General features: G+C 41.5%; 39 protein-coding genes. 18 read left to right on the top strand and 21 right to left on the bottom strand.

What is annotated here, in order from left to right; translation table 11 throughout:
• Positions 1-332: 332 nt before the first annotated feature.
• Entirely contained in the window at positions 333-650 is a 318-nt protein-coding gene (locus tag A4S05_RS32525) for a hypothetical protein (protein WP_141699874.1), read from the bottom strand.
• A 35-nt stretch (positions 651-685) separates the two neighbouring features.
• Complete coding sequence (dhaL, locus tag A4S05_RS32520) at positions 686-1,324, bottom strand: dihydroxyacetone kinase subunit DhaL (protein WP_069073896.1); 639 nt, start codon at positions 1,322-1,324, stop codon at positions 686-688.
• Between the two features lie 262 nt (positions 1,325-1,586).
• Between dhaL and A4S05_RS32515 the strand changes: the two genes are divergently transcribed.
• The 7 genes from A4S05_RS32515 (at position 1,587) to A4S05_RS32485 (ending at position 8,533) form a co-directional block, all read left to right on the top strand.
• Positions 1,587-1,928, top strand: a complete 342-nt coding sequence (locus A4S05_RS32515) for a hypothetical protein (RefSeq protein WP_069073895.1) — start codon at positions 1,587-1,589, stop codon at positions 1,926-1,928.
• A gap of 164 nt (positions 1,929-2,092) precedes the next feature.
• Entirely contained in the window at positions 2,093-2,641 is a 549-nt protein-coding gene (locus A4S05_RS32510; RefSeq protein ID WP_069073894.1) for a GIY-YIG nuclease family protein, read from the top strand.
• A 48-nt stretch (positions 2,642-2,689) separates the two neighbouring features.
• On the top strand, positions 2,690-4,156 hold the full coding sequence (locus A4S05_RS32505; RefSeq protein ID WP_069073893.1) for a protein kinase domain-containing protein: 1,467 nt from the start codon (positions 2,690-2,692) through the stop codon (positions 4,154-4,156).
• Between the two features lie 596 nt (positions 4,157-4,752).
• Positions 4,753-5,112, top strand: coding sequence for a Mo-dependent nitrogenase C-terminal domain-containing protein (locus A4S05_RS32500; RefSeq protein ID WP_069073892.1), 360 nt, complete (start codon positions 4,753-4,755; stop codon positions 5,110-5,112).
• 26 nt (positions 5,113-5,138) lie between these two features.
• A complete protein-coding gene (locus A4S05_RS32495; RefSeq protein ID WP_069073891.1) occupies positions 5,139-5,411 on the top strand; it encodes a cupin domain-containing protein in 273 nt (90 codons plus the stop codon).
• A gap of 693 nt (positions 5,412-6,104) precedes the next feature.
• Positions 6,105-6,851 (top strand): creatininase family protein, encoded by a 747-nt coding sequence (locus A4S05_RS32490; RefSeq protein WP_069073890.1) that lies wholly within the window; start codon positions 6,105-6,107, stop codon positions 6,849-6,851.
• A 290-nt stretch (positions 6,852-7,141) separates the two neighbouring features.
• Positions 7,142-8,533, top strand: a complete 1,392-nt coding sequence (locus A4S05_RS32485; RefSeq protein ID WP_069073889.1) for a malic enzyme-like NAD(P)-binding protein — start codon at positions 7,142-7,144, stop codon at positions 8,531-8,533.
• A gap of 202 nt (positions 8,534-8,735) precedes the next feature.
• Here A4S05_RS32485 and A4S05_RS32480 read toward each other — a convergent pair whose 3' ends face one another.
• A complete protein-coding gene (locus A4S05_RS32480) occupies positions 8,736-9,794 on the bottom strand; it encodes a serine/threonine protein kinase (RefSeq protein ID WP_069073888.1) in 1,059 nt (352 codons plus the stop codon).
• 615 nt (positions 9,795-10,409) lie between these two features.
• Positions 10,410-11,312 carry an alpha/beta fold hydrolase gene (locus tag A4S05_RS32475; protein WP_069073887.1) on the bottom strand — a complete coding sequence of 301 codons (903 nt, stop codon included), beginning with the start codon at positions 11,310-11,312 and terminating at the stop codon, positions 10,410-10,412.
• A 288-nt stretch (positions 11,313-11,600) separates the two neighbouring features.
• On the opposite strand from A4S05_RS32475, the gene A4S05_RS32470 reads away from it, so the two are divergent.
• Together A4S05_RS32470 and A4S05_RS32465 are read left to right on the top strand one after the other, a co-directional pair.
• Positions 11,601-13,289, top strand: coding sequence for an S-layer homology domain-containing protein (locus tag A4S05_RS32470; RefSeq protein WP_069073886.1), 1,689 nt, complete (start codon positions 11,601-11,603; stop codon positions 13,287-13,289).
• Between the two features lie 92 nt (positions 13,290-13,381).
• Positions 13,382-14,161, top strand: coding sequence for an MBL fold metallo-hydrolase (locus A4S05_RS32465; RefSeq protein ID WP_069073885.1), 780 nt, complete (start codon positions 13,382-13,384; stop codon positions 14,159-14,161).
• A 96-nt stretch (positions 14,162-14,257) separates the two neighbouring features.
• Here A4S05_RS32465 and A4S05_RS32460 read toward each other — a convergent pair whose 3' ends face one another.
• The 3 genes from A4S05_RS32460 to A4S05_RS32450 form a co-directional block, all read right to left on the bottom strand.
• Positions 14,258-15,277, bottom strand: a complete 1,020-nt coding sequence (locus A4S05_RS32460; protein WP_069073884.1) for a mechanosensitive ion channel family protein — start codon at positions 15,275-15,277, stop codon at positions 14,258-14,260.
• A 657-nt stretch (positions 15,278-15,934) separates the two neighbouring features.
• A complete protein-coding gene (locus A4S05_RS32455; RefSeq protein WP_069073883.1) occupies positions 15,935-17,182 on the bottom strand; it encodes a bifunctional sterol desaturase/short chain dehydrogenase in 1,248 nt (415 codons plus the stop codon).
• 144 nt (positions 17,183-17,326) lie between these two features.
• Positions 17,327-19,051, bottom strand: coding sequence for a sensor histidine kinase (locus A4S05_RS32450; protein WP_069073882.1), 1,725 nt, complete (start codon positions 19,049-19,051; stop codon positions 17,327-17,329).
• 1,018 nt (positions 19,052-20,069) lie between these two features.
• Between A4S05_RS32450 and A4S05_RS32445 the strand changes: the two genes are divergently transcribed.
• Entirely contained in the window at positions 20,070-20,519 is a 450-nt protein-coding gene (locus A4S05_RS32445; RefSeq protein ID WP_069073881.1) for a CAAD domain-containing protein, read from the top strand.
• A gap of 356 nt (positions 20,520-20,875) precedes the next feature.
• On the opposite strand, the gene A4S05_RS32440 is transcribed toward A4S05_RS32445, so the two are convergent.
• Together A4S05_RS32440 and A4S05_RS32435 are read right to left on the bottom strand one after the other, a co-directional pair.
• On the bottom strand, positions 20,876-22,045 hold the full coding sequence (locus A4S05_RS32440; RefSeq protein WP_069073899.1) for an S-layer homology domain-containing protein: 1,170 nt from the start codon (positions 22,043-22,045) through the stop codon (positions 20,876-20,878).
• A gap of 115 nt (positions 22,046-22,160) precedes the next feature.
• A complete protein-coding gene (locus A4S05_RS32435) occupies positions 22,161-22,946 on the bottom strand; it encodes a Uma2 family endonuclease (RefSeq protein ID WP_069073880.1) in 786 nt (261 codons plus the stop codon).
• Positions 22,947-23,206: 260 nt separating this feature from the next.
• Between A4S05_RS32435 and A4S05_RS32430 the strand changes: the two genes are divergently transcribed.
• A complete protein-coding gene (locus A4S05_RS32430) occupies positions 23,207-24,565 on the top strand; it encodes a sensor histidine kinase (RefSeq protein WP_069073879.1) in 1,359 nt (452 codons plus the stop codon).
• Between the two features lie 36 nt (positions 24,566-24,601).
• Here the strand turns inward: A4S05_RS32430 and A4S05_RS32425 are convergent, their stop codons facing one another.
• The 3 genes from A4S05_RS32425 to A4S05_RS32415 all read right to left on the bottom strand — a co-directional run bounded on the left by A4S05_RS32425 (position 24,602) and on the right by A4S05_RS32415 (position 28,443).
• Entirely contained in the window at positions 24,602-25,681 is a 1,080-nt protein-coding gene (locus A4S05_RS32425) for a sensor histidine kinase (RefSeq protein ID WP_069073878.1), read from the bottom strand.
• A gap of 7 nt (positions 25,682-25,688) precedes the next feature.
• The gene (locus tag A4S05_RS32420; RefSeq protein ID WP_069073877.1) at positions 25,689-26,846 is read right to left on the bottom strand and encodes an FIST signal transduction protein; all 1,158 of its coding nucleotides are present in this window, start codon (positions 26,844-26,846) and stop codon (positions 25,689-25,691) included.
• A 100-nt stretch (positions 26,847-26,946) separates the two neighbouring features.
• Complete coding sequence (locus tag A4S05_RS32415) at positions 26,947-28,443, bottom strand: glycosyl hydrolase family 57 (protein ID WP_069073876.1); 1,497 nt, start codon at positions 28,441-28,443, stop codon at positions 26,947-26,949.
• Between the two features lie 436 nt (positions 28,444-28,879).
• Between A4S05_RS32415 and A4S05_RS32410 the strand changes: the two genes are divergently transcribed.
• Positions 28,880-30,118 carry a ScyD/ScyE family protein gene (locus A4S05_RS32410; RefSeq protein WP_069073875.1) on the top strand — a complete coding sequence of 413 codons (1,239 nt, stop codon included), beginning with the start codon at positions 28,880-28,882 and terminating at the stop codon, positions 30,116-30,118.
• 38 nt (positions 30,119-30,156) lie between these two features.
• On the opposite strand, the gene A4S05_RS32405 is transcribed toward A4S05_RS32410, so the two are convergent.
• Both A4S05_RS32405 and A4S05_RS32400 read right to left on the bottom strand, forming a co-directional pair.
• Complete coding sequence (locus tag A4S05_RS32405) at positions 30,157-30,978, bottom strand: SDR family NAD(P)-dependent oxidoreductase (protein WP_069073874.1); 822 nt, start codon at positions 30,976-30,978, stop codon at positions 30,157-30,159.
• 943 nt (positions 30,979-31,921) lie between these two features.
• Positions 31,922-33,619, bottom strand: coding sequence for an alpha/beta hydrolase (locus tag A4S05_RS32400; RefSeq protein ID WP_069073873.1), 1,698 nt, complete (start codon positions 33,617-33,619; stop codon positions 31,922-31,924).
• A 260-nt stretch (positions 33,620-33,879) separates the two neighbouring features.
• Here A4S05_RS32400 and A4S05_RS39640 point away from each other — a divergent pair, with 260 nt between their 5' ends.
• Positions 33,880-34,074: a hypothetical protein gene (locus tag A4S05_RS39640; RefSeq protein WP_084227351.1), complete on the top strand. Its 195-nt coding sequence runs from the start codon at positions 33,880-33,882 to the stop codon at positions 34,072-34,074.
• A 12-nt stretch (positions 34,075-34,086) separates the two neighbouring features.
• On the opposite strand, the gene A4S05_RS32395 is transcribed toward A4S05_RS39640, so the two are convergent.
• The 4 genes from A4S05_RS32395 to A4S05_RS32380 form a co-directional block, all read right to left on the bottom strand.
• Entirely contained in the window at positions 34,087-35,010 is a 924-nt protein-coding gene (locus A4S05_RS32395) for an ion channel (protein ID WP_069073872.1), read from the bottom strand.
• 164 nt (positions 35,011-35,174) lie between these two features.
• Positions 35,175-36,074 (bottom strand): DUF2382 domain-containing protein, encoded by a 900-nt coding sequence (locus tag A4S05_RS32390; RefSeq protein ID WP_084227350.1) that lies wholly within the window; start codon positions 36,072-36,074, stop codon positions 35,175-35,177.
• Positions 36,075-36,312: 238 nt separating this feature from the next.
• Positions 36,313-37,170 (bottom strand): DUF2382 domain-containing protein, encoded by an 858-nt coding sequence (locus A4S05_RS32385; protein ID WP_069073871.1) that lies wholly within the window; start codon positions 37,168-37,170, stop codon positions 36,313-36,315.
• 420 nt (positions 37,171-37,590) lie between these two features.
• The gene (locus tag A4S05_RS32380; protein WP_069073870.1) at positions 37,591-38,433 is read right to left on the bottom strand and encodes a DUF2382 domain-containing protein; all 843 of its coding nucleotides are present in this window, start codon (positions 38,431-38,433) and stop codon (positions 37,591-37,593) included.
• A gap of 277 nt (positions 38,434-38,710) precedes the next feature.
• Between A4S05_RS32380 and A4S05_RS32375 the strand changes: the two genes are divergently transcribed.
• Positions 38,711-39,445, top strand: a complete 735-nt coding sequence (locus tag A4S05_RS32375; protein WP_069073869.1) for a DUF1995 family protein — start codon at positions 38,711-38,713, stop codon at positions 39,443-39,445.
• Between the two features lie 187 nt (positions 39,446-39,632).
• On the opposite strand, the gene A4S05_RS32370 is transcribed toward A4S05_RS32375, so the two are convergent.
• From A4S05_RS32370 to A4S05_RS32360, 3 genes are all read right to left on the bottom strand, one after another.
• A complete protein-coding gene (locus tag A4S05_RS32370; protein ID WP_069073868.1) occupies positions 39,633-39,968 on the bottom strand; it encodes a XisI protein in 336 nt (111 codons plus the stop codon).
• Positions 39,956-40,375 carry a XisH family protein gene (locus A4S05_RS32365; RefSeq protein ID WP_069073867.1) on the bottom strand — a complete coding sequence of 140 codons (420 nt, stop codon included), beginning with the start codon at positions 40,373-40,375 and terminating at the stop codon, positions 39,956-39,958. The genes A4S05_RS32370 and A4S05_RS32365 overlap by 13 nt, the downstream gene beginning before the upstream one ends.
• Before the next feature lie 228 nt (positions 40,376-40,603).
• Positions 40,604-43,606 (bottom strand): zinc-dependent metalloprotease, encoded by a 3,003-nt coding sequence (locus tag A4S05_RS32360; protein WP_069073866.1) that lies wholly within the window; start codon positions 43,604-43,606, stop codon positions 40,604-40,606.
• Between the two features lie 546 nt (positions 43,607-44,152).
• Here A4S05_RS32360 and A4S05_RS32355 point away from each other — a divergent pair.
• The 4 genes from A4S05_RS32355 to A4S05_RS32340 all read left to right on the top strand — a co-directional run bounded on the left by A4S05_RS32355 (position 44,153) and on the right by A4S05_RS32340 (position 50,554).
• On the top strand, positions 44,153-45,922 hold the full coding sequence (locus A4S05_RS32355; protein ID WP_069073865.1) for a pentapeptide repeat-containing protein: 1,770 nt from the start codon (positions 44,153-44,155) through the stop codon (positions 45,920-45,922).
• Between the two features lie 124 nt (positions 45,923-46,046).
• Positions 46,047-47,117, top strand: a complete 1,071-nt coding sequence (locus tag A4S05_RS32350; RefSeq protein WP_069073864.1) for an LOG family protein — start codon at positions 46,047-46,049, stop codon at positions 47,115-47,117.
• Positions 47,118-47,728: 611 nt separating this feature from the next.
• Positions 47,729-49,051 carry a D-alanyl-D-alanine carboxypeptidase gene (locus tag A4S05_RS32345; protein WP_069073863.1) on the top strand — a complete coding sequence of 441 codons (1,323 nt, stop codon included), beginning with the start codon at positions 47,729-47,731 and terminating at the stop codon, positions 49,049-49,051.
• 288 nt (positions 49,052-49,339) lie between these two features.
• Positions 49,340-50,554, top strand: coding sequence for an HhoA/HhoB/HtrA family serine endopeptidase (locus A4S05_RS32340; RefSeq protein WP_069073862.1), 1,215 nt, complete (start codon positions 49,340-49,342; stop codon positions 50,552-50,554).
• Positions 50,555-50,872: the final 318 nt, after the last annotated feature.

The raw sequence follows: 50,872 nt of genomic DNA, 5'->3' as shown, positions 1-50,872 counted from the left end.
TTCTCGTTTTTCTCTTGTTTATCTCGTTCCTATGCTCTGCATAGGAATGCCTGTTGGAGGCTCTGCCTCCAATCTGGCATTGAGTCAGAGACTCAATGAATGCATTTCCAGTCGGAGACTGGGAACGAGAAAAGTCTTATCAAGCTAGGTTTTTAGGACTTGTGTGTACACCGTAGCCTTGGAAAGGGGGGAAACAAGAAAATCTAGTTCCCTCCCCTTTACAAGGGGAGGGTTAGGGTGGGGTAAACCCTTGGTTAATCAGCTATTTGATACTTGTGTATACACCGTAGCCTTTTTAAGGGGGGTTAGGGGGGATCTAAACGTGTCTAAAATCACACCAAAATACTTTTAAAACAACCTCTAAGAGGAGTTAGGGTGTTATTAGTAATCCGTATACCAATCTGTACAGAATATTTAGGAGAAAAATATCCTGGCGGTATTGGTAATAAAAATTCCAAATTGCTCAAAAGTTTCTGTATTAGATTTTTTTTTGGTAAGCACAACATTCGCTCCGGTACTAAAGTTTCAAACTGGATGCCATCCACTTCAACGACATTAATTTGATTTGATTCACTTGATGTCATATTGGCTGCTTTTTCAAGAACATCTTCATGCCCCATCAATACTCTAGGCGCATAGCTTAATGTCATTATCCTGAAAAAGAATAATAATTCCAGAAAATTTTTTATTCCCCGGAACTTTCTAACACCCCTAACAAACTCTTCAACATCAAATAAGCAGAAGTCCCTCCTGGATCTTGATGTCCAATACTCCGTTCCCCCAGGTAGCTAGCCCGTCCTTTTTTCGCCTGCATCGGTATAGTTTCTTGCAACCCCCTTTGGGCTGCTGCTACAGCTTTTTGCATAGCTTCCAGCGTTCCCTGACTTTCTTCTACAGCTTGCCCACAAGCAGCTACAGCCGGAGATAGCACATCCACCATTGTTTTATCTCCTAGTTGCGCTTTTCCACGTTGCGCCACGCCGTCTAAGCCTGCTTGGAGTATCGCTAAAACATCTTGTTCTGTTAATTCTTGCTTACCAACTACTGCTGTACTTGCTCGTAAAAACCAAGTGCCATAAAGAGGGCCACTAGCACCGCCAATAGAAGAAATCAAGGTCATACTCACGGCTTTGAAAATGCTGCTGATGTCTTTGTCTGTAAGAGTTGGTAACTGAGCGCTTACTTTTTTGAAGCCTCGATCCATATTGATTCCGTGGTCAGCATCTCCGATCGCAGCATCTAATTCTGTCAAATAGGCTTTATTCTGCTCTATCTCTGTTGCAAATGCCTGCAACCATTGTAATATCTGCGCTTGACTCACCATATTAAAATAATTCGTAATTTAAAGACGGTTTCAGACTGTTATTTAAGGAAAAATCACCTATCGATAAGAATCTGCTAAACTTCACGATTCTTAACCATGCTAGCTTCCTCGTGTAGCTGACAGAAGTCCCACAATCCAATAGGCTGATCTTAAAGTGGTAATTTTTTACCAAGCTCATCTGCACAAAAAAGTAGATGACTATGTGCAACATGTTGCCTATTTTCTCTCATCACTTAGTCGTTAATAACTACATATACCGAAAATGCCCCTGAAAATTGTCCAGAACTTTGATGGCAGTTTCACTCTTGAAGCACAAGCCCAAGAAACTCTATTCAATTTATTGACAAGCGTTGCTTTCTTAAACCAAATTTCTCAACAGTTGGGATGTGAACAAGTTAAATTTACAGAATTACTTTTCCAACCAGTTCCTTACAGCTTAACTACCACCAAAGGAATGCCAGCAGAATTTGAAAAGTATCATGAATCTGATGAATATGCCATCATCAACGTACCACCAAATTTCATGTTTAATGCTAAGATTTTTAAACCCAGTCGCCTTTGTGCAATTTACCAGAAATTGGGTAATGCTGAATTTTCAAGATAAATTTAATTCAAGAATTCAGAACCCAGAAGTCAGAATTTAAAAAGAATGCAGCATGTACAGCACATTTATGGATCAAATTTTCTCCTAATTATTTAACTATTCTGAATCCTGAATTCTGACTACTGAATTCTTACAATTTAATTAGCAAGTTTGATATTTGATCTATGGCTACTGAAACAAATCTTTCTTCTTTGGCAACCCTAGAATATATTTCTTATATTGACGCTCAGGGTCAATTGCCCGAACAATTTCAGGGTAAAATCGGGATATATGCGATTTTTGACCAAGAAAAAGTACTCCAATTTGTAGGATACTCTCGTGATGTTTACCTTAGCCTCAAGCAACATTTAGTCCGTCAGCCACAGCAATGCTATTGGGTTAAAGTTCAAACTATTGAACGCCCTAGTCGCACAATTTTAGAAAATACTGAAAATGCTTGGATTGCTGAAAATGGCAGTGTGCCTTGGGGAAATGGGGATAACAAGGAAAAATGGACTGATCCCATTGATGTCAAGGTGGTAATGACACCTGAAGAACAAGCAAATTATCAAAATCCAGCTAATGATGAATTAGCAACAAGAAAAATTATTAAAAATGTGGCGCGGAGAGTAGAAGCAGAAATTTCAAAGCAATTACTAGAAATGCGAGGCTTGAAAATGGAAATTCGCTTCAATCCTAAATTGAAAGAAGAAGGTTTACTAGATTTGAAATGAAGGTAGTTTTGGGGAAAACTATCTTATGAATATCACTTGTAATCTCCCATGACAATACAGCTGCTAAACGATCGCTATCAAGTTATCCGCACACTGGGTGCTGGTGGGTTTGGTGAAACCTATCTAGCAGAAGATACGTATATGCCTTCAAAGCGTCCTTGTGTGGTTAAACAGTTAAGACCAATTCACAACAATCCCCAAATTTATCAGTTAGTGCAAGAGAGGTTTCAACGCGAAGCAGCTATTCTTGAAGAACTTGGTGGTGCAAATGACCAAATTCCGGCATTGTATGCCTACTTCTCCTCTGGGGGACAATTTTACTTAGTTCAGGAGTGGGTTGAGGGCGATACCCTAACTGGAAAAGTCCAAAAGCAGGGGCTATTTAGTGAAGGCGCTGTCCAGGAATTATTCATGAACTTATTACCCGTCCTGGATTACGTCCACTCTCGGCATATCGTTCACCGCGATATTAAACCAGATAACATCATTGTGCGTAATCAAGATGGTAAATCGGTGCTAATTGATTTTGGTGCTGTGCGGGAATCAATGGGAACAGTAGTAAATTCTCAAGGCAATCCTACCAGTTCGATTGTGATTGGTACACCCGGTTATATGCCGAGTGAACAAGCCGCAGGTAGACCAGTTTTTTCTAGTGATTTATACAGTTTAGGAATGACGGTAATTTATTTGCTGACTGGTAAACAGGCGCAGCAACTAGAAACCGATTCCCAGACGGGGGAAATTGTTTGGCGACAGTATGCTGGTCATATTAGCCCAATTATGGCAGGAGTAATTGATAAAGCGATCGCTTATCATCCGCGCGATCGCTACCCTACAGCCAGAGCAATGCTGGATGCTTTGCAGAGCATAGCAAATCCAATTCCACCGACGCAACCCCTCTTGACTCAACCAACTGTAGTCTCTGCACCACCACCTCAGACAGTACCAGTCAAACCACAGCCTAGCCCTCAAAGTGGTAATAGTCAGAATAATATCCTCATGGGCAGTTTGATTGCAGGTGGGTTAATTGGTGCATCTGTGATTATTAGTCAAGTGTTACCAAAATCTTCTCAACCCATAACAGACAAAACGGTATTACCTTCAGAAACACCGTCAAATGTCACCACCCCAGTGATAGAAACTCCCAAAATTACACCAACGCCCCCATCTGTTCCAATTCAATCTATACCTTCCTCAACGACATCAGTACCACCAGTAGATACCACCGCTGTCAATAATTATTTATGGCTTTCCCAAAGACAGGTAACTGATGCAGATTTGGATGGTAAAAACGGTTTGGAACTTGATATAATGCGAAATTCGGTTTTTGCCAGTCACGGCCGCCGCTTTGATACTCCGGAATTACAAGATTACTTTAATAACCAAGCTTGGTATCGTCCTATATATTTACCAAAAGCATTTCCACTTAGATTGCTGTCAAAATTAGAGCAACAGAATGTAGACTATATCAGCAAATATCAAGACCGTTATGGCTTGAGACATTTTAAAAAATAAGTTTTTCGCAATGGGGCAGTGGGGGATTTCAGCACTGGGAACTCAAAACTTATAACTATTTTGTCCCATGCCCTTGCGTAAGTCCTAATTTTAGTTTGGACTTATCAAAAAAAATTTTGCTACTTATTTAGATAATATCCAGGTTAGGTTATGTAGTATATCAGACAAATTTATAGACATTAAATACCCTAAAATCGAAAGATATTAGGGGCTAATCCTAGCGAAATGTATATGGGGTGAGAAAAAAACTATATTTGTCTGCCATAAAGTACATCTCCAGATACTAGGCAGTTTCAGAACCAGGAATTTATATTCAATATATAAGATAGCTATCTTTGAGATTAGCAATCCATAAGTTAAAGAAATGCCATTTTTATATTTTCTTTGTTATTTTGTATTTAACGGGACAGTTATTCATGATTTGGTGGGTTTAAATAACAATTAGTTAAACCATTTCTCTCCAGAGATGCATGTAAAATTTTTGCATTGTGCTTGTCTTCGTTATCTCCACAATGCAAAATGACTAGACACATTACATGGCAATATTCCCAATCGGCAAATAGTTCATCTACACAAGGAAAACCTTGCCTAAAGCTATGCTTAAAACAAATAATCAGCGTATTTTTCTGCCTGTTTTTATTAAACCTTTAGAAGAAAAGAATCAAATAGGTAGTAAAAAGCAATTTGTTCAACCTAAATTAGATTTACTGCAACCATTACGTCAATGGCTGGACAAAATTGAGATTCAGAATCAGAAATTAGCCAAATTTATTGCTAAACTGATCCCCGCTCAGTGTCCATTCGAGCGTGATATTATGCTTTTTGGCCGCAAAGTAGCGCACATTCCGCCAATGTGCAAACTCAATCCGCTTTATAACGAACTTGTCTACTTGCGTTTTCGCGCTTTGTGTTATCTAGTAGATCAATGTGGAGAGGATATTCAATCCTACTGCTGAACATCACTAGAGAAAACACCATCTATATGGAAATTAAAATTGAGCGTCAACCCAGAGAAGAACATCTCAATGAATTAGGTGTATTTAAATGGGAAGTTTGGAAAAAGGAAGTCTCAAAATTTCCTTGGACTTATGATTCTCAAGAAACTTGTTACTTTTTAGAAGGAGACGTAGTTGTTACTCCTGATGGTGGACAGCCAGTGCAAATGGGTAAAGGCGATTTAGTGATTTTTCCCGCTGGTATGTCCTGCACATGGGAAATTACCAAGGACGTAAAGAAGCATTATTACTTTGATTAGTCAAGATTCAAAATTGATCCCCTTTGTTTTCTTGATGATCCCGAAAACCAACATCTCATCACTCAATTTTGATTTGTATTATAGGGAAGTTCGCGGCGAGTCTCGTAGGATAAAATGGCAGAGTCCGTAAATTGCTTATATCCATATAGAAATCCGCTTTGATTTCTGAACGAATTTGCGTAGACAGGCAATAGGCAATCTTGCTACAGGCAACAGTCAAGAAGGCTTCTTAGTTGTACTGAGTTTTTTCAGAAATCAAATATTAGTCCTATATCTGTCGAAACTCGTTGCGATTCCATTCCCTAAACAATATTCATGAAAAACTCCACGCCACTTGTGGTATGGAGTTTCCCACCGCTTTCAATAAAAAATAGATAGTCTCATTTTCTCCAAATTTGGCAGTAGATAATGATCCCCGACTTCTCAAAGAAGTTGGGGATATTGGATATTTGACCTCTTGCAAAAACATATTTTTGCAAGAGAGGGAAAGAGGTAAAGGTTAAAGGGAAAGGATTTTGAGTTTCTTTACCCTTTTCCCCTTCCCCTTTACCCCGACTTTTGCAAGAAGTCTATTGTGCGATCGCTACCACAGGGAATCTTGGGAGTTCATAATCGTATTAGTGGGAGTTTATATGCTCTTTAGCAGAAAAAGGTTTGATCCCACGGCAATTTTATAGAGGAAAATCATTAACGATGTTACTGCATTTAAGTACTTGGCAAGAAGTTGAAGCTTATTTACAGCAGTCCAAGGGGATTATTTTCCCTATTGGTTCCACAGAACAACATGGGCCAACAGGGTTAATTGGCACTGATGCGATTTGTGCAGAAGCGATCGCAGCTGGTGTTGGTGATGCAACCCAAGCGATCGTTGGCCCTACAATCAATGTGGGTATGGCACTGCATCATACTGCTTTTCCAGGCACAATCAGTCTGCGTCCCAGTACTTTGATTCAAGTAGTGCGAGATTATGTAACTTGTTTAGCCAAAGCTGGTTTTAGCAAGTTCTACTTTATTAACGGACACGGCGGGAACATCGCTACTCTCAAAGCGGCTTTTTCAGAAACTTACGCTCATTTAGAAGATTTGCAGATTCCCAATGCTCAACAGGTGCAATGTCAAGTTGCAAACTGGTTTATGTGCGGTTCTGTATATAAGCTAGCTAAAGAATTATATGGGGATCAAGAAGGTTCTCATGCAACTCCAAGTGAAGTAGCTCTCACCCAGTACGTTTATCCAGAGGCGATTAAGCAAGCACCTCTTTCACCAGAAGTTGCAAGTGGACATAGGATTTATAGCGCAGCTGACTTTCGAGTGCATTATCCAGATGGACGCATGGGATCAAATCCGGCTTTAGCAACGCCAGAACACGGTAAGCAATTTTATGATTTGGCGGTGAAAGAACTTAGCAAGGGGTATTTGGAATTTGTGAACGCAGATTGACACTTTCCTAACTCCAGCCACGGAGATTCTTAATTCAACGAGTCCACTGAGACGAAACCCCTTGCGGTATGTCACCCAGAGGTGGTTCTCTCCTCAAGCGTTAACTTTCGGAGTGTTTTCAGGGTCTTTTTTATAAAAAGAATTATCAAAACTGTGAGCAGTGAGTAAACTAACTACTGGTGGTTATCTCAAGAGTTTACATTCATTGTGTTTTCACCGGCTAAAAATCTCAGATTTTAGTTTTTGTCTCAATTCAATATAAAATCTAAAACTTAAAATCCAAAATCAACATGGCAGACCTAACTCCTAATTCTAGTTTTAGTTTGACACTGCGCTTGCAGATTCCTAATCGTGTAGGGATGCTGGCGTCAGTAACCCAGGCGATCGCAACCACTGGCGGTAATCTCGGTCAAATTGATTTAATTGAGCAAACCCGCAAAGAGTCCACCCGCGATTTGACTGTGGATGCTGCTAGTACCGAACACGCTGAAACCATTGTGCAAGCAGTCAAAGCATTGCCAGATATCAAGTTACTCAGTGTCTACGATCGCACCTTTAATTTGCATCGCGGTGGCAAAATTAGCATTACCAGCAGAATTCCTCTCAAGAGTGTTTCCGATCTAGCAATGGCTTACACACCCGGAGTTGGTCGAATTTGCACAGCGATCGCTCAAGACCCAGAGGAAGTTTACAATTTAACCATCAAACAAAACACTGTTGCTATTGTTACCGATGGTAGTGCCGTTTTGGGTTTAGGAAATCTCGGCCCGGCAGCGGCTCTCCCAGTTATGGAAGGCAAAGCAATGCTGTTCAAAGAATTTGCCGGACTGGATGCTTTTCCCATCTGCCTTGCTACCCAAGACACAGAAGAAATTATCCAGGCAGTTAAGAATATCGCTCCGGTATTTGGGGGCGTGAATTTAGAAGATATCGCCGCACCTCGCTGCTTTGAAATTGAAAAAAGATTGCGCCAAGAGTTAGATATCCCCGTTTTTCATGATGACCAGCATGGTACAGCAATTGTTACCTTGGCAGCGTTGTTCAATTCTCTCAAGCTAGTAAATAAGGCAATGGGGGAAATCCGCATCGTGATTAACGGTGCTGGGGCGGCTGGAGTGGCGATCGCTCGGTTACTGAGGAAAGCTGGGGCAGAAAAAATCTGGATGTGCGATTCTAAAGGGATTATCTCTACTAGTCGCACCGATTTGACAGAAGAAAAACTCGAATTTGCGGTGAAAGCTCAGGGTACATTAGCGGGTGCAATGCAAGGCGCAGATGTATTTATTGGTGTCAGTGTACCGGGAGTTTTGACACCAGAAATGGTGCATTCGATGGCGAAAGACGCAATTGTGTTTGCAATGGCAAATCCCATTCCAGAGATTCAGCCAGAATTAATCAGTCAAGATGTTGCTGTCATCGCGACCGGTCGCAGTGACTACCCGAATCAAATCAATAACGTGTTAGCTTTTCCTGGAGTATTCCGTGGTGCTTTAGATTGTCGGGCCCAGACAATTACCATCAAAATGTACCTAGAAGCTGCAAGTGCGATCGCCTCCTTAGTCAAGCCTTCAGATTTGAATCGGGAACATATTATTCCGTCAGTCTTTGATGAGCGTGTCGTCACTGCTGTTGCCGCTGCTGTGCAACGTGCAGCGCGTGAAGAAGGTATCGCTCGGAATTAATTAAAATAACGACTCTTATGGGATGGGTGTCTTGGTAATGAAACCCAAGCCTTCGATATACCCCCCTTAATCTCCCCAATGCATCCTACGGTGTACACACAAGTCGAATTACCCCCCTTAATCCCCCCTTGCTAAGGGGGGAAACAAGAAAATCTAGTTCCCTCCCCAATGCATCGGGGAGGGTTAGGGTGGGGTAAAACTCTTAACGTCTGGTTTTTTCTTGGCAACTTGAGATGAAATCGAAGCCTTGACATTCTGTAGCTTCCAGCAATTGCCTAACCCGATCACCAGGCTGACAACTCATCAAAGTTCCCCCAATCACAGCCAATGTCACAGCAGTGGCTAGCGCCAGCACTGTAGCTCGTTTTCTAGGTTTGATTGTAGTGACTAAAGTATCTATCTCGGTGGCAGTACCAAGAACCTGAATTCGCTGAAGTGTTTTTAAAGCAAAAGACGCATTGGCATAGCGACGTTTCCGGTTACGTTCTACCATTCTCATCAACCACAACCGAAAACGTGGACTGATTTGAGGAACTAATTTCTGAAAATTAAATCGATAGTTATCATCAATTAATTTCCCAATTTCAGCAGAACGAGTATTAGTCAGTAAGCAAATTAGCGTTGCTCCTAAACTATATAAATCTGATGCTTCCGTAAGAGGATGACCAAATTGTTCCTCTGGTGGCATAAAACCTGGAGTTCCGGCTACAAAGCTGCTCAGAGCTATTTTTGCACCCTGTATCCTAGCTAAACCAAAATCAACCAGATAAGCATTTAGTTGCTCATCAACTAAAATATTTTCTGGCTTAATATCCCGATGGATAATTGGGGGAACTTGCTTTTGCAGGTAAACCAAAATTTCTAAGATTGACAAACCAATTTGCTTAATTTCTTCAGGATGAAAGCTACGTCTTATACCCAATGATGGGGCATTCTTATATTCCTGCACCATATAAAAACCCCCTGGTATTTCAAAGGAATCTACATAGCGAGGGATGCGAGAATGATTCAGTTTTTGCAAGATTTCAATTTCGCGTTCATAGGCTTTTATGCCTGACAAATCCGCACTTGCATGAGCAAAACAAAACTCTTTAATCACCACTTGTTCATTAGAGTTGAGGACATTAGCTAAATAAGTAATGCGTCCCCCTTCTCGGTTGCGTCCTAGTTCGCTGATGACTTGATAGCCTTGTTGGGAAAAATCTGGATGATGACTTAAAGAAATTATTCCTTTATGTTCATTACGCACATCAAGCTCCATTACATTCACCAGATGAGTTTGATTTTTTCAAAGTGCAATAAAAAATAAGAGTGACTCACCCAGATTGTTAGCCGAATTTTTACCTTGCACGCGCCCAGGTGCATAGGTACAAAGTTATTCTTGATGACGGACACTTTGCTCAATGTCATACGCAAGTGTTGTTAATGGACAGTTTGCCCTCGTCTTGAGTCTAGACATGAAATTATAGCGGTTCTCGAATGGAAGCAATACACTTTTGACCTCACTCCTAAAAGGAGCTATAGTGTACACCCAAATCTTCTAACATTTCCCAATCGGCTTTTTATCCCTCCAACCCACCTTTTTAAGGAGGGCAAAAACCCCTCAAATCCCCCCTTTTTAAGGCGGATTTAGGGGGATCTTATGATGTTTTGCGTGTATAAAGATGTGTGTACACCGTAGCCTAAAAGCAGAGAGGCTTTAAGTCTTACTCCCCAACGCTAGTAGGGGAGGGGCTGGGTGTTAGGTCTGTATTTCATGCAATTGAGAAACACTATATTGACTAACTGAGTATCAAATTGTGAGTTAGGAGTTAGGAGTAAAACTTCTAATAATTTTTCAGTTTTCACTTTTAACTCCTCACTCTTAACTTCTAATTTATAACTCTTGATATTGTGCAAGCCAGTCGATAATCTGGGCATTGACAACATCTGGAACTTCATCGTGAGGACAATGACCGGCATTGGGAATGGGAACAATTTTGATTTCTTTGCCATTCTCACGCGCCTTTTCGTAAATCTTGGCCCCAGTAATTGGTGTCCAAGGGTCATCGGCACCCCAAATCACTAATATAGGACGTTCTACTTTGGGCAATAGTTCCTCTGGACTTGGGCCAGGAGGTGCTGTGAGAATGGATGCAAAAACTTGTTGCGCTCCTGGGTCGCAAGAGGGAGTATAAAGTAAATCGACTAATTCATCGGTGACGGCTTGGCGATCGCGGTAAACTTGGTAAAGGGTACGGCGAATCTGGGCTTTTTGGCGAATGCGGTTATAGACAAATTTACCTGTAATTGGCGATCGCACAAACCGATTAAAAGTTGCCATCACAATCCGTAGCGGCGGGTTCAATTCGTGAGGACGATGACTCAACCCACCCGCAGAATTAATTAAAATACCACCAGCAGCAATTTCTGGATGTTCAACCAGTACAATTAAGCTCAACAGTGCGCCAATGGAGTTGCCAATAAATACAGCAGGTTCGTGTATATGTGCTGTGCAGAAATCTTTCAGCAGTTCCACCCAAACTTCCACACTGTAATCAATGGGCGCTTTCTCAGAACCGCCAAAACCTAAAAGGTCTATGGCAAATACCTGGTAGCCAGCATTAGCTAAAACTGGAATATTTTTGCGCCAGTGTCCAATGGAAGCACCAAAGCCGTGAACCAGAACCAAAGGCCGTCCAGTGCCCATGACAGTGTACTGAATTTTGTAACCCTGCCAAGTCCAAAAGAATTTTTCAAAGGCGTCTTGAGTTGCAAGCGGCTGTGTCGTTACAGTCATTATTAAGATTAATAAAGTGTTTCTTTCTTTAACATATCGCGGAAGTCCCCACCAGAAGACTCTTAGTAGGGTGGGGATTGTGAGCGAGGGGTGAGGATTGCATCTGATATTGATTAAATGCACGACTCAAAAACAAATATCAGATGAAAGCAATAATCTAACTTCTAACTCCTCACTCCTCACTCAGCACTGATGAGAGATGAGATGTTAGTTCCATCCACCCCAAGGGATTAATAAGTCGAGGGATACCAAATACCCCTGGATTTTTTAGACGAATGGTAGTGTGGGATGAAATATATAACTCAAAGTAACTTTGCCCATTTGAGCAAATTTGTTCTTGCTGCAACCTCTGTGGCAATATTTTCGCCAATATCTTCTGCCTATGCAGCTTTAGGGTTCTCTACCATCGTCGCCCAAATAATAGATAATTCCACAGAACAACAACTTTTAGCCCATAAGAAACTAGAAACAAGAAATCGCACCACTATCCAACGGCAAACTGTGACGACAGAAAGCCGTAATGTTTCGGTAAAAGCGAAAAATATAGGTTTTAGCCTTGCCATTTGGCAACCATCTGGTAACTTTTCAGAAGTGATTGCTCGTATTTCTGTCAAGAGTAAAAGTGACGAGGGTTATTTAAAAGAGCGGTTTTTAGGTGATTACAAATACAAAATTAAGCAAAAAGCAAAATTTTCTAAGGGGTTAAAAGCTAGCGATCGCATCGTCGTGCGATTGTATGATATTCAAAACCGCTTTATTGGCTACAGCGAATTTGAATGTTTGTCGGCGAATACCACAGTTAACCTGATTTTGTCAGCCAAACCTACAGAATACCAAGTCGTTCGCACTGTTTATGGTGTTGATTCTGACCAAAATGGCACTATTGACACAGGTAGCACCACTTACGACTACTTTACCCAAGTCAGGAACCAACGTGTTATTTTCCTGAGCAGTTCTCAAACATTCCAAGGTAGTCAGTTCCAAGTAGAAGGATTATCAAAAATTCCAGCAACTAGTGTTTATCCCCTCTCTTTTACTCAGGGTGAGTATGCTTTAGTACGTCAGTCGTTCGTTAACGTCTTTAGTTCCGACTTGCCAAAGGTTTTGCAAGCTACTCCTGGCCGCTTGGTGCAGGTGATTGAAGTCAGCGATAACTCTAGCTATGACATCAGTCAAATGCTAATGAATTATCGCCAAGTCATCATGTCTCGTCCTCTCCAGGTTGGGTTTTCTGATATTTCCACAAACTACTGGGCTAAAGATTTTATTACCAAATTGGCAGCGATGGAAATTCTCGAAGGTTTTCCTGATGGGACTTTCCGCCCTGATGCGCCAGTGACTCGTGCCCAATTTGCGGCAATGCTACAAAAAGCGTTTGCCAAGAAGAAAGTTCGCCAAAGAATTTCTTTTAACGATGTTTCAACTCAATATTGGGCTTACAATGCCATCAGCGAAGTTTATCAAATGGGCTTTTTAAACGCTATTGTTGGCAAGGATTTTAACCCCACTCAAAGCCTTTCTCGCCTTGATATTTTGGTAGCATTAGCGCAGGGATTAAATTATCAAAGCAGTGTTTCCACGGACACAATTTTATCTGTTTACAGCGATGCAACTACTATTCGTCGTGAATATCGCAGTCTGATTGCTGCACTCACACAACGCGGTATAGTCGTCAACTATCCTAATGTAAAAATGCTAAATGCTGAACGGGTAGCGACCAGGTCTGAAGTATCTGCTTTGCTATACCAGGCTTTATCTAGTAATGGACAGGTAGCAAATATCTCCTCGCAGTATGTGGTTGGGCAACAACAACAAGTTGCAGTTGAGGAACAGACTGAAACTTCAAGAGAGGGCAGGAAACCGCGTCGTAATTGCAACCAAGGAATAGGTAATGGTGCTGAGGGATGTGATCCAGGTAATTCCCGCCCTCACGGTGGTAGTAATGATGAAGGTGGACGTACTCCTGGTAACAGGTAATAGCATTTTTTTAAGAGAGGCGATTAATCGTCTCTCTTCTAAGAAAGCTGATACGATTGATAATGAAGATAGGTGTTATCTTCACAAAACTTATGTTTTTAACTTGGTTAGACAGTAACTCTTGGCTACTGGAAATTGGCGGAAAACGAATACTAATTGACCCTTGGCTGGTTGGTTCGTTAATTTTCAGCAATTTGGATTGGTTATTTAAAGGTTCGCGATCGCAAAATCGCCCAATCCCAGATAATATTGATTTGATCCTGCTCTCTCAGGGTTTAGAAGACCATACTCACCCAGCCACCCTCAAGCTGCTAGATCACAACATCAAGGTTGTAGCTTCTCCCAATGCAGCCAAGGTAGTACAAAAGTTAGGTTACACCCAGGTAACTACTCTTGCTCATGGTGAAAGTTTCACTTTAAATAATCAAGTTGAAATCAAGGCTTTCCCTGGTTCGCCCATTGGCCCCACTCTGATAGAAAATAGTTATCTCCTCAAAGAATTGGAAAGTGGTTTAACTGTATACTACGAGCCTCATGGGTATCATTCTCCACAACTTCAGCAATCTGCACCTATCGATGTCGTGATTACACCGTTTATTGACATGACATTGCCTTTGCTTGGGCCGATTATTAAAGGTAAAAATAGTGCTTTGGAAGTAGTGAAATCGTTACAACCTCAAGTAATATTACCTACGGCGGCTGGTGGGGATGTGTCCTTTGAAGGATTGCTGATGAAACTCATCCAGACTACAGGAAGTGCTGAGGAATTTCGTTCGTTACTAGAAAAAAACAATTTTTCTACGCAGGTGCTTGAGCCGAAACCAGGCGATCGCTTTGAACTACCATTAGAAAAACGAGCATTAGCAATCTAAGTTACACCTAGCCCTAGCGATTACAAATCGAGGTTTTCAACCCGCGCAGGTGGGTTTCGTCTGTATAGCCGTGACTTCTAGTCGCCAGGGCTAATTTCATTCCATCGCTGAATTCTTTTGCATATACACTTCCCTAATCGGAAAAGGAATTTGAATTCCGGTTTTCTGATAGCGTTTATGTAACTTCTTAACAAATAGATGTTTACCAATGCGCTGATCAAAATATTCATTTACGCGCATATAAAGCGTAAAATCTATACTAAAATCATTAAAAGTATGAAATCTGATATATGGTTCAATTCCTTTTAATTCTGGTGCAATTTCTTGCATGACTTCTTTGGCAACCTCTACAGTCACTTTTTCAACCTGTTCCAAATCGCTATCATAACTGACACCTACATCCATTGTTAAAGTAATTTCCTTGGCGGGTAAATGATAGTTGGTGAAAATGGCAGAAGACAACTTAGAATTGGGAACAATTACTATATTATTTGAGATTTCCCTTATTGTTGTATTGCGCCAAGAAATATCTATAATATATCCCTCATGACCAGCATCTAACTTCACATAATCTCCGGTTCTAACTTGCTTAGAAATAATTAAGTAAAAACCAGAAAACAAGTTTGCAAGTGTGTCTTGAAGTGCTAAACCAACTGCTAAACCACCAATCCCTAAAGTTGTGATGATCGGTGTAATTTGAACACCTAGCGTTTGCAATATGATTAATGTTCCCAAAACTAAAACAGTAATCTTAGCAAGGTTAGAAATTAGTGATGTGGGAACCCCTTCCGTTCTGCGAATAAATAAATTAACAAAACCAGCAGTCAATCTTGCTAAAACTAGGGTTACAGAATACAGCAGTGCGATCGTCAGAATTTTTTGCAGTACAATGGCAACATCTGGCTTGAGGGGAGAACTCAGAATTGCCCAAAACAAACCGCCAATGACAAACCAAATAAAAGTCATGCGGTGCAGAGAGTGAAATATAATATTACCCCCCGCAATTCGTTTATTATTAACGAATTTCTCCAGTTTTTTGAAGATAACTTTTTCACCAATTATCCCAGCCAGTAAGCCAGCTAGAATAAATGCTATGGGCGGAATCCATTCGATCATATCAATTTTAAATTTGGAATTTTAGATTTAGAAGAGGAGTATTTTTGCTGTGATTATAGCTAATTTTTACCTTGTTAGTACAAACAATCAACTATCTCTCGGCTTTGAGAAAAAATAATCTGAACGCATTTTATATCTAGCAGATACTTATGAAGTCTAAGAGGTTGTTTGAAAAGTGATTGACTGTGATTTTAATTGCGTTGTTACCCCCCTTAGTCCCCCCTTATAAAGGGGGGAAACATAGAAAATCCGGTTCCCTCCCCTTCATAAGGGGAGGGTTAGGGAGGGGTAAAAAAATATTTGATACATCAATCATGACTTTTCAAACATCCTCTAAGGGCTAATTGTACAAAATTGTGGGTATTCGAGACGCGATAAATCGCCGTCTCTACAAGTATTTTGATCTTTATCTGAACTGTATTGGATTTGGTGGGGGTTTCAAACCCGTTTATTCAGACGCGACGCTCGTTCGCCCTTGGCGTCTCCCCTTGGGAGAAGACTCGCTAACGCTATGCTATCGAATACTCGCTACCGCTACGCTATCCGCCACTCATACAAATATCATTCTGTTAGCGGATAGCTAAGGTTTAGCCCATTCTGACCGGAGGCGGAGCGTCTCCGGCTCCGCTCCTGATTCCTGAATTCTGTTTCGATCGACTAACTTTTGGCTGTCCGGCTGAAGATTCGATAGTATAACCATGTACTAGTTTCTTTTAAGGGAAATAGCAGATAGGTGAGAGGATTTATTGTCACAATAATATTTCGGAAGTCTCGCCGTGCCAAAAATAAGATAGCACGAGCAACTTGCTGTGCAGACATCACTCCATAAGGATTCAGTTGACTCTTAAATGGGCCAAGAATTAACTTGCGAATTACACAATTCCCGTCCAAACGCTTGAGGGTAATCATATCTCCTAGCGATCGCTTGCTGAGTTCATAAAGCGGACTCAACGCTGGAGAAACCTCCGCCTCAGAAGTATTTACCCAGATTTCTTTAGTTGCTTTTGCCTGTGGCCCTGTTACAGTTGTCGAAAATATATCCATCAACCGCAATGCGGAAAAGGTATTCACCTCATAAGAGGAGTTGATAGCCTCTGGTGTACGGCTGGTGTAGACATTGATTCCGTGGTTGATAATTAAAATATCTACTTTCTCTAAACTATCCCTCAAATTAGCTTCATTACCCAACTGCCAGGGAATTACCTTCACCCCAGTTTGCTCTACTAATTTTTCTGGATTAGTGGTTAATGCGACAACTTTAGCATTATTCTTTACAAGTTCAGCCGTTAACGCTTGACCCAACGCTCCTGATGCTCCGGTTAAAGCGATGGTTTTACCCTTGAGAGACAGTCCTGTACCAAGAATTTTATCCACCAAGGGAAAGACACCACTGTAGTAAGCGTTGACATCATCAAAATGATGTCGCCAATGGTAAGACCGATTCACCCACCAAATGGATGGAATTGTTTCTAAAGGGCCGGGTAGGTGGTTGTAATCTGTATCAATTTTTCCCTGAAAATATCGTACAGACGCGCCATATAAGAAGGTAGAAGCATAAACTACTCCTAGCCATAACCCCATTTGCTGGACAATTAAGGCAACGACTACCAATACCATCAACAGTAGACTCGACTCTAAAATGTCGTGATATAGCTGGGATTCTTGGTAAACTTTCAGGGAAACTATCGATAAATCGCGGCGATAGGCGCTATGGTGCTTGTTGTGCCATTTAGCAAGCCAATTGACTTGGTGACACAAAGCATGGTAGCTGTCTCTCAAGACTTCAGCGAGTAAAAGTGAAAAAATTCCCCAAATAGCAAACTGTAAGCTGGCATTTAGCCAAACCCAATTAATTTGTAATCTTGCTTCAATCCCCATCAAGTTTTCAGCTAGCATTTTTATCATGTTTGTCTATACTCGTTTTTCTTAATCATTCTTTATGATCTGACAAAGGTGCGTTAAGGTCGAGTCTAGAGCAAATAAAAATCAAAGGGAATGGGGAATGGGGAATGGGGAAAGGTTTTAAATACATCCTTTACACCTTATCCTTCAATCCTGCACAGTCATTGGTAGACGAATGGTGAAAGTAGAACCAATTCCCGGCTGACTTTTGACAATAATTTCACCACCCATCATCTGGCAAAAGTGACGGCTAATTGCTAATCCCAGTCCCGTACCTCCATACTTTTTCGTCGTCGAAGTATCTCCTTGTGTAAAAGGTTGAAATAACTGCTGCTGTTGACGATGAGACATACCTATACCTGTGTCGGTAACGGTAAAAGTAATGCTTCCCAAAGGAGCCTCTGGTCGGAATTCATCTTTTTCTCTCTTGACTGTCAGCGTCACCTTACCGTTTGTAGTGAATTTACTGGCGTTGCTGAGTAAGTTTAACAATACCTGCCGCATCCTAGTTTGATCAGCGTACATGGTGCCAAGTTGCTGATCAAAATCCACTTCTAAAACATTGGAATTTTTTTCTATCGCTGGTTTGACTGTGAGGACGACGTTATGAATCAGCGTCCCAATCTCAAATGTCTCAGGATAGAGGGTCATTTTCCCCGCTTCAATTTTTGACAAGTCGAGGATTTCATTAATCAAGTGCAGTAAATGCTTACCAGCAGCGTTAATTGTTTCTAAGTCTGTGATAAAGTCTGCCGATAAACCAAGATCGGTCGCGTCGTCTTCTAGAAGTTGGCTCAAACCAATGACAGCATTTAATGGTGTGCGTAATTCGTGGCTGACATTGGCCAGAAATATGCTTTTTGCTTTGCTTGCAGCTTCGGCTAATTCTTTAGCTTGTTGTAGTTCTTTTGTTCGTTCAGATACCCGCTCAATCAGACGATTTAGAGATTTGGCGAGTAAGCCGATTTCATCTTCAGTGGTAACGGGCGCTCGCAAATCAAAATTATGTTTCCTTGCAACTTGTTCAGCTACTTGGGTGACAGTGATAACTGGTTCAGCGATCGCCCGACTGGTACGCCAAGCTACAATAGCTGCGATCGCTACCGAAACCAGCATACTCATGATCACGATGAATCGCTCAACGATTTTCGCCTGTTCAACGGCTTTTTGCCTTTCTTGCTCTTGATCTTCAGCAGTTTGCAGGATGTTAGTCAAGTTTTGCGAAAGCTGGTCTAGCCGTATGGCTGTTCCACCACGCATTATTGTTAATAACTGCGATCGGGCAGAGGAAATCTCTTCAGGCTGCACTTCCTGGGAGTCAATTTTCTGTAAGACAACCTCTATTTGGTCAACGTAAGCTTTTAGATTAGTCTGGTAATCCAGCAATAAGGTCTGTAAAGTCGAACTTGTTGCTGCTAGTCTTTTCGGTTTACTGTCAATAAATCCACCAATTTTTGACTCTAATTGCTTGGCTTTTTCAACATTCTTCAGAAAATCGGCTTTTTTACTTTGCAGTTGTTGTGAATTTTCTAATACAGCAACTAGGTTAGAGCTATGTAATTGCGCCCCGATGACTGCATCTTTATAATTACTCAGTAGTTGTCCTTGTTCATAGGCTTGATTGAATTGTCTGACTTCCCTTCCCCGGTAGTAGTTGGCAATCACCAACCCAGTCAGTGAGCCAAAAAAGCCAATTCCGATCGCTACAAAGTAACCATAGCCGATTTTTTGATGGATGCGCCAAGAACTAGCTTTGAGTTTCCCTCGTGAGGGAAATTCTATAGTTGGGAGTTCGTCTGTCGATGGTTCTTCGGCTGGCACTTTTTTGCTTTCTGAACTGCTGTCGATAGGGGTTGGCTTTTGAGTTGGCATTTCTCAAACCTCCTTGCCTTCCCACAAAAATCACCAAATTAGTCTAGCTTGTACAAACACTTCAATTTAGTTATTAACATCTACATTATCTTCTTTTATCGCAAGAGCAAATCATTGCTTATTAGATAATTAGCATAACCTTATATTATATGAGTGCTTTTTATAGCAATGCTCCTAAGTAAACTTACGAAGGCGTACAGAATTCACTTTTGTCAGCAGCAATGAATAGTTTTCTGCATTAACGACCCGCCAGAGAGCATCTTCTCTTTACCACAACACTTTCCTCAATATGCGGTTGATAGCAATTAGTTTTTGCCATCAGGTACGCCACTACTCTAACTTACTGCTTCCTTATAAAATTAATACAATCAGGAAAAAAACAAAAGGTTTGACATTTGTTGGGCATGGGTCATGGGGGATTATGAAAAAGGGTAAAGGGTAAAGGGGAAGGGGGAAGGGGTTTGTTTCTTTATCCTTTTCCCTTTAACTTTGTCCTATCATCTCCCTCATCCCCCAGTATTGAGTCACGTTTATCATAAAATAAGTTAAAAGTCTAGTCTGTATGAACACACAAAAATTTTTATTACGTATTAATATCAATACGAATGGGTTAATTGACGAACGCGGTCTAAGATAGCTTTAATATCAGATAAAATCCGCTTCTAGGCTTATATAAATGAGAAGTGGACTGATTTTTGCATGATTTGTACTTAGATTTAGTACGATTATGGGCAAATGACACGGAATGGGATAATCACAACCTGAGGATTCCAGTTGATTCTAAAAAATAGTATCAGAAGGTTGATTATAATACATCTTGCTGCCTTCTGAATTCTATCCTCCTACTGACTGTCTACCTTGTAGTTGATGCAGTAGATATTACGGGGCAATTATGGTTATAGGACACTAAAACCCTTTTGTGACCTTCACCCAATTGTAATGATGCACTTGTGCATTACCTAATCAACAGCCTTTTGGTTGTAATTATCCAGATTAGAAAAACTCAACTGTCAAATTTATGGGAGTGAAAATGCCAGAACAAGAATTTACGGAAACCGCATCTAAAGAGACTACAGTGGCAGAGATCAACAACCAAACGGGAACCATCACCAAAATCCAGCCTGCCGCACAGTCTCAAGACGAATGGCTAAAATACGGTGAGCAAATTTCTAGCTTTTTAGCAACATTGCCAGAATATCTGGGAAGCTTCTTTAATCAATATAAGCAACCCCTGGTAACAGTTGGTTTAATTTTGGGATCAATTGTTGGGGTTAAAGTACTCTTGGCAATATTAGATGCTTTGAATGATATACCCTTGGTAGCACCTACTTTTGAGTTGATTGGTATTGGTTACTCTGCCTGGTTTGTTTACCGCTATTTACTCAAAGCCTCAACCAGGAAAGAGTTAACTACTGAAATCACCACTCTTAAATCACAAGTTGTCGGTAAAGAAATTCCAGAAGCTTAACATCTGATTATCGCTTCTCTACGAACGCGAGAGCGTGTCGTAGACAGACACTACCCATAGCTTGCTTCTGTATAGGAGTATGCTTAATTTCAAATAACAGAAGTCTGACCGCCGAAAGTCGGCAGTCAGACTTCTCGTAAAATTCCCTACAAGTTCATTAATAATTCGTAATTACGTTATATAGCGGGGTGTTGAGCCAGTGCTGAGTAAAAACCCAGTTTTTCAAGACTTTGAGTAATCAACACTGTCCTAATCTGTTTGACTACAGCTATATATGGATTCTAAATCCCGATCAATAACGCTACAATCTTTATAAATCAGGGACTCTAGCTCTTGATTTGATTACGAATTAGGAATTATTGTTGAGACGAACTTCCGACAGACAATTTACCGTTTGGGTTCTGTTTTGGAGTCTGCAAAACTTCTGGAGATATTTTGGGCGATGCCTGCTGCGGGGGATTACTCCTACGCACAATATTTTGAGATGGAATTGCCTGTAACTTGCCCTGTTTTACTAAAGCTTGATGAATCATCGCTGCCACTTCAGCCCTAGTAGCTACTTTGTTGGGAGCAAGAAGTTGTGGATTTGGATAGTTAACTACCAGACCATTGGTTGTAGCAGCGGCTATTTTGCTAGTAGCATAGGCTGGAATGTCTTTAGCATCTTTATAGACACTTAAAATCTGATTTGGAGAAGTGGGTGCTTGCAGATTTAACCCACTGGTAAGGGCAACTAAAACTTGCACTCGCGAAATATTTTGTTGTGGCTTGAAGGATTGTTTCGGGTAGCCTTTGAGAAATCCGGCACTGATGGCTTGGTCAATTGCTGGAGTTGCCCAAAATTTCGCTGGTACATCTTGAAATGCGATCGCAGTCTTAGACTGTTTTTGCTCAAAAGCTTTTTGCAGTATGGCAGCAAATTCGGCGCGGTTTACAGGCTGATTTGGTCTAAAAGAATAATCAGGAAACCCCTTGAGAATACCACGGGAAGAAAGAACGTCTATAAAACGCCGACCCCAAAAGTCAGTCGGTACATCGTTAAATGCAATTGGCGGCGGAATGATTGATTTTTGTTTTGCCGGAGTTACTAAAGGCAATGCTGATGATACGATTGTCGATTCAACTTCTCTTGAAGAGGATACAGGCGGTTGTGGAGATTGAGTTGGGATTACCTGAGTAGATGGCAACACTGCGCCAGAAGGAGTTGCGCTATTAGTTGGGAATGAAGGTGTCGTGGGTTCAACAACAGGCTCAGTTGGAGAATAGGGTAGAACGTTTTTCGGCACTGCATTTGCTTCTACCTTGGGAGTAGGGGAAGGCAATACTTGATTTGGTTGAACACTAGAAGACGGTGTGGAGGAAGGCGACAGCAGCCCATTTAAGTCCAAGCTAGAATCCCTGCGGGACAATGACCAAAAAAGAATTGCTCCGATAGTGGTGAACGCAACCAGAATGGCTATAAACTCATCAAAGCCAAGGGCAGTTCTTTGGGATGACTCTGGTTCGGAAGGAGGTTTATTTGTCATCGTGATTACCCTGGTAGCAGTAAAATTTGTGTCTAAACAAATTAAGCCACAGATGACTGTTTTACACCAGCCTTTTTTAATTCGTAATTCGTAATTCGTAATTTCTAGTAAAATATCAGGTTTCTGGTTCAACGCCGAGCGATCGCAATTGGGCAGCTAGGCGATCGGCTCTTTCACGTTCTTGTTCTGCTCTTTCACGTTCTTGTTCGGCTCTTTCGCGTTCTTGTTCTGCTCTTTCACGTTCTTGTTCGGCTCTTTCATCCCCACTCAACAGCAAATTACCTTGTAAATCCCACCAACGCAGCCAGGGTAATTCCACATTCTGATAAACTCCCTGCCATAAACCTAATTCAACACCCAAAGCAACTATGGGATAATGTCCTCGTTCATTTGCTGGTAAAATCTGATACTGTCCTTCAATCAGATGATAAACTTCTATACTGGCCTTACTCACTTCATAAATGCCGTAGAAGGGAGGACGAATCACTTGCTCATAAATCCAAAATTTACCCTTCCAAGGAGTTTTGTCTCGTTCTTCACTACCGTCCCCAGAGACAAATTCCAAGATAATCAACGGAGCAATAAACTCCCGCCACAATACATAAGAACGTCGCGTTTGCCCATTTAGTGTAGGCGGTACATTCGGTACATAAAACCAATCCGGTGCTTCTGCGCCTTTTTCCGGGGGATCAGTCAAGCGCCAGTAAATGCCTAAGTCCTGACCAATGCAATATTGGCCTTCAGGACTTAATTGCTTGAGGACAGGTGTAATCGAATCAGTTAGTAAGATGCTTTGAGGATGCTCTTGCCAGTTTTTCACAAACGTGCCATCGGAATCAGGAAGCTGGGTATGGTCAGGGAAAGGGGTGAGGGCGTTGGGTGGATTGGTTACAGAGGTCATAACGCTACCTTTGCACGCTTTGTAAAGGTTGTTTTTAGTGTAGCTTGCATAGGCGTAGCCCGTCGTAGACATCGCTCTGTAAATATTCTCCGCCCAAATCAGAAATCGCACGGCAATTGCTTCCAGTCACCTGAGAAAGATTTTCGCCTTCAAGACCACTAGTCTTACTAAATACCCAAACCAAAACCGGATTTTGAGGGTGGCAGAATGTAAAATATTAACTTATTGTTTACCTGTCTTTGAAAAAATCAGGGTGTCTAGTGCCAGAAGAATTCAGTTACCAAATCTCACCGCCATTTTTGTCTGAGGGTAGCGATCGCGATCTTGGTTTGGATTCAACCCTCCAAGAGCTGCCAATGTATAACTTCACGGTGGAAATCAACCACACCGGTATGGAAGTGGCTAGTTTTTTGGAAAAATATCCCCTGTTACCAGGAGTAATTTTGGTAGAACAGGGACAATTCATTGGAATGATTTCCCGACGGCGACTGCTGGAATTTTTGATTCGCCCATTCGGACAAGAGTTATTTGTTCAGCAACCATTAGCCGTTCTCTACAGCTATGCACGAACGCCGATGTTGCTGGTTGCAGATACAACATCGATTTTAACTACGATGCAACTTAGCTTAAAGCGATCGCCAGAATTATTAGCAGAACCAATTGTAGTACAAACCGAATCTGGTGATTATAGATTGTTAGATGTCCAAGAATTGAATATTATTTCTTGGCAAATTCGAGGAATCGACAATCTAGTGCGGTATGAACGTAGCCAAGCCCAATTGATTCAAAATGATAAAATGGCAAATCTGGGGCGTTTGGTTGACGGCGTAGCGCATGAAATTTTAGACCCAGTAGGCTTTATTTGGGGTAACATAACTTATGTTTCAACCTACAGCCAAGATTTACTCAAACTGATAGCAGCTTACGATCAAGAGTTACCATCAGTTTCTCAGGCAATTAATCAGATCAAAGAAGAAATTGAATTTGATTTTTTAGAACAAGATTTGTCGCGATCGCTTGCGAGTATCCGCACGGGAGCAGAAAGATTAAAAAAACTCGTCACCAGTCTACAAAACTTCTGTCATATCGATGAACTTTATCCTAAACCAGTAGATTTACACGCCTGTATCGATAGTATTATTCTATTAATTAATAGCCGGATTCAAGGAGAAATTGAAATCGTCAAATACTACGGGCAATTACCGCCCGTGTATTGCTTTATGGGGCAGCTAAACCAGGTTTTGTTGAATATTTTAAGTGAAGTTGTTGATACTTTACTCAATGAAGCAGTACGACAGCAGTTGCATTTAGATGAGACAAAGACTGTTCAAAAACCCCGAATTGAGATTACCACAGAAGTTATTTCACAAGAAGCAAGTGACCCAAATGCACCAGATTCTCGTTGGGTTTTAATTCGTATTGCTGACAATGGCTCTGGAATGTCTGAAGAATTACAACAGCAAATTACGGATTCTTTTTCTCTTGAAACAAAGAATGGTAAAAATACTAGTTTAGCAGTAAGTTATAGAATTATTACTGTGAGACATGGCGGTAAATTGAATTTTCATTCACAGACTGGTATGGGTACAAAATTTGAAATCCTATTGCCTTTAGTTTGATTGATTACGAATTACGAATTACGAATTAACGTTATGTTAGATTACTGGACAAACTTCCTGCTGGATAGGAATTTGAATCACAAACTCCGTTCCTTTTCCAGGTGTCGAACAAAATTCTAACTTGCCGCCATGTTTTTCGGTGACGATTTGATAGCTGATAGCCATTCCCATTCCTGTTCCCTTACCAACAGGTTTGGTTGTGAAAAAGGGATTGAAAATCTGTTTTTGAACCGATTCAGGAATTCCAGAGCCATTGTCTGCGATCGCAATTTTTACCCATTGCAAATCAACGACAGAGGTACGAATCGTGATACAACTGGGATCATCGCGGATTTCCTGATAAGTTCGTTGGGCATTGAGTTCTTCCAGGGCATCGAGCGCATTTACGAGAATATTCATAAACACTTGGTTTAGCTGTCCAGCGTAGCACTCTACATGAGATAAATTGCCGTATTCTCTGATAATTTGAACCCCTGGGCTTTTATCAGTGGCTTTCAGGCGGTGCTGCAAAATCATCAAAGTATTGTCGATGCCTTCATGAATATCTACGGCTTTGCACTCACTTTCATCCAGGCGCGAGAAGTTACGCAGTGAAAGCACAATCTCTCGAATCCGCTCCGTCCCGATATTCATTGAGTGCAGTACCATAATTGCGTCTTTTTCTAGAAACTCTAAATCGATACTTTGGCGTTCGGTTTGAATTTCAGCAGGTGGGTTGGGGACATAACGGTGATAAAGCTGGACAAGTCGCAATAAGTTATGGGTGTATTGCCTGATATAGCTGAGATTTCCGTAAATAAAGCTAACAGGATTGTTGATTTCATGAGCGATCCCAGCCACCATTTGACCAAGGGCAGACATCTTTTCGCTTTGAATCATTTGAGCCTGCATTTTATGCAAACTATCTAACGTATTTTCTAACTCTTGGCCTCTTAGCTGCAAGTTTGCTTGAGAGTCTTCTAACTCACAAATGACTTTCTTAAGTAAAAATTCCTTTGTTGCAATGTCAGTTTCTAGCTGGCGGCGTTCATTTTGGCATCGTTCCAGCTTTTTGTGCAAGACGCGGTTTGCTTTTTCTAACTCTTGAATCTGTATGGAATTGTCTTGGTTATCCATACACTACTCATTTTGTCCCTATTAACAGTGTGACAAAGGTTTTGTTATGAAATTGGGTTTGACCTCCACCCACTAAAGGAGCAATTTCACCATAAGCATAAAAACCACAACAAGGTAATGCTTTTGGTAAATGAGTTTTGACAAACTGATACTCAACTCTTGCTAGAGTTCCCAGAATTCGCCTACGAGCTGCACAGGAAATAAGTAAAGCTGCTGTTGGTTCCACACCAGGATAATCTGCATAAGCATTCTTCAAAGATGTCTCTGAAGCTGACAAAATATTGTCACGAGTCGCATCGGTGATTTGTACAACTGCTTGTTCAGGAATATCTGAGAAGAACGTCACGCTACCAGACTGTTGATCGTAGCCATTAGGTGCCCGCAAATAGAAATTATCTCTATCCTCAAAAACTGCCAGAGCATGGATGGCATAATTGGACGCAAATCTTTCTTCACCGAGATAATGCTGATAGAAATCTAAGGCACGCTGTCCATCAATTTCATAGACTACGTTTCCATCCACTTTAGTTACACGGCTACGTTGACTAATGGGAGTCCAACCACTAGCAACTCCGTGGGAAAATAGTATTTTTCCAGAGAATAGTAGCACTGGAACTGAATCACTTAGTACTTCACCTTGGAAGAATTGGTAGGTTTTGTCAAAGGTATAGTCATCGGCAGTCATTCCCCCAATGATGGGAATATGTTCTCCCAGGCTTTGTTTTAAACCTTCTAAAATTAAAACCCCATTGCTGGTTAGACTATCAGGGAAGGTAAGACACAATTGTGGTACAGATGAACTCTTTGCCTTTGCTTGGGCGATCGCTTCTTGGGCTGCAAGGGCTGGATTTTTGGATACTCCTCGGCCAATACCTGAGTGAATTTCCACTTCATCGGAAGCAAACAGCATTAAGGTCAGAGAATCTTGCTGAAACTCCAGAATTGAAGAAATTTCTCCATTTGTAGTTCCACCAATCAACTCAATTCCAGGAAAAGCGTCTTGGATGCGTTGCAAAATTAACACATGGTCAAAGTCTATCGCAGTGAATAAAAGTCCAGCTTGGGGAAGTGAGCCAGCAAGAGAATGGCTACATTCTTGAAGAACTTCAGCGATCGCATTTTGAGAATCAGGATCGTCGCTATGGCCAACAACAACTCGAAACACAACTACCTCATTGTAAGTTTAAATACCAGGTCGCTCATCCAATTCGGATATCAGCACCCAGCAACCTACACTTAGATTTCCCACTTACTTGAACTAAATCTCAATTCATCTGCAATAAATTTTCGCCACGTTGGTAAATTTCCCGTGCGTGATCAGTCCAAGCACCTTGTCCCCAATAACGAAAACAACTGGTTTGCAGCAAAAGGTTATGTAGAAGAACGTTACGATATTGAGATTGTCTGGTGACTGGTTCTGCTGAGTCAGTTTGCAGCAATGGATCAAACTTCTGATGAAATAAACTGCTTAATTGATACATGGGAGACAACACATTTTCATATCCTTTTACCCAACTGATATGATTTGTCCACGAGGCTCCATCTAGATGAAAATTAGAGTTTGTTTGCTTCAATTCTTGAATGGCATTCTCTACAGCTTGCGGTTGAATATTTTCTGGTGAAACTCTCTCCCAAATTTGATGTTGTCCGACTGGCTGACAAGTTGGATAATCTTCAGGTTTGCATCCAGCAGCTTCGATTAATTCTAAATATTCTGTACCACACATCCCAACAATACCTGATTTTCCTCCGCCGTTATTTACCATATCCCCCCAAGCTTGTTTAAAAGCGCTAGGAAATTCATTCATCATCACACCGCCATTTTCACCATCACCAATTTGGCTAACTATTGGTGGTATAAATACACCGCCAACTTGTTGTTTGGATAATGTTTTCGCTTCATAATAAGGCTGCATCTGAGCAACTAATTTAGTATCCGAACCTTGGGTTTTAATTAAAGCTGTGATGCTAATTGTTTCGCCTTGAGAATTACGGGCAATTAGACGATGTGGTAAATGTTTATAAGTGAGAGATTGACCAGTAAGAGTTTCTACAGAATGTTCTTGAACAAGTAGCCAGCGATATCCACATTCTTTTAGCGCTTTCACAAATTCAAAGAGAGCATCAGGGTGATTTGGTAGGTGCATTTCTGGGGGCGAAAATCCTTTAACTCGCGCTAGTGCTTCCCAACCAAAAATTGCGGCAAAGTGATGTTGCCATGCAACGATATGTAATTTAATATCTGCTATGGGTGTGGAAGGAATAACTGCATGACCCCACATTGTACCCAGCCATTCTACATAAGGTTGGTAGGTGCGATCGCAAGTAATCCGTTTAAGATTATCCAGAACATCACCGCGTCCCATTTGCCGCAGTCCCCACAGCAGATTACCTGAGTAATCCAACATCACACGCGGATTGCAACCTTGACTCACAAGTTCGGGGATCAAGTCACCCATGCGACTGTAACAATAAGCAAAAGGATCTGCGTTGTGGTTATCCCCTTCATGAGGATGTTCAAACATATATTGCAGATTACTGATCAGTGTACCGCCATTTCCAGCAGGTATAGTTGGCTGGTGCATGTGCAAAGCGATCGCAAACACAGCATTTACGTCTTCTAAGCGGATATTCGTTGTGGGTAAAAATACTGGTTGATCTTGGTTAACTACAGAGAGAACCTCTGTTTCCCAACCAGAAATATTCGGTAAGCCATCAATGATTTCGGGCAAAGGAGTCAGAGTTGTAGGGAAGGAAAGCATTTCTGTTTGCTCCGAAACAAGGTATGTCTAATTATGCGATCGCACAGCAATTTCTGCTCTGTAACTTTATGTATTGATGCAAACTGCGATCGCCTTGTAGTCCCGCAAAATCTGTGTAGTTCAACAGTTGGAATATCACACTTGTATAAAAAGCGTTAGAGAATATACAGCAATTCTATTTAATTTTGTTGCTAGAGATGTACATCTGTACGCCTCTATAGCCGATTCATTATGTTGCAAAGATTTTTGGAAATGGTATGATACAACTCAAAATTCAGAAATCCAGATAAAACCTGAATTTCTGGGCTTGGATCTGTTTCCTTCTTTTAAATAAGCTGTAAAATCCCCAAAAACTATAAACATTAAATATTATTATTTTTCAAGATAAAACTTTCTATTCTATGCTTTAGGCAAATTTAATTTTAGGAGGAGTCTCATGAAACTAAAACAATTTGGAATTACATTTTTGAGTGTTTGTATTGCTGCTTTTTCGGGAATGAAAGCAGCAGAGGCGGCATCATTTTCGGTAATTGCTGATGGTCTTAATAATCCACGAGGTCTAACTTTTGGTACTGATAGGAATCTCTACGTCACCGAAGCAGGAACAGGCGGCAGTGGAGCTTGTGTTCCTTCACCGAGCGTTGCCAACCAATCTTTATGTTATGGCACAACTGGTGCAGTTACCAAAATTGCAAATGGTACGCAAGAACGTATACTTACAGGACTTCCTTCTTTAGCATTACCAGATGGTACTGATACTTCTGGGCCTCAAGATATCAAATTTGATGCTACTGGCAAGCCTTATATTGCAATTGGATATGGTTCAAATCCCACATTTCGGGCGGCATTAGGTAACACCGACTTAGGAAAAATCATTACTGCTAATTTCAATACAAATTCGTGGACTAGTGTTGCTGATTTAGCTAATTATGAACTTGCAAACAATCCAGATCAAGGCGATCTAATTAGCAATCCCTTCTCTCTTCTTTTAGATGGGAATAACATTTTTGCAGTTGATGCCGGTGCTAATGAGTTACTCAGTGTAGGAACTGATGGAAGTAATTTAAAGGCGATCGCTACAATTCCCCGGCAGACATTAACTAATCCAATTTTTCCCTCTGGCGCATCATCATCGCCATTTGAAATCCAAGCTGTACCGACAAATATCGCTAAAGGCCCAGATGGCGCTTATTATATTAGCCAATTAACTGGTTTTCCTTTTCCAGAAGGTGAAGCAAAAATCTATCGAGTTGGTGCTGATGGTCAATCAACAGTTTATACCGATGGCTTTACCCAACTTACTGACTTAGATTTTGATGCTGAGGGTAATTTATATGCTTTGCAGTACGCTAATGAGTCACTCTGGAAAGGTAATCTAGATGGTGCTGTGATTAAAATAGCGAGTGATGGAACTCGCACAACTATCCTTAGTGGCAATGGATTAGAGTCTCCTACTGCTTTGACTATTGGTGCTGATGGTGCTATCTACGTGACAAACCGAGGCGATCGCCCTGGACTTGGACAAGTTCTCAAAATTGAGAATCCTAAGTCTGTTCCTGAATCTAGTTCTACTTTCAGCTTATTAGCATTTCTTGGCACTGTGAGCATTGCTTTGTTGCACAAGAATAAAGCTAAACGACTGAAGATTTCGGACAAGTTTGTTCAGGAATGCTGAGTGTTGAGTCAGCGATCGCCCTCGGCGTCTCCCCTTCTCTACGAGACGCTACGCGAAGGGATAAGTTTTTCAAGAGGTCGTTGTCTTCTTGGTGCTGGCGGAGCTGCTATTCGTAAAATTAGCTCTAGCAACCAAGGCGCGATGCGTTGACACAACACCGCTAAATGACTTTGCCATCCGACTAAAATTTCTGGTGAATCATTTTGCATTCCGGTAACAAGTGCTTTCGCCACTTGCTGGGGAGTCATGGGGATCACCCAGCGAAATAATTTTAAGTCGCGCACCATGTCTGTGTCTGTCAGGGAAGGCAATAATGCAATGACGCGAATATTGTGTTCAGCTAGTTCTTGGCGCAAGGCTTGGGTAAATCCTAAGATGGCAAACTTGGTTGCTGAGTATGTCGCCATCGTTGGTGCTGCAACTTTCCCCATCAGGCTCGATACATTGACAATTGTTCCTTGTCTTTGGCTGGCCATGCGTCGAGCAATCAAACTAGTGAGGTTGTACATTCCTAACAAGTTCACAGAGAGTTCTTCTTGAACTTGGGGCATTTTAGATTGTAAAAACGAGGTTTGGTATGCGACTCCCGCACAGTTAACCAGCAGGTGAATCTGCCCGAAATTGCGCCACAGTTGGGCAACAGCGATATTTACATCAATTGTCTGCGTCAAATCTAAGGCTACGATCGCAGTTTTTGTTCCCATCGCCTCAATTTCGTCGGCTACCTCAACTAACTTTTGGCGATCGCGTGCCACCAATATCAGCCGCTTGATGCCTTGTTGCGCTAGTTCGAGAGCGATCGCTCGTCCAATACCACGAGAAGCCCCTGTAATTAGGGCAACTTTACCTTGAATCTCCATTAGTTTTATCCTCCAAAATCTAAGTCCTACCAAACTCTTCGTTATTGCCGATATACACAATCAAGAGCTACTTGCTTGTCGGCACAAGGTAAGACAAATAATCAATCACAATTTAAATCAAACTGAAACTAAGCCTTTGGCAACGAGATATTTCTTGGTTAATCTGCAATTCCTCATAATTGTCTATACGAGGCAGAAATTTCTCGTTTTTAATCCGTCAAACCCTAACACAATTGACTGAATGCATGTAGCTCATAGATTTTATGTCTCCTAGATCCGAGCGCTCATCAGCATCGTTGTCATACACACGTTAGCAATTAAATCAAGGTATTGCAATATTCTTTAATAAGGATTTCTTAATACTTCTTAACGACAAGCATATATATATAAAAGATTTTATTAAATAAGTTTTTATGAATCCCTCAGTACAAATATCTTAATTCCCTGACAAAGAGCTACTTTTTTGGGAAATTGCTATGTCTAATTCACAGCTTAGAGACAAAAAAGACATATAGCATTTTGCCTTATGGTTGCAATAGTTAGTTCCAAATAAACTCACAGAATTACATCAGTAAATTTACTGTTTTATTGAAAATACAGGTTGATGATTTTTATTTTTTGAAAAGAGTAGGAGTAGGCTAAATGATTGTCTTGAATTATCAACCAAACTTTAAGACAAATGCTAATTTCTTTAGGTTTAGCTTTGAGTTTATCAAAGTAAGGCTTGAGACTTGCCTTGTCTATAGCAAACTTCAATCATCCATCAACAATAAGATCCCCAAATTATTAGAGGATTTGGGGATCTGAACTGTAAGTCAATATGATTCCTAATTGATGATTATGCCTAAAGCTACACTCCGTATATTTACGTAATTAGTAATTATCCCCGCAGTTCAATCGGCTTACTCTTTCCTCCTGCCTCCTGCCTCCTGCCTTCTGCCTCCTAAAAAGAAGTAGGTTGAGGATTTGATGCTTTGCTTGACTGGGGATTTGAGCCATTCCAAATTTGATTGAATTGATCTACTGGCAATGACTGTAAAAGACTGAGATTAAGCGGCTCTTTACTGATGAATGTGCCGTAGGAGGGCTGCAAATAAGAACGGTATTCAGGGCGGTTGAGGATATGGGTTTCTACAAAAGCTAGGCTAAGGGCGTTGAGATAGGAATAAACAGCATCACGATCGGGGCCCAGCAAAGCAGGTGGCACAGGTAAAACATTGTTTTCAGCAGTAGGTTCAGCGATCGCAGAAAAATGGGTAGCGTTTTCGATCAAAGCCAGGTACTTATTGGAGTCCGAAAGCCAGGTAAAGGGACGAATTTGCTCAAATACGGGTGGGGCAAAAATATCTTGACTACCTGCTACCAGCATTACCGGAATTTTAATTTGACTGACTCCCCACTGACCCAAAATTGAACTATCAATGGGATTAATCGCAATGATGGCCTTGATGCGATCGTCTTTGAGGTCATAATTTCCTGGAGGTAACTCAGTTGCTTGACACTGCAAAATCAGCGACAAATTAAACGATGAATTATTGGGATTACAATCTTGGCGCAATTGCTCAAAGTTAATCTTTGCTCCTGCTAGAGCCAAAACCGTATAACCGCCAAAGGAATGACCGATCGCCCCAATTTGCTGAAAATTGAGTTTTCCTTGGAGGGTAGGATCAGATTTATCTAGACGTTCGAGTTCATTGAGTAGATATTTGATATCCAAAGGTCGGTTGATAAATTCTGCTGCTTCTGGCGGCCCCGCCAAACCTGCAAAATATTGTTGAATGCGTTCGGCATTACTACCAGGGTGTTCCAGAACAGCAACGGCAAAACCATAAGATGCTAAATGTTCTGCCAGGTAGACAAAGGGAGAACGGTCTGAGGCGACACCATGAGAAATGACAATCAGGGGAAAGGGGGGTGATGGAGAGTTTTGAGTTTTGAGTTGTAAGTTTTGAGTTGTAGGTAAATAGATATCCACAGGTAGACGGCGATTGCGAGAAAAGTCATTTAGCTCCAAGGTTTTTTTCTGCGAGCGGAATTGTCCTGGCGATCGCAAATCTAGTTTTTTCGAGAAGTCAACAGTTGAATTTGCTGCTTGTGCGATCGCTTCTTTTTGAAGAGAGGCAACAACTTCATCCTTTCTTTTGAGCAATTGCGACAAGTCATCGACTATCCTTAACCCCTCTGTGAAATTCACCCGCATAGTATTGCTGGGAAATTTACGCAGCAAATTCACAACCGTTAAACCCTCTTGATCAGCAGCAGACAAAATCAAAGAGGCACGTATAGCATAGAAACCATTATTTCGAGACTCAGTGAGAAGTAATTCTCCTAGACGTTGCATCAGCTGTTCGCCTATAGGTGAGTAGGTAACTTGAGATACTAGTGTAGGAGTTACATTGAACCTTTGCTGGAGTAGATCCCGCAGTTGAGCAACTTGTTCAGGAGTAGCACGACTAGCGTAAAAGGAAAGTTCGTCATCGATTTTGCCTTCTTTAGCAAAAGTTTCTAGCGAGTCCACAGATAAAGAGAATTCGCCAAAAGGAGGGTAAAAAAAGCTAATGCGTTCAGCTCCCAATCCGGGAGTAGCAGTCAAGAACGTAGATAGTAAACCTAAACCCACATATCTCAAAAATTTTTTCATTAGAAAAACCCACTGTCTAACCCTGCCAAACAATTTTGGGCAGAGAGGAAAGCGGGGCGGGATCTATAGCCGCTTTCCTGTTTACACAGGCTAAAAGCACAAGAAAGCAAGTACTTACATCCATAGTTTCGCATATACGCAATAATCAGCACTGAATTAAATTTCAGGATGGTAGGCTAGCACATCATGGGTAGCAAATTTTTCAGCCAAACAGCATCAGTAGCGCGATAATTATTAATATAGAGATCAAAATACGTTATATGTCCTTCGCCTCCTGCCCCTCTTGTGTTGTCGTCCTCAACCAACAACAAGAGCAAAACATCTCGCACCAAAACCAGTGCCAGGATGTGCCAGTTAACCACAGTAAGAGCATAGTTAAAAGTTGCACTGTAGTTGAAAATGGTCGCGTGGTCGTTAAACCCTTACAACCACAACTCAATCAGACTTCCGAATAACTTTCAGAAATTTCAACTATTTTCATCTAAAGGTAAAACATCGTGGAAGCGATTGTAATCAATGTAGCGATGTCCATCGGGTGTGTGGTAAAAGATATCGGCAAATTGATTGTTCCACAAAATCTCATTAGCACCATAACTATGACGGGCATGAACAACCTGTGCAACCGTTTCATCAATGCCACTCAAAGAGATAATCACTATAGTATTTGTCTGGGTTAACGATTCTGGTGTCATCCCATATAGAGGACTAAACTCATCAATGACATGCATCACTGACCAGCTTAATGTGAAGCTAGGCGTTTGGCTCCTCAGAAGTTTGAGATCGTAGAATCGACGCATGAATTGCCCTTCTAGGGTTACTTCGTCGCGCATCAAGTAGACTCGCATTTGCGCCTCCAGAATCATATTGCGACGCCGATTAGCCGTGCGAAATATGAGAGTTGGCATTGCATCATGAGATGTAATTACTGCTACACGACTAAAAAGCACACGGGCTGTAGGTCTAGAGAATCGAGCAAACGCGAGTCCTGTCATCACAGCAATTCCCACCAAACCGATCATTGCTTCAATGGTGACAATAATGTTGGCGTAAGTTGTTTTAGGATACATTGCCCCATAGCCGATGGATGCTAGGGTTTGGACGCTAAAGAAGAAGACATCTAAAAAAGAGCCAGGTCGGGCGTTGGCAATACAATCTCCTCCTATTAAGTAAGCTAGGGCAAATAGAGCATTAATAGTTATATAAAAAGTACAAATCAGGATCAGAAAGCCAGTCCAGGGAATCGTTAGCAGGAGATGATAGGGATCGCGCCAGTAGGAATGCCATACACCCATACCCATAATCTCAAATTTTCCATCTCGAACTTGAATCTGAATCGGTGGGATTAGATGCTGTTGTTTCTTCCGTGAAAGTCTCTTCAGTCGAAATTTCATTGCAAGTAGCCAAAAGAACGGCAACTGCTTAGTATTGTAAATTAAGTTGCTTTAGAGACATTCCACACTATCCACAAAAGAACGGAAATTTCAACTTTTTTTCCTCAAATCAGCAAAAAAATAGGGTGGACAATGCCCACCCTAGTAATTTATCTGCTAGAAACTTATTTTTCTGGTTTTAGTGATTGACCTTTAGAACAGCGGTCAAACCACTCCTGGTATTTTTTCTGGTGTGACTCATCTTCAACAGCAATGGTCACTCGCACTCGCTTGCAGCCGTGATTTTGCTCTAGTGCGATCGCATTCAATAATAAACTAGCAATTTTAGGTGAACTAAATTCGCTGCTTACCGTTAAACTGCTGTCAAGACCTGTAAATTCAAGTCTTTCTACATCGGTCAAGTCAACGCCAGCAATTTCTCCCTCCCCTAAATCAATTTCTGCGAGTTGTTTGTGTTCTGGGCTAACTTGTTCCACAATCAGCTTTTCACGCCGGACAGGAACTTGTATCATCCGGGTTTCAACTACTTTGCGAACAATTACCTCACCAACTTTACGCTTACTGCTTTCAATAACTAGTCGTTCTTCTAATAGACGAATAATATGTTCTTCAGTAGCCTGCTCTAAATTTACGGGATCAATTAGGCTATTTGTAGTTTGATTATTCGCTAGTTGCTCAGTTGAGTTGCGATCGCCTGGTTTTTCTGTTTCTAAATATTCAGGCATATACTCTATTTCTGATTTGTTTAAGTCTATGAAAACAGATTTATTCGGCTTGTCAATTTGTTTTATTCTCTGGCTCTGCAAGCGAAATAAAGAAGTATGCTTATCGGCTAACTGCTGACCATATTCTACAGTTTTTTGATTAATCTGCCTAGATATAACTAAGTTTAGGCGACGATTATCATCCACAATTAAATCATGAACTCTTCCTACTAACTGACCTTGCTTATCAAAGACAGCAAAATTGTTCACCTTCTTTCTTAACTCTGCCAGTGAGGTGCTAGTAGTGCCAGGGTTACCATTTGACTGTCTAATGTTTTTTGCCATCAGTTGGCTATTCATATACAAAATTTATGAACTGCTTTCTATTTAGCTAGATTAAATTAGTCACATTGATACCAGAAAAGGTTTGCGATAGATATATTTATTCAAGCTACATCAAGAGTAAAATTCGCAATCCCAAATCTAAAGTGGCATCAATCATTGCAAGCACAGGTAAGGCTAATTCATTCAACAGCCTTACCTGCACTGTGTCGAATTAATTATTAGTCATTAGCTAGTAACTAATGACTATATTTAGTTAGCGTTCTTGAATCGGAAGATTACCAGAATTTACATCTAACTCTTCACGACGCACAGTTTCTTGAGTTTCAACTGTGTCTTGATCTACCACTTTTCTCACTCTAACTTCTTCACGCAAAAATGCTTCTTTGCGAACATCAGGAGTTTCTTCGTGGATTTCTATGCGAGCAACTTCGCCTTCACGGAAATCTGCTTCGCGTGCAGAGACAGATGCACCCGCATCTGTTGGAGTTACACGTTCAATCACAACTCGTTCTCTTTCTATGGGCACTGCAACGCGTGCAGTATCAGTCTCAACATGCTTGCCAATTGTTACTTCTCCAGTCTTTTGGCGTCGTTTACTGGCAATCAGCCGTTCTTCATACAATCTCAGAGTTTGATGATCTTGTTCATTTAGCCCGTATAAAGAAGGTTCACGTTCGTAATTGTAGTTATCACGGGCGTAAGTGGGTGTTGTATCTAATGGTGCTGAAGCTTCTACAGAAGGGGTGTTATCTGTGGGTTGGCGATATACACCACGCACCCGTTCTTCATAGTCGTAATCAAGGGTTTGACGTTCATTAAACTCAGGTAAATCTTCTGCTTGCTCTCTAGTCAAGCCAATTGTGTACACGCGCTCAACGTTATAGTCGATACGAGCACGACCGAGTGGTAGCAATACTTTCTTACCAAAAATCCAGAAGCCTAAGTCAACAACTAGATAGCGAAAATGGCCTTCCTCGTCAACTAAAACGTCGCTGACAGTGCCAATTTTTTCATCAGTTCCTTGTGTATATACTCCAAGCCCATTAATATCGTGACCTTCAAAGGTTTCCCGGTAGTTAGGCTCAAAATCTTCTAATTTGTAAAGAACCATTATATTTAGCCTCAAAAATTTTCTCTTCATCTCTTAATAACTAAACTAGACATTTTTGGATTTGTATACCTCCTTCTGGCGAATGAATTTTTTCCAAGGCTAAATAATCAAAAGTTATAGGAAGTGTTTATCAACATAGCTAAATAAAGATATACAAATTGCGAGTTCTTCATTTTTTTTGTAAATATCTAGACTTGATAAATGGATTTACCAAGATATTAAAATACTCGCAAAAATTTTTACATCTTGACGCTGTTTATCAAGATGTAAATTCTTAAAAAGTTAAAAAGAATTATTTAGATGGAGGATTCACGGAATAACCGAAACAAAGCAATTCCCCATCTAAAATGTAAAATGGTATAACTTTAGCTGGATGATTATTTTAGATAAATCTCCCAACCAAACTTATTAATTAGCTAATTAAATAGCTTCATGTGTAGTCATCCCATTTTCTTGCACATTTAAATTACCCGCAGTATCAACATCTAACTCTTCTCGACGAACGGTGTCTTGTGCTTCCACAGTGTCCCGTTCTATTACTTTCTTGACCCGGACTTCTTCACGCACAAAGGCTTCTTTATGTATCTCAGGCGTTTCTTCATACACTTCTATGCGTGCTACTTCCCCTTCTTGAAACTTAATTTCATTGGGATCTAAAACCTTTCCTGCTTCTGTTGGCATGACTCGCTCAATCAGAACTCGTTCTTTTTCAATAGGTATTGTAACGCGTGCAGTTTCTATTTCAATGTGCTTGCCAACGGTTACTTCTCCAGTTTTTATGCGGTGTTTGTTGGCAATTAATCGTTCTTCATAGAGTCTAAAAGTTTGATCGGATTGCTCATTCAAACCGTATAAATCTGGATCTTTCTGATAATTGTATGTATTGCGATCGTAGGTCACACCGCTGTTTGAAGAACGAAATACACTACGGACATTTTCTTCGTAATCCTTATCAAGGATCGTATCTTCTTTATGATCGGGTAAATTTTCTACTTGCTGTCTGCTTAACCCATCAACATAGACGCGTCTTTCTGGATAATTGATCCGGCAAAGACCAATTGGGAGCAATATCTTTTTGCTAATAAAATCTAAGCTGACATCAATAATTAAATACCGAAAACGACCATCGTCATCAACTAAAACATCAGCCACGGAACCAATTCTTTCTCCTCCCTGAGTATAAAGATCCAGCGCTTTAATGTCGTCTCCGCCAAAACTATCGAGATACTTTTGGTCAAAATGTTCAAGTTTATGAAGAGGCATATACTTTTACCTAAGTAGTTTATAAGGTTTATTTAATAGTGTAAAAAATATTGTGATAAGTCTCCTCCTGCTGGCGACTGAGTTCAGTTGAGATATTTGATGATTTATAATTCATACTTGATGAGAAAATACTCAAATTGAACACTGTTGAGAATCAATAGAGATATAACTAAAGTTATAAAAATAAGACATTATACTGGTATAAAATATTTTTTCAACGGAAATTAAGAGCCAATACTGAAACAATGGGAGTAGACACTAGAGCACCATGTAGATTATGAGTGAACTTCCAAATAGTCTTGAAGATGCGATCGCCCAATCTCGTATAGCCGTTCAAGCTGCCCTTGCAGATGGCTGTACTCGCATACAAGTTGAGTTCCTGTTCCCAGAACTCAAGTTTATGCCGGTGGCGGAACAATTTCTGCCACTGTTTACAGAATATGATTCCCGTTTGAAGATTTTCTTTGCTGACGCTGGGGCTGCGGCTCTCGCCCGCCGCAATTGGGCTGATGCACCATTTCAAATTTTGGATATCGGTACGGGAAGGGCTGCTTCCTTGCAGACAAAAATTCAGCCAGAGGATGAAATTTTCTTATTCATCGCCCCCACATCTGTAGAAGTACCGCAGTTGGAAAAGTTATGTGAAGTAATAGGCGATCGCCCTTTAGTTTTTTTAAATCCCCGTTTAGAAGATTCCGGGGTTGTGGGCATTGGTTATGCAGCAAGAAAAACTCGTGAACGTTTCACCAATACCATTGAATCCTGTTATTACCTGCGCCCCATAGATGATCAAAGTGCCCTACGTCGTTGCTACCCAGGACAATGGGAAGTTTGGCTGGAAACAGGTGGCGAATATCAAAGAATTGCTGAATTACCCACAAAACCATCGGGTGATGATTTGGATCTCATCCTTTTAAAAGGACAACAACAAACAACAACAGATGCGACACCTGCGAGAAAGCCGAGTGTGTTTAAGAGTTTGCAACGGTTCTTAAAGGCGTTGAGTAGTTAGGATAATGCAGAGGTAGCAGGCGGAAACTAACTTTCTCATCTGCTGCCTCATCTTGAGTTTTCTATACATAAACTTGATGCAGAAAACCCCGTATATTGTGCGACATTGCCAAGGCGTGGGACAAGAACCTAATGTGCCTCTTACATCAGAGGGTGATCTCCAAGCGATCGCTCTAACTGATTTGTGATTAACTCACAGCATAATCTGTATACTGCCGGATGTAAGGTGGGTGAAATCCAACTACAATATCGTTTTTTGGTACTCCCATCGCCGCAAGTTGCTCACCTACATCCTCTTCTGTGCCATTCCACTGAATCCAAATTTTGCCATTTTTGATATCAAAATGCATCACAGGGCCAAAAATCCTACGTCTATTTTGCCAACCAATATATATCAGTTGGTAATGGTCTTGTTCTACGTCAAAAATTGTTTGAGCTTCAATTTCATTATTAGAGGAGGCGCGTTGAGCATATTCTGTAAGTAATTGCCGAATACACTTTCGATATTTATCTAAATCTGCCATCGGCTAATTTCCTCCGTTTCCACATCATAAACTATCAGATTAATTTGACTACGCTGGATAATACTTTTAATAAATGGTTTATTTAAAAAATCGTTATAAGTGTTTAAGGGTACTGCTAAATACAAAACTCGCTCAGAATCTATCTCTTCTAACGCATATCGATAATTAATAAATTGTCCCACCGCAGTATGAAACTCAGAAATAGTTGAAGTACCGATAAAACTTTTAACTTCAACCGCTATTATTTGTCCCTCTCTTTCTGCCGCAATAATTCTCTCTGCTCCCAAATCGATGTACATATCGGTAATATTTTCTATGCGAATTAGCAAAGGATCATGAGTAATTCGCCACCCATCCTTTTGTAATGCCGATTTCACAACATTGTGAAATTTATCTCTAGCTGACATAAACTATTTTTTCAGCCTGTATGAGCATTCTAAATATATTTAGCCAAAATTAGGGGATAGAGAAGAGAAGTAAAGAATTAATATAGGAATCCGCTTTGATTTCTGAACGAATTTGCGTAGACAGGCAATCTTGCTACAGGCAACAGTCAAGAAGGCTTCTTAGTTGTACTGAGTTTTTTCCGAAATCAAATATGAGTCCTATAGTAAAATTCCTTACTTCTATCTTTTTTAATTCCCTTGCAACGGGGCGTTTAAGACTTTCTCGATGCGATCGCGCGTTTCTAGTAAGTGCGCTTTGGTGTATTCATCATCTGAATTAACCCCCTTAAGTTTCTCATCTAGTTGTTTGAGTTTATACCAAGCTAGAGTACGAGCATCTTCAGGAACATATTCTTTTCGCAAGACCATACCAGTCAAAATGTCCAGATATTGACGCTGCAAGCCTCGCCGTAAACTGGTAATCTTCATTGGTTTACCTTTTGGTTTGATGACTTCCGTCCAAATACCTGATTGCAAAGTTTCAAATAGTTCAGGTAGAGTCAGTGCATTTTCGGGCTTTGTTTTGAGTTCAATATCCTTGAGGCGAGAGAGGCGATCGCCTGAGAATAAATCCCGCAACACAGAACCCTGCATCAGTAGCACTAAGTCATGAATTGGATAATCCAAACGACCAACTTGAGGAGAACTACCCCAATGTCGCCAACGAGAAGGTGCTAATTTATTCAGTAATTCTGGTGAAAAACTCAGAGCATCTTCTGCAAACACATATTTTTGCAGCGTTTCTAAGGCCTCCCGTTGTTGTTCAACTGGTACTGGTTCAAATGGTAATCGTTTTTGGCCGACTCCAGAGACGTTATCGGAGGCTATCTCGCCAGGACGGATGCGATAGAAAGATTGTCCCCCAATATATTTTGTGGTGTAATATATCTGCTGGAAATAGTTACCCAAGACTGTGCTAAAACGTTCGCTCACATCGCTGTAACTATCACCAGCTAATGGGAAACGTTTATCGAGACGTTCCCACATCACCCGCGAATTATTCAATTGCCACTGAGAATAAAGCAGCACATTGCCACTGTTATCCCAAGCATTGGCAGTTGGGTCAAGGTCATAGACATCTTCGTCTGTGGAATAACTCAACTCTGGCTTGTAAGATTCTCCTGCAATTTCCTCCAAAATTGGCTTTTCTGCTAGAGGAGTTGATGTTTGAATTGGTATGTAACCATACTTAATCGCCCATTCATCATAAACACCCACCATACTGGGAAAATAATCTCCCTGTTTTGTCCCTTGAGGGGCAATATTTGGGGGAATATAGTCCATCACAGAAGTTGTCAAACCTTTAGTTTTGGTAATTTCCGTATTATTCATTTCCTCCGGTGCTAGCAGTGTACTACCACGGAAGTTATGACGTAAACCAAGAGTATGTCCAACTTCGTGAGCAATGATTAAACGTAAGTATTGATTGATATATTCTTTCACCTGATCTGGAGTGGCCATAGTATCTGGCAGCAGTGACATCGCCAATGAACCAACGGCAAACTGGTTAGCAGCTTCCATCCCGTAGCATAAATCGTACTCGCCTGCCATTTTCGATAAACGACTCAACAACCCCTGTTCCCCTTGCATTTGCTGGGGCATACCATTGTTTTTCGCATCTAAACCATTAGCGCAAAGTAGACGATTTTGCATCAAAGCTGATAAAGTAGTGAGATTTTGTGTTTGGCTAGATTGTTGGCTAGGTTGGACGATTTTGCGATACTCACTCTTTAGTAGCCTGACAAAGCTGGCATCTACGAGAATATCTGCATCCAAAATTTCTCCAGTCAGGGGGTTAACGCGGGATGGCCCCATTGCAAAGTATCCATCGACTGTGTTAATCCAGCGAATCGTGTTGTAACGAATATCTGCTGGGTCCCATGTGGCATCATCTGGCATTTGGCGGACTTCAATTGCATCCTTGAATCCCGCTTTGAGAAAGGCTTTGTTCCACATCAACACGCCTTCTTTCATCGCATCGCGGTATTCTAAAGGGACAGCGTTATCAATCCAGAAAACAATCGGTTTTTTGGGTGGAGAAATTTTTGCTTTTGGGTCTTGTTTTTCCAAATGCCAGCGATTGATGTAGCGGACAAAAGAATCGCCGCGATCGTCTTTGGATAAGTCTTGGTAGGCGGTGATGAAATAGCCGATGCGATCGTCAGCAATACGCGGTCGATAATCTTTATCAGGTAGTTGGGAGAGACTATAGTGGACACGCAGGGTAAAGCCACGGTTGTCAGCTAGCGACGCAAAGCTTGCTATTTCACTTTCACGGCCAGTACCACCAGAGAAATTCAAAACTGATTCTATTTCTAAATTTTGGGGGAAAGCTTTAGCAGTACCAAAATAAGACTGGTCTGTGCTTCCTGGGACTCCTAAACTTACAGATAATCCAGCTAAATCTGTCAGTAGCAAATCACCCAAGTCGATAAGGAAAGTTTTGCGTTGTGGATGAATACTTTTAATGGAAATGCTGTAGAGAACAGAGTCACTAAAAGACCGGGCTAGCGATCGCGCCTGGGGATCTCCCTCACGAGTACGAAAATTGACATTACGGATGACAAAGTGTAGTTTATCATCCACCCGTTGGAAATAAAACAAAAAATCTTGTAGAGGCATACCGCTGTAAATACCCCGTTCGCCAATACCTGATTCCAGCGTTGCCGTAGCTAGGTAATTTTTATTGAGTTGCTCTGGCTTAATTTCTAGATAAATTTTATTCTTTTCTTTATTGCGATAAAGGGTGAATAATCCCCCTGACTTTTGGGTATCTTTGATTACTTCGTCAAATGCCTCTAAATCATCCTTTGCTACTGGTTTACTAGGATTAGGCTTGGCATTCGGTTTTGCAACTTGTAAAAATGGTTGCTGCCCTGCTTTTTTAGGATCTTTTACTACCCAAATGAACGGTTGAGGCTGTGCATGTTTATTTTGATTAACTACCCAAACTTGTCCCGAAGGTAGCTTCTTTTCCTGAGAAATATTAGTATTTTTTAGCGATAAAGCTGCTGTCATTAACTGATTATGAGATTTCTCTGCAATTCTGTCTGTAACTACCCCTTTTACAATTTTATGTTTGACTGACAACTCGGTATCAACTTTGTTAAAAGATGGTGACTTGGCACTAGCCGTTGTTATCCCTAAAAATAAACCCTGTAACAAAATCATATAAAAGCTTAATTTGTTCATCGCATCTATTCCCCGATAACTATCACGCAATTAATTTTGAACTTTTGTAAAGCTATATAGCCTAATCTTTACCCATTCTCTTAGCTGCTTTATATTAAGCAATAAACTTTTGACTTCAATTTTAGTTGCCATCCTTCAGTTTTTCTATGCTGTTTTAGTGTAGGATTTCTCCTAACAATTGCCTCTTCAAGAAACAGTAAGCATTATTTTTACATCAAACTAGTAAACTTCTTGGGAAAAAAGCATAACAAAATAGCAAAAGCATGGAAATTAGTTGATTTTGGAAAGAATTTTAAGCTAACACTTTATTTACCTCAACAGAAGAAGCTTAATGTTACTACAGATGAGCGAAAAGCCACCCTTCAGGAAGGCTGTTGGCAAATGCACAAGAAGTAGCTCGTCATAGACATAGCCAACTGATGATTTTTTTAATATAGTATTTGTTTATACTCTTGATTGTTGGCAATGAATAGCAAACTAGCATAGAAAAAGTTTTAATTCAGGATTATCAAAAACAGTAATTTAAATGTAACAACGGACACAGAAATGTCAACATATTTATCTCAAGTCTGGCAACTGCTGAGAAATTATGTGAGGGGTACAAGGTTGGAAGAGATGCCAAAGACCACATCGCCAGAAACCGAAGCAGTTTTACCTCTAGAAAAAAGTATTAAAGAACCAGATAAAAGCGTTAAATTTGCTCAAGATGATTTGCAGGAATATTTATACTCTCCGAGACTGCAAAAAAGCTTAGAAAAATGGTCAATACCAAAGAGCGGTTTGACTTCTAAGATAGACGATCAGACATTGGGCACTCTACCCTCTGGATTATCCTTTAGAGTGTGCGATCGCCAAATGCATGAAGAAATTTATGATTTACTAGGCAATGGGGCGATGAAACCAGAAATAGTCAGCCAAGTAATGGAATTGGTTGTGACTGGTAAAAAAATTCGCTCAGAACTACTTTTCTGGCGGCTAGAAGATTTTTATCATCGCTGGTGTCAGGGAGAATTTATCGATGGGGCACCAGATGATAACCTACCTCAGAAAAAAAGATTAAAGCTGGCGGCACAAAATATTGCGATCGGTTTGAGACAGGTAGACATATATACAGGTCTAAACGTACTGATTTTACTGTTAGAGTTACACCGCTACGCTCAAGAGCAAGATGAACTCAAACAAAAAATCACCTTCTATCCATCTGCCCAACCAGACACAGACAATTTTTTCACATCTCAACTGCTGCGGATTATTAACTATAGCGATGCTCTGGAAATTGGTAACTTTAGCAGTATAGTCGGGCAATTCCTCAAAGGCGGTAACTTTCAGAGTGCTTACTTAGGCGATGCCAACCTCACTGGGGCAGACTTTAGTGGTGCTGACCTAAGCCTTGCTTATCTCGGCGATGCCAACTTAACTGGCGTAAACTTCAGCGGTGCCAATCTTAGTGGTGCCAACCTTGGGGATGCCAACCTCAGCGGTGCCAACCTCAGCGGTGCTAACCTCAGTGGGGCCGACCTCAGCAGCACCAATCTCAGTGGTGCTAACCTTAGCTGTGCCAACCTCAGCCGTGCCGACCTCAACCGCGCCGACCTCAGCAGTACAAACCTTAGTCGCGCCGACCTTAACCATGCCGACCTCAACCGCGCTGACCTGAGTAGCACCAATCTTAGCCATGCTGATCTAAGTAACGCCATCCTTTTCGGTGCAAATCTGAGTGAAGCCAACCTTAGCAGCGTCAGCTTTAGCTATGCCGATCTTTGCCGCGCCGACCTCAGTGGTGCTGATTTGAGTCACGCCATTCTCAACGGTACTAACCTCAGTGACACAATTCTTTTCAGTACCAACCTTAGTGATGCTATCCTCGTCGCCGCAGACCTCAGCTACGCCAAACTTAACGGAGCCAAACTTAACAATGCCAGACTTAACGGTGCAATGTTCTTAGGTGCCGATCTCAGTGGCGTAGACCTGAGTCGGGTGATTCTCAACGAAGCCGACCTCAGTGGCGTGATTCTGAACGACGCCGACCTCAGTGGTGCCGATCTCACCGACGCCATCCTGTTCGGCACAGACCTCAGCTATGCCAACCTTAACAGTGCTAACCTCAGTGGCAGTAACCTCAGTGGTGCTATTCTCAATGGTGCGGATCTTAGCCATAGCAACCTCAGTTACGCCATTCTGGGTGGTGCAGACCTCAGCGACGCCAATCTCCAAGAAATGACCTGGGGTAAAAAGCAGCAGTGGGAAGGTGTGCGGGGATTAGATACAGCAGTTAATGTGCCAGAGGCGTTGAGAGAAGAACTGGGATTGAATTGAGAGGAAGCGGGGACAAGGGGAAAGATAAAACCCAAGCTTTGAATGAATATCAGAGGGCTATCTCCCGCTTGCTAGAGTGTAAGTCATTCACGTAAAATATAGTGCCATTGTTGCGGCAGTTCTCATGACCTCATCTGCGTCGTTTGACACATTAGAGTCTTTACAGGCGGATATCGCTGAATTGATCGCTCGTTTACCGACATTAAAAAATCGGCAATTTATTCAGCAAGCACTTGCTACTATTGTTCGTCTAGCTGATACCGAAATTGAGCGCCTCGATTGGAAAATTTTGTCGGCTGCTTTAGCAGATATGGAGCGCGGTTTCCAGCTTTTTTATGATTACCGACACGTTCGCAAAGTTACAATCTTCGGTTCTGCTCGTCTCGCCGCAGATACACCAGAGTACCAAATGGCGCTTGAGTTTGCTCGTGCTGTTTCTGAATTAGGATTCATGGTGATGACCGGCGGTGGCGGTGGGATCATGCAGGCGGGACACGAAGGTGCTGGGCGAGAAAATTCCTTTGGATTAAACATTCAGTTACCCTTTGAACAGGAAGCGAACCCGTTTATAGAAGGTGATCCCAAGTTAATACACTTCAAATATTTCTTTACACGCAAGCTGTTTCTCCTGAAAGAAAGTGATGCAGTAGCGTTGTTTCCGGGAGGCTTTGGCACTCAAGATGAAGCTTTTGAATGCATGACATTAAGCCAGACTGGAAAATTTGGGCCAGTACCTCTAGTTTTAATTGATCGCCCTGGTGGTGATTACTGGCGCTCTTGGAGCGAATATGTTGATAAGCAATTAGTGCAAAATGGTCTTGTCAGCCCCGAAGACCCTAGCCTTTACACAGTGACAGATAATCTGGATGTGGCTTGCGACGCTATCACCCGTTTTTACCAGGTTTATCATTCCAGTCGTTATGTAGGGGATCAATTAGTCATCCGCCTGAAGACAGATATATCAGACGCTCTTGTTGAGCAACTCAATGCTGATTTCAGCAACATTATTGTTAAAGGACGGATTGAAAAAAGTCAGGCATTACCTCAAGAAGCACAAGATGAAACTGTTGGGCTACCCCGCCTCATTTTGTACTTCAATCAACGCGACTTGGGGCACTTATATCAGATGATTGCCACAATTAATCAGATGGGTACTCCTTCAGCAGAGGATGCAGCACATCCAGAAAGAAAATAGATATTAACTAATTCGTAATTCGTAATTCGTAATGACTTTCGCGGACTACTTCTCTCCGAGACGCTAAGAGCGAACGCGCTGCGCTAAGGTAACGTGAGTTCGATGAACCTCTCCCTCTCCGAAACGGAAAGGGAGGAGCAACGAAAAATTCAGCTTTTTGCTCCCCTCTGCGTGTCAGAGAGGGGTTGGGGTAGAGGTCAAATAAGACTTGTCGAACTCACGTTAAGGTAATTTTAGGGTTTGAATCCTGTATTAAATTCTAAAATTGCTGCTTTATAATTAGTCGGGGTAGGAATCCTTAACTAATTCAATTATGAATTACGAATTACGAATTACGAATTATTTTGATGAGATGCGATCGCTTCATACCTTGATATACATTTTTCTCATAATTAATTCATCCCATTGTCTCAGTTAGAGATTTTTTATTCTCATTAGGCTATCTTCATAAGCAATGGGCATTTTGGCATTGTCAGAGGAGCCACAAAAACAATATTATTCACCCTACTTACAGATGATAAAAACACCAGCTATTATGACTCAATACTGATTAGCGTAAAAAAACTTGTATATTAGCACAGGAAACTTAAATCCTAATAGAGGAATAAAAGATGCTGGAATTATTGGGTTCAGGTTTGGTGTCGCTTTGGCTGGAAATGGCCGGGGTACAAATCAAACCTCTAGATGCCTTAGATGCTTTGACTTGGCAAAGTAGTCCTGGCTTAGTTCTTGCCCCTGATCCCAATCCAACTGGGGCAACTACGGTGCAGGAATATCTGAAAGAGCTAGTAACATCAAAACTAGTCGCCCAAAATCTAGCTGAGAGTCAGGGAATTTGGATGCAGTCGGGGCCGATGCTGATGGCAAATCACCAAGGTACAACACCTCTGCCGGCTGCCTCTTTAACTAAAATTGCCACTTCACTAGTTGCGTTGAAAGCTTGGGGGCCAGATCACCAATTTGATACTTTCGTCAGTGTCACTGGGCCAGTGGTAAAAGGGGTTGTCCAGGGCGATTTGGTGATTACTGGTGGTGGCGATCCTTTGTTTGTTTGGGAAGAAGCGATCGCTCTTGGTAATACTCTCAATAAAATGGGGATCAAGCAGGTAAAGGGAAATTTGATCATTAATGGCAATTTTGCCATGAATTTCCAACGTCAGCCGATGCTAGCCGGTCTAATACTTAAGCAAACACTAAATCGTGCGACTTGGGGACGCCCTGCTGTTTACATACACTCAATCATGCCCAAGGGAACACCCAAGCCTGAAGTCGTGATTGCTGGTGCGGTGAAAGTTGCGGTGCAACCCAATGCTCAACAAACTTTGTTACTACGTCATCGCTCATTACCCTTGAAGCAACTAATTAAGGAAATGAACGTTTACAGTAACAACGATATGGCAGAGATGCTGGCAGAGTCAGTGGGAGGAGCAAGTGTAGTACAATCAACCGCTGCTAGCCTTGCTAGGGTGCCACAAGTGGAAATTCAGTTAATCAATGGTTCCGGCCTAGGACAGGAAAATCGCATTTCCCCCAGGGCTGCTTGTGCAATGTTGATGGCTATTCAAAGGGAAGCAACCACCCATCAACTGAATTTGGCTGACTTGTTCCCTATGTCTGGGTTTGATCGCCGGGGAACACTGCACGCCAGACACATTCCCCCAGCAACCGTGATCAAAACTGGTACTCTCCGCGATGTGAGCGCTTTGGCGGGAGTGATGCCCACACGCGATCGCGGTTTGGTTTGGTTTGCTATTATCAATCGTGGTACAAATCTCTGGGGTTTGCGGACTGGACAAGACCAATTACTGCAAAGTGTTGTTCAACAATTACAAATCCCTCCAACTGTTCCCGCTACTCTCACTCCCCACTCAGCCATCAACTCTTTACCCCAGCTAGGTGCAGCCAGTCGGAATGAAATCTTGAACAAAAGTTAGTTCATCCATAGTCCACCGTTCAAACAGAAAGTCAGACAGTCGAATTCGCAATCCAAAAGTTTTATTGATGGGTGAAAACCGAACTTGTAAAGGGTGAATGTCCATAATAGCTTTTGGGTTAGATTTTCCATTAAGTTGATTACAGATAGTTCGTAAAATGCCCTAACCTAGTATTGGAAAGAGCAGGAGAAACTTGAACTAAAAAGCCAACGTCAATTTTGTAAAAATAACTGTAAATAGATTTGTCACGACTAAGCAACAATTAGGCTTATAAATTAGGTTGTGATTATGCGATTTCCCAAATTATCTCGGTCTCTACGTCAACTCAGTAGTCATGTTTTAGCGATCGCGCTAGGAGTTTTGCTCACGGTTAGCACATTGCAGGTGTTACCATCCCAAGCCGAACCAGCACCTATAGTCACTGCTAGAGATACTTCGGAACTGATTGCCCAACGCCAATCACCAGCCACGGCTGCGATCGGTAGCACCAGCTTTGTCACAGCAGCAGTGAATCGTGTGGGTACAGCAGTTGTCCGGATTGATACTGAGCGGACAATTACTCGTCGCGTTGATCCATTTTTTGAAGACCCGTTTTTCCGCCGTTTTTTTGGTGACGGTTTCCCCCAACAGATGCCTTCTGAGCAGTTACGCGGTTTAGGCTCAGGTTTCATTATTGACAAGAGCGGCCTAGTTTTGACCAATGCTCATGTGGTCGATAAGGCTGATAAGGTAACAGTCAGACTCAAAGATGGTCGCACCTTTGAAGGGAAAGTTCAAGGTATTGATGAAGTTACAGATTTGGCAGTAGTCAAGATTAACGCTGGTAATGATTTACCAGTCGCGCCTTTAGGTTCTTCCACTAATGTACAGGTAGGAGATTGGGCGATCGCAGTTGGTAATCCTTTAGGATTTGATAACACCGTTACCTTGGGAATTGTCAGTACCCTCAAACGTTCCAGCGCCCAAGTCGGCATTAGTGATAAACGCTTGGACTTCATTCAGACAGACGCCGCCATTAACCCTGGTAACTCTGGCGGGCCACTATTAAATGGTCAAGGTGAAGTGATTGGCATTAACACAGCTATTCGTCCTGACGCGATGGGTATTGGGTTTGCAATTCCTATTGATAAAGCCAAGGCGATCGCAGCGCAACTGCAACGTGATGGTAAAGTTGCTCACCCCTACCTAGGTGTGCAAATGCTAACTTTGACACCCGAACTTGCCAAGCAAAATAATACCGATCCCAACTCTCCGATTCAGATACCAGAAATTAATGGTGTTTTTGTCATGCGAGTTGTTCCAAATTCTCCAGCTGCATCTGCGGGTATCCGGCGCGGGGATGTAATTCTGCAAGTTGATGGTAAAGCAATTACCAGTGCTGAACAATTGCAGAATGTTGTGGAAGATAGTCGCCTTGGACAAATATTACAGGTGAAAGTGCAACGGGGTAATCAAACACAGCAGCTTTCAGTCCGCACAGCTGAATTGCAAAATGCTTCGTAGGGGCAAATAGCCAATTTTAATTGTGTGGAATAGTAGGGGTAAAGCACATTGCTCATTGGTGTCAATTTAACGCGAAACCCCACGTCCGCCAGAGAATGAATTCTCTGTCTCATAGCTAAAGTCATCTTCAGATGACTAGATATCCCCAAAAATATTCAGTCTACTTCAGTAGACTTTAGCTATGAGCCAGAGAATTCATTCTCTGGCGGGTTATGAAGCCCGCAGCGCAGCTATTTCTAGCTTAAGTTGACACCGATGAGCATTGCTGTGCCCAAAGCGCGTGTAGTGATATTATCAGATAGTTAGGGCTTGCTGAAA

This window comes from Nostoc sp. KVJ20 (genome assembly GCF_001712795.1).
In the GTDB taxonomy this organism is placed as follows: Bacteria; Cyanobacteriota; Cyanobacteriia; order Cyanobacteriales; family Nostocaceae; genus Nostoc.
The sequence above is the reverse complement of the archived record's forward strand: the minus strand, read 5'-3'. Positions and strand labels throughout refer to the sequence as shown.

What these genes read in the sequence shown, in the direction of transcription:
- A4S05_RS39640 (WP_084227351.1), top strand. Translation starts at nt 33,880, where the DNA reads ATGTCCTTCGCCTCCTGCCCCTCTTGTGTTGTCGTCCTCAACCAACAA.
- A4S05_RS32470 (WP_069073886.1), top strand. Translation starts at nt 11,601, where the DNA reads ATGAAATATATAACTCAAAGTAACTTTGCCCATTTGAGCAAATTTGTT.
- A4S05_RS32415 (WP_069073876.1), bottom strand. Translation starts at nt 28,443, where the DNA reads ATGCTTTCCTTCCCTACAACTCTGACTCCTTTGCCCGAAATCATTGAT.
- A4S05_RS32360 (WP_069073866.1), bottom strand. Translation starts at nt 43,606, where the DNA reads ATGAACAAATTAAGCTTTTATATGATTTTGTTACAGGGTTTATTTTTA.
- A4S05_RS32480 (WP_069073888.1), bottom strand. Translation starts at nt 9,794, where the DNA reads ATGGAGCTTGATGTGCGTAATGAACATAAAGGAATAATTTCTTTAAGT.
- A4S05_RS32490 (WP_069073890.1), top strand. Translation starts at nt 6,105, where the DNA reads ATGTTACTGCATTTAAGTACTTGGCAAGAAGTTGAAGCTTATTTACAG.
- A4S05_RS32515 (WP_069073895.1), top strand. Translation starts at nt 1,587, where the DNA reads ATGCCCCTGAAAATTGTCCAGAACTTTGATGGCAGTTTCACTCTTGAA.
- A4S05_RS32395 (WP_069073872.1), bottom strand. Translation starts at nt 35,010, where the DNA reads ATGAAATTTCGACTGAAGAGACTTTCACGGAAGAAACAACAGCATCTA.
- A4S05_RS32485 (WP_069073889.1), top strand. Translation starts at nt 7,142, where the DNA reads ATGGCAGACCTAACTCCTAATTCTAGTTTTAGTTTGACACTGCGCTTG.
- A4S05_RS32440 (WP_069073899.1), bottom strand. Translation starts at nt 22,045, where the DNA reads ATGACAAATAAACCTCCTTCCGAACCAGAGTCATCCCAAAGAACTGCC.
- A4S05_RS32355 (WP_069073865.1), top strand. Translation starts at nt 44,153, where the DNA reads ATGTCAACATATTTATCTCAAGTCTGGCAACTGCTGAGAAATTATGTG.
- A4S05_RS32425 (WP_069073878.1), bottom strand. Translation starts at nt 25,681, where the DNA reads ATGGATAACCAAGACAATTCCATACAGATTCAAGAGTTAGAAAAAGCA.
- A4S05_RS32350 (WP_069073864.1), top strand. Translation starts at nt 46,047, where the DNA reads ATGACCTCATCTGCGTCGTTTGACACATTAGAGTCTTTACAGGCGGAT.
- A4S05_RS32450 (WP_069073882.1), bottom strand. Translation starts at nt 19,051, where the DNA reads ATGCCAACTCAAAAGCCAACCCCTATCGACAGCAGTTCAGAAAGCAAA.
- A4S05_RS32475 (WP_069073887.1), bottom strand. Translation starts at nt 11,312, where the DNA reads ATGACTGTAACGACACAGCCGCTTGCAACTCAAGACGCCTTTGAAAAA.
- A4S05_RS32385 (WP_069073871.1), bottom strand. Translation starts at nt 37,170, where the DNA reads ATGGTTCTTTACAAATTAGAAGATTTTGAGCCTAACTACCGGGAAACC.
- A4S05_RS32375 (WP_069073869.1), top strand. Translation starts at nt 38,711, where the DNA reads ATGAGTGAACTTCCAAATAGTCTTGAAGATGCGATCGCCCAATCTCGT.
- dhaL (WP_069073896.1), bottom strand. Translation starts at nt 1,324, where the DNA reads ATGGTGAGTCAAGCGCAGATATTACAATGGTTGCAGGCATTTGCAACA.
- A4S05_RS32340 (WP_069073862.1), top strand. Translation starts at nt 49,340, where the DNA reads ATGCGATTTCCCAAATTATCTCGGTCTCTACGTCAACTCAGTAGTCAT.
- A4S05_RS32455 (WP_069073883.1), bottom strand. Translation starts at nt 17,182, where the DNA reads ATGATAAAAATGCTAGCTGAAAACTTGATGGGGATTGAAGCAAGATTA.
- A4S05_RS32380 (WP_069073870.1), bottom strand. Translation starts at nt 38,433, where the DNA reads ATGCCTCTTCATAAACTTGAACATTTTGACCAAAAGTATCTCGATAGT.
- A4S05_RS32510 (WP_069073894.1), top strand. Translation starts at nt 2,093, where the DNA reads ATGGCTACTGAAACAAATCTTTCTTCTTTGGCAACCCTAGAATATATT.
- A4S05_RS32495 (WP_069073891.1), top strand. Translation starts at nt 5,139, where the DNA reads ATGGAAATTAAAATTGAGCGTCAACCCAGAGAAGAACATCTCAATGAA.
- A4S05_RS32435 (WP_069073880.1), bottom strand. Translation starts at nt 22,946, where the DNA reads ATGACCTCTGTAACCAATCCACCCAACGCCCTCACCCCTTTCCCTGAC.
- A4S05_RS32405 (WP_069073874.1), bottom strand. Translation starts at nt 30,978, where the DNA reads ATGGAGATTCAAGGTAAAGTTGCCCTAATTACAGGGGCTTCTCGTGGT.
- A4S05_RS32365 (WP_069073867.1), bottom strand. Translation starts at nt 40,375, where the DNA reads ATGTCAGCTAGAGATAAATTTCACAATGTTGTGAAATCGGCATTACAA.
- A4S05_RS32505 (WP_069073893.1), top strand. Translation starts at nt 2,690, where the DNA reads ATGACAATACAGCTGCTAAACGATCGCTATCAAGTTATCCGCACACTG.
- A4S05_RS32500 (WP_069073892.1), top strand. Translation starts at nt 4,753, where the DNA reads ATGCTTAAAACAAATAATCAGCGTATTTTTCTGCCTGTTTTTATTAAA.
- A4S05_RS32400 (WP_069073873.1), bottom strand. Translation starts at nt 33,619, where the DNA reads ATGAAAAAATTTTTGAGATATGTGGGTTTAGGTTTACTATCTACGTTC.
- A4S05_RS32370 (WP_069073868.1), bottom strand. Translation starts at nt 39,968, where the DNA reads ATGGCAGATTTAGATAAATATCGAAAGTGTATTCGGCAATTACTTACA.
- A4S05_RS32390 (WP_084227350.1), bottom strand. Translation starts at nt 36,074, where the DNA reads ATGAATAGCCAACTGATGGCAAAAAACATTAGACAGTCAAATGGTAAC.
- A4S05_RS32345 (WP_069073863.1), top strand. Translation starts at nt 47,729, where the DNA reads ATGCTGGAATTATTGGGTTCAGGTTTGGTGTCGCTTTGGCTGGAAATG.
- A4S05_RS32445 (WP_069073881.1), top strand. Translation starts at nt 20,070, where the DNA reads ATGGGAGTGAAAATGCCAGAACAAGAATTTACGGAAACCGCATCTAAA.
- A4S05_RS32410 (WP_069073875.1), top strand. Translation starts at nt 28,880, where the DNA reads ATGAAACTAAAACAATTTGGAATTACATTTTTGAGTGTTTGTATTGCT.
- A4S05_RS32460 (WP_069073884.1), bottom strand. Translation starts at nt 15,277, where the DNA reads ATGATCGAATGGATTCCGCCCATAGCATTTATTCTAGCTGGCTTACTG.
- A4S05_RS32465 (WP_069073885.1), top strand. Translation starts at nt 13,382, where the DNA reads ATGTTTTTAACTTGGTTAGACAGTAACTCTTGGCTACTGGAAATTGGC.
- A4S05_RS32525 (WP_141699874.1), bottom strand. Translation starts at nt 650, where the DNA reads ATGACATTAAGCTATGCGCCTAGAGTATTGATGGGGCATGAAGATGTT.